The organism is Pectobacterium sp. HCp5_1 (assembly GCF_032905925.1).
GTDB classification, from domain to species: domain Bacteria; phylum Pseudomonadota; class Gammaproteobacteria; order Enterobacterales; family Enterobacteriaceae; genus Pectobacterium; species Pectobacterium brasiliense_A.
The window spans coordinates 69524-125977 of sequence record NZ_JAUMIO010000009.1; the positions used below are offsets into that span (position 1 = coordinate 69524).

51 protein-coding genes, 1 rRNA gene and 1 riboswitch (1 of these 53 running past the window's edge) are annotated in these 56454 nt (G+C 55.0%); of the genes, 27 read left to right on the top strand and 25 right to left on the bottom strand.

Features of this window, described 5'->3' with window-relative positions; all coding sequences use genetic code 11:
• Window positions 1–69, top strand: the final stretch of a protein-coding gene (pfkA, locus tag Q3A88_RS09075; RefSeq protein WP_180787161.1) for a 6-phosphofructokinase. Its footprint begins 894 nt before the window's first position; the window shows 69 of its 963 coding nt (coding positions 895–963); its start codon lies off the left edge, out of view; its stop codon occupies window positions 67–69.
• Between the two features lie 196 nt (window positions 70–265).
• Window positions 266–1195, top strand: coding sequence for a LysR family transcriptional regulator (locus Q3A88_RS09080; protein ID WP_110163893.1), 930 nt, complete (start codon window positions 266–268; stop codon window positions 1193–1195).
• Here the strand turns inward: Q3A88_RS09080 and Q3A88_RS09085 are convergent.
• From Q3A88_RS09085 to Q3A88_RS09100, 4 genes are all read right to left on the bottom strand, one after another.
• A complete protein-coding gene (locus Q3A88_RS09085) occupies window positions 1182–1910 on the bottom strand; it encodes a DUF6250 domain-containing protein (RefSeq protein WP_233990786.1) in 729 nt (242 codons plus the stop codon). The genes Q3A88_RS09080 and Q3A88_RS09085 overlap by 14 nt on opposite strands.
• Complete coding sequence (locus Q3A88_RS09090) at window positions 1910–4687, bottom strand: Tat pathway signal sequence domain protein (protein ID WP_317177770.1); 2778 nt, start codon at window positions 4685–4687, stop codon at window positions 1910–1912. The genes Q3A88_RS09085 and Q3A88_RS09090 overlap by 1 nt, the downstream gene beginning before the upstream one ends.
• Before the next feature lie 4 nt (window positions 4688–4691).
• Window positions 4692–6977 carry a TonB-dependent receptor gene (locus Q3A88_RS09095; RefSeq protein WP_317177771.1) on the bottom strand — a complete coding sequence of 762 codons (2286 nt, stop codon included), beginning with the start codon at window positions 6975–6977 and terminating at the stop codon, window positions 4692–4694.
• Window positions 6978–7062: 85 nt separating this feature from the next.
• Complete coding sequence (locus tag Q3A88_RS09100) at window positions 7063–8070, bottom strand: ABC transporter substrate-binding protein (protein ID WP_233990807.1); 1008 nt, start codon at window positions 8068–8070, stop codon at window positions 7063–7065.
• A gap of 445 nt (window positions 8071–8515) precedes the next feature.
• Here Q3A88_RS09100 and Q3A88_RS09105 point away from each other — a divergent pair, with 445 nt between their 5' ends.
• The 7 genes from Q3A88_RS09105 (at window position 8516) to aguA (ending at window position 15233) form a co-directional block, all read left to right on the top strand.
• Window positions 8516–9394, top strand: a complete 879-nt coding sequence (locus Q3A88_RS09105) for an energy transducer TonB (RefSeq protein ID WP_317177772.1) — start codon at window positions 8516–8518, stop codon at window positions 9392–9394.
• Between the two features lie 10 nt (window positions 9395–9404).
• The gene (locus Q3A88_RS09110; RefSeq protein WP_110163888.1) at window positions 9405–10121 is read left to right on the top strand and encodes a MotA/TolQ/ExbB proton channel family protein; all 717 of its coding nucleotides are present in this window, start codon (window positions 9405–9407) and stop codon (window positions 10119–10121) included.
• Between the two features lies 1 nt (window position 10122).
• Entirely contained in the window at window positions 10123–10524 is a 402-nt protein-coding gene (locus Q3A88_RS09115; protein ID WP_010281556.1) for an ExbD/TolR family protein, read from the top strand.
• Window positions 10525–10545: 21 nt separating this feature from the next.
• Window positions 10546–12141 carry an ABC transporter permease gene (locus tag Q3A88_RS09120; protein WP_233990796.1) on the top strand — a complete coding sequence of 532 codons (1596 nt, stop codon included), beginning with the start codon at window positions 10546–10548 and terminating at the stop codon, window positions 12139–12141.
• 17 nt (window positions 12142–12158) lie between these two features.
• The gene (locus Q3A88_RS09125; RefSeq protein WP_233990798.1) at window positions 12159–12917 is read left to right on the top strand and encodes an ABC transporter ATP-binding protein; all 759 of its coding nucleotides are present in this window, start codon (window positions 12159–12161) and stop codon (window positions 12915–12917) included.
• 324 nt (window positions 12918–13241) lie between these two features.
• Window positions 13242–14126, top strand: coding sequence for an N-carbamoylputrescine amidase (aguB, locus tag Q3A88_RS09130; RefSeq protein WP_317177773.1), 885 nt, complete (start codon window positions 13242–13244; stop codon window positions 14124–14126).
• A gap of 3 nt (window positions 14127–14129) precedes the next feature.
• The gene (gene aguA / locus Q3A88_RS09135) at window positions 14130–15233 is read left to right on the top strand and encodes an agmatine deiminase (protein WP_317177774.1); all 1104 of its coding nucleotides are present in this window, start codon (window positions 14130–14132) and stop codon (window positions 15231–15233) included.
• Window positions 15234–15369: 136 nt separating this feature from the next.
• On the opposite strand, the gene Q3A88_RS09140 is transcribed toward aguA, so the two are convergent.
• The 4 genes from Q3A88_RS09140 to Q3A88_RS09155 form a co-directional block, all read right to left on the bottom strand.
• A complete protein-coding gene (locus Q3A88_RS09140; protein WP_317177775.1) occupies window positions 15370–15684 on the bottom strand; it encodes a BrnA antitoxin family protein in 315 nt (104 codons plus the stop codon).
• Entirely contained in the window at window positions 15671–15901 is a 231-nt protein-coding gene (locus Q3A88_RS09145) for a BrnT family toxin (RefSeq protein ID WP_072037288.1), read from the bottom strand. Before Q3A88_RS09145 ends, Q3A88_RS09140 begins: the two co-directional genes overlap by 14 nt.
• A 213-nt stretch (window positions 15902–16114) precedes the next feature.
• The gene (gene tpiA / locus Q3A88_RS09150; protein WP_075277758.1) at window positions 16115–16882 is read right to left on the bottom strand and encodes a triose-phosphate isomerase; all 768 of its coding nucleotides are present in this window, start codon (window positions 16880–16882) and stop codon (window positions 16115–16117) included.
• Between the two features lie 165 nt (window positions 16883–17047).
• Window positions 17048–17647, bottom strand: coding sequence for a YiiQ family protein (locus Q3A88_RS09155; protein WP_039555758.1), 600 nt, complete (start codon window positions 17645–17647; stop codon window positions 17048–17050).
• A 237-nt stretch (window positions 17648–17884) separates the two neighbouring features.
• On the opposite strand from Q3A88_RS09155, the gene Q3A88_RS09160 reads away from it, so the two are divergent.
• Window positions 17885–18307: a DUF805 domain-containing protein gene (locus tag Q3A88_RS09160; protein WP_010281540.1), complete on the top strand. Its 423-nt coding sequence runs from the start codon at window positions 17885–17887 to the stop codon at window positions 18305–18307.
• A gap of 18 nt (window positions 18308–18325) precedes the next feature.
• Here the strand turns inward: Q3A88_RS09160 and fpr are convergent, their stop codons facing one another.
• From fpr to Q3A88_RS09180, 4 genes are all read right to left on the bottom strand, one after another.
• A complete protein-coding gene (fpr, locus tag Q3A88_RS09165; RefSeq protein WP_010281538.1) occupies window positions 18326–19072 on the bottom strand; it encodes a ferredoxin--NADP(+) reductase in 747 nt (248 codons plus the stop codon).
• Between the two features lie 117 nt (window positions 19073–19189).
• Entirely contained in the window at window positions 19190–20200 is a 1011-nt protein-coding gene (gene glpX / locus Q3A88_RS09170) for a class II fructose-bisphosphatase (protein WP_039275793.1), read from the bottom strand.
• 138 nt (window positions 20201–20338) lie between these two features.
• On the bottom strand, window positions 20339–21850 hold the full coding sequence (gene glpK, locus Q3A88_RS09175) for a glycerol kinase GlpK (protein WP_039499781.1): 1512 nt from the start codon (window positions 21848–21850) through the stop codon (window positions 20339–20341).
• 53 nt (window positions 21851–21903) lie between these two features.
• Window positions 21904–22743: an MIP/aquaporin family protein gene (locus Q3A88_RS09180; RefSeq protein WP_014917001.1), complete on the bottom strand. Its 840-nt coding sequence runs from the start codon at window positions 22741–22743 to the stop codon at window positions 21904–21906.
• Between the two features lie 570 nt (window positions 22744–23313).
• On the opposite strand from Q3A88_RS09180, the gene zapB reads away from it, so the two are divergent.
• Complete coding sequence (zapB, locus tag Q3A88_RS09185) at window positions 23314–23553, top strand: septal ring assembly protein ZapB (RefSeq protein ID WP_010281529.1); 240 nt, start codon at window positions 23314–23316, stop codon at window positions 23551–23553.
• Window positions 23554–23671: 118 nt separating this feature from the next.
• Here zapB and rraA read toward each other — a convergent pair whose 3' ends face one another.
• From rraA to priA, 7 genes are all read right to left on the bottom strand, one after another.
• Window positions 23672–24157 carry a ribonuclease E activity regulator RraA gene (gene rraA / locus Q3A88_RS09190; protein WP_010281528.1) on the bottom strand — a complete coding sequence of 162 codons (486 nt, stop codon included), beginning with the start codon at window positions 24155–24157 and terminating at the stop codon, window positions 23672–23674.
• 134 nt (window positions 24158–24291) lie between these two features.
• Complete coding sequence (locus tag Q3A88_RS09195; RefSeq protein WP_039275790.1) at window positions 24292–25209, bottom strand: 1,4-dihydroxy-2-naphthoate polyprenyltransferase; 918 nt, start codon at window positions 25207–25209, stop codon at window positions 24292–24294.
• Between the two features lie 145 nt (window positions 25210–25354).
• Window positions 25355–26686 (bottom strand): HslU--HslV peptidase ATPase subunit, encoded by a 1332-nt coding sequence (gene hslU, locus Q3A88_RS09200; RefSeq protein ID WP_014916999.1) that lies wholly within the window; start codon window positions 26684–26686, stop codon window positions 25355–25357.
• A 9-nt stretch (window positions 26687–26695) separates the two neighbouring features.
• Entirely contained in the window at window positions 26696–27226 is a 531-nt protein-coding gene (gene hslV / locus Q3A88_RS09205) for an ATP-dependent protease subunit HslV (RefSeq protein WP_005973334.1), read from the bottom strand.
• Between the two features lie 83 nt (window positions 27227–27309).
• Window positions 27310–28170: a cell division protein FtsN gene (ftsN, locus tag Q3A88_RS09210; RefSeq protein WP_072009974.1), complete on the bottom strand. Its 861-nt coding sequence runs from the start codon at window positions 28168–28170 to the stop codon at window positions 27310–27312.
• Between the two features lie 290 nt (window positions 28171–28460).
• The gene (gene cytR, locus Q3A88_RS09215; protein ID WP_010281514.1) at window positions 28461–29504 is read right to left on the bottom strand and encodes a DNA-binding transcriptional regulator CytR; all 1044 of its coding nucleotides are present in this window, start codon (window positions 29502–29504) and stop codon (window positions 28461–28463) included.
• A gap of 308 nt (window positions 29505–29812) precedes the next feature.
• A complete protein-coding gene (gene priA, locus Q3A88_RS09220; RefSeq protein ID WP_317177776.1) occupies window positions 29813–32011 on the bottom strand; it encodes a primosomal protein N' in 2199 nt (732 codons plus the stop codon).
• A 273-nt stretch (window positions 32012–32284) separates the two neighbouring features.
• Here priA and rpmE point away from each other — a divergent pair, with 273 nt between their 5' ends.
• Window positions 32285–32500 carry a 50S ribosomal protein L31 gene (rpmE, locus tag Q3A88_RS09225; RefSeq protein ID WP_010281510.1) on the top strand — a complete coding sequence of 72 codons (216 nt, stop codon included), beginning with the start codon at window positions 32285–32287 and terminating at the stop codon, window positions 32498–32500.
• A 71-nt stretch (window positions 32501–32571) separates the two neighbouring features.
• Here rpmE and Q3A88_RS09230 read toward each other — a convergent pair whose 3' ends face one another.
• From Q3A88_RS09230 to metJ, 4 genes are all read right to left on the bottom strand, one after another.
• Window positions 32572–33585 carry a FecCD family ABC transporter permease gene (locus Q3A88_RS09230; protein WP_039465346.1) on the bottom strand — a complete coding sequence of 338 codons (1014 nt, stop codon included), beginning with the start codon at window positions 33583–33585 and terminating at the stop codon, window positions 32572–32574.
• Window positions 33582–34544, bottom strand: coding sequence for an ABC transporter substrate-binding protein (locus Q3A88_RS09235; RefSeq protein WP_104209603.1), 963 nt, complete (start codon window positions 34542–34544; stop codon window positions 33582–33584). Before Q3A88_RS09235 ends, Q3A88_RS09230 begins: the two co-directional genes overlap by 4 nt.
• 9 nt (window positions 34545–34553) lie before the next feature.
• A complete protein-coding gene (locus Q3A88_RS09240) occupies window positions 34554–35351 on the bottom strand; it encodes an ABC transporter ATP-binding protein (protein ID WP_180774448.1) in 798 nt (265 codons plus the stop codon).
• Window positions 35352–35585: 234 nt separating this feature from the next.
• Window positions 35586–35903: a met regulon transcriptional regulator MetJ gene (metJ, locus tag Q3A88_RS09245; protein WP_005973355.1), complete on the bottom strand. Its 318-nt coding sequence runs from the start codon at window positions 35901–35903 to the stop codon at window positions 35586–35588.
• A gap of 187 nt (window positions 35904–36090) precedes the next feature.
• Between metJ and metB the strand changes: the two genes are divergently transcribed.
• The 10 genes from metB to oxyR all read left to right on the top strand — a co-directional run bounded on the left by metB (window position 36091) and on the right by oxyR (window position 48946).
• A complete protein-coding gene (gene metB / locus Q3A88_RS09250; protein WP_039465321.1) occupies window positions 36091–37251 on the top strand; it encodes a cystathionine gamma-synthase in 1161 nt (386 codons plus the stop codon).
• A 2-nt stretch (window positions 37252–37253) separates the two neighbouring features.
• Window positions 37254–39689 (top strand): bifunctional aspartate kinase/homoserine dehydrogenase II, encoded by a 2436-nt coding sequence (locus Q3A88_RS09255; RefSeq protein ID WP_014916990.1) that lies wholly within the window; start codon window positions 37254–37256, stop codon window positions 39687–39689.
• A 488-nt stretch (window positions 39690–40177) separates the two neighbouring features.
• Window positions 40178–41344 (top strand): ABC transporter ATP-binding protein, encoded by a 1167-nt coding sequence (locus Q3A88_RS09260; protein ID WP_317177777.1) that lies wholly within the window; start codon window positions 40178–40180, stop codon window positions 41342–41344.
• Between the two features lie 22 nt (window positions 41345–41366).
• Window positions 41367–42500 (top strand): extracellular solute-binding protein, encoded by a 1134-nt coding sequence (locus Q3A88_RS09265; protein ID WP_039552835.1) that lies wholly within the window; start codon window positions 41367–41369, stop codon window positions 42498–42500.
• Window positions 42501–42573: 73 nt separating this feature from the next.
• Window positions 42574–43413, top strand: a complete 840-nt coding sequence (locus tag Q3A88_RS09270; RefSeq protein ID WP_317177778.1) for a sugar ABC transporter permease — start codon at window positions 42574–42576, stop codon at window positions 43411–43413.
• Window positions 43410–44216 carry an ABC transporter permease gene (locus tag Q3A88_RS09275; protein ID WP_039281140.1) on the top strand — a complete coding sequence of 269 codons (807 nt, stop codon included), beginning with the start codon at window positions 43410–43412 and terminating at the stop codon, window positions 44214–44216. Before Q3A88_RS09270 ends, Q3A88_RS09275 begins: the two co-directional genes overlap by 4 nt.
• Entirely contained in the window at window positions 44213–45217 is a 1005-nt protein-coding gene (locus Q3A88_RS09280; protein WP_317177779.1) for a LacI family DNA-binding transcriptional regulator, read from the top strand. Before Q3A88_RS09275 ends, Q3A88_RS09280 begins: the two co-directional genes overlap by 4 nt.
• Complete coding sequence (locus tag Q3A88_RS09285) at window positions 45169–46026, top strand: phosphodiesterase (RefSeq protein ID WP_317177780.1); 858 nt, start codon at window positions 45169–45171, stop codon at window positions 46024–46026. The genes Q3A88_RS09280 and Q3A88_RS09285 overlap by 49 nt, the downstream gene beginning before the upstream one ends.
• A 503-nt stretch (window positions 46027–46529) precedes the next feature.
• Window positions 46530–47426 (top strand): methylenetetrahydrofolate reductase, encoded by an 897-nt coding sequence (gene metF / locus Q3A88_RS09290; protein ID WP_014916983.1) that lies wholly within the window; start codon window positions 46530–46532, stop codon window positions 47424–47426.
• A 611-nt stretch (window positions 47427–48037) separates the two neighbouring features.
• Window positions 48038–48946 carry a DNA-binding transcriptional regulator OxyR gene (gene oxyR / locus Q3A88_RS09295; RefSeq protein ID WP_180787189.1) on the top strand — a complete coding sequence of 303 codons (909 nt, stop codon included), beginning with the start codon at window positions 48038–48040 and terminating at the stop codon, window positions 48944–48946.
• Here the strand turns inward: oxyR and sthA are convergent.
• Window positions 48938–50344, bottom strand: coding sequence for a Si-specific NAD(P)(+) transhydrogenase (gene sthA, locus Q3A88_RS09300; protein WP_014916982.1), 1407 nt, complete (start codon window positions 50342–50344; stop codon window positions 48938–48940). The two genes, oxyR and sthA, sit on opposite strands and share 9 nt — an antisense overlap.
• Before the next feature lie 211 nt (window positions 50345–50555).
• On the opposite strand from sthA, the gene fabR reads away from it, so the two are divergent.
• Both fabR and Q3A88_RS09310 read left to right on the top strand, forming a co-directional pair.
• On the top strand, window positions 50556–51185 hold the full coding sequence (fabR, locus tag Q3A88_RS09305; RefSeq protein WP_014916981.1) for an HTH-type transcriptional repressor FabR: 630 nt from the start codon (window positions 50556–50558) through the stop codon (window positions 51183–51185).
• 35 nt (window positions 51186–51220) lie between these two features.
• Entirely contained in the window at window positions 51221–51607 is a 387-nt protein-coding gene (locus Q3A88_RS09310; protein WP_317177781.1) for a YijD family membrane protein, read from the top strand.
• A gap of 42 nt (window positions 51608–51649) precedes the next feature.
• On the opposite strand, the gene trmA is transcribed toward Q3A88_RS09310, so the two are convergent.
• On the bottom strand, window positions 51650–52753 hold the full coding sequence (trmA, locus tag Q3A88_RS09315) for a tRNA (uridine(54)-C5)-methyltransferase TrmA (RefSeq protein ID WP_014916979.1): 1104 nt from the start codon (window positions 52751–52753) through the stop codon (window positions 51650–51652).
• A 129-nt stretch (window positions 52754–52882) separates the two neighbouring features.
• Window positions 52883–53115, top strand: a riboswitch (cobalamin riboswitch).
• A gap of 65 nt (window positions 53116–53180) precedes the next feature.
• On the opposite strand from trmA, the gene btuB reads away from it, so the two are divergent.
• The 3 genes from btuB to Q3A88_RS09330 form a co-directional block, all read left to right on the top strand.
• Window positions 53181–55058, top strand: a complete 1878-nt coding sequence (gene btuB / locus Q3A88_RS09320) for a TonB-dependent vitamin B12 receptor BtuB (RefSeq protein WP_317177782.1) — start codon at window positions 53181–53183, stop codon at window positions 55056–55058.
• Window positions 55003–55860, top strand: a complete 858-nt coding sequence (murI, locus tag Q3A88_RS09325) for a glutamate racemase (protein ID WP_317177783.1) — start codon at window positions 55003–55005, stop codon at window positions 55858–55860. The genes btuB and murI overlap by 56 nt, the downstream gene beginning before the upstream one ends.
• 380 nt (window positions 55861–56240) lie before the next feature.
• A 16S ribosomal RNA gene (locus Q3A88_RS09330) occupies window positions 56241–56454 on the top strand; the annotation flags it as partial.

The window sequence follows — 56454 nt, forward strand, 5'->3', positions numbered from 1 at the left end:
GATGCCATTGAGAACATGAAGCGTCCTTTCAAAGGCGACTGGTTGGATACAGCGAAAAAACTGTTCTGATCTACGAAAGCGGATGCCCTCGCCAGTGGCGGGGGCGCTATTCTCTGTATTTCCCCAAATCTTTACCTTCCCATCACGCCAGTTCCTACGTATATAACCGACGAGAATATAAACACCGGTTTTATTATTTTTTCTGCACCAACAGACCTGCTAGCCTGCCTATTCCTTCCGTCTTGATGACACGCCGATTGCCGCTATGAATATCGATCTTCGCCAACTGCGCCACTTTATTGCCCTGATTGAGCATCGCAATTTTACGTCGGCGGCACAGGCGATGAAGCTTTCCCAATCCGCTTTTAGCCGCAGCATCCAGTCGCTGGAACAGACTATCGGCACCCGCCTGATTGATCGCATGAACCAGTTGGAGCCGACACCGAAAGGATTGGTGGTGCTGGAACACGCGCGTCGCCTGATTAATCAGACGCACGATCTGTTTAACGACATTCAACAGTTCAATGAGAACGAAGCGGGCGAAGTGAATTTTGGCTGCGGTCCGGCTCCCGCTGCCTGGCTAATGCCGCAGGTGATCGGGGATTTCTCGCGACATTACCCAAAGGTGCGGATGGTTTTTCGCGTCGATAACTGGCAGGCGCTGGGCCATCGACTGATGGCCGAAGAGCTGGATTTCATCGTGGCGGATATGCGCAACTTTGAATTCGATACCCGCTATCGCGTACAGCCGCTGAGCCAGCACCGCTGGGGATTTTGCTGCCGTAGCGGACACCCGCTGGCGACGCAGGAAGAGATTACCGTCGAGCAGTTCTTTTCCTATCCGCTGGCGGCAACGATCCGCCCGCCCAACCTGCACCGCGCGCTGGTACAGCTGAGCGGTAAGCTGGATATTCGCACCAGCATTGAGTGTGAGAATGGCTACAGTCTTCTGGACGTAGTACGTCATTCGGATGCCATTGGGACGACCAATCATTTCAACGAGCCCGATCGGCATGGTATTCACATGTTGAAGATTGCCGGTCTGGACGACAACACCGATGAATTTTATACCCACTACGGCATTATTTATCTGGCGGATGCCCGCCTATCGCTGCTGGCGCGCAAGCTGATTGAAACCTTCGTGCAGGTCGATAGCGGCCTGCACGGTACACCTGTAGCGCTTACAGCGGAGTGATGCTGAACTCGCTTATTTCCTGACGCGAAAATACCGTCCGAAAGCTGAAATAGCCGGGAGCGGGCGTATTCGGATAGCTGGCGTAGAAATAGAGCACATCGTCGACCCAAAAACGGGTTTCCCGCCGATCTACTTCAATCACGATGCGATAGCGATGATGAGGACGCAGCAGATGCGCGGCATCGGTGTACTCGCCGAGCAGCAGGCGCTCGCCGTGACCGTCGTAATAGCGAAAGCGCGTGGTGCTGTTCCAGTTACCGCCCATCCCGACATAGTACAGATTCAGGCTGTCATACTCGTTGAGCTTGCCGTACCGGGTAAACAGGTTCGGGTGGTGCAGGTCGCGCGCGGCCCAGAACTGGTTCAGGTCGGATACGCGGTCGTAAGGGCGATCGGCGACCAGAACTTCTCGCGTAAAGGCGATGCGATAGGTGCCCGAGAGCGGGGCATCCAGCCAGATCGTCAGCCCAGCGGCGCTTTCCAGCGTCAGACGTTCTGGCGTTGTCTGGATCGCCGTGCGATCAGGATCTTCCTGCTCCACCTGCCAGCGTAGCGACTGGCCAGCGGGATCCGTGGACCAGAGAAACGTTGAACGGTGTGGTGAATCGATAATTTCACGCGCGCCGTCTGCCTGCGGCGACAAGAGGAGCGTGTTTTCAGTACAGCCTGGGTCAGTCATGGTGATGTCCTGTAACGTGCCGCCGGGGGGCGGCATTAAGAAGAGGGAATGTCATCCAGCAAGGCCAGCAGGGCGATGGCCGTTAATCCCCACTGGGCGACGGCGTTGGTCGCCAGATTGGTGGCTGCGGTGCTGCCAGAATGTTTATCAATGGTGGAGTCAATTAGCGGCTCGTTGATGGGATAGAGCACCGTAGGGGGTGTTAAGCGCCGCTGTTCGAGCGTTGGATGGGCGATGCCGCCGCTACCAGCGGTAAACTCTGCCCAGGCGCGCTGTGCCAGCGCGCGATCGTTCAACTGTCGGGCGGCAAAGGCGGTCAGTCGGGCATGTCCCTGAGCCAGATTGAGCTTTTTCACCGTCTTGCCCACGGCCGCACTTAACGCGACGGGGTCGTTATACAGCCGGCAGTAGTCGAGCCATGCGTGTGTAAAGGCGGGGTCGGGCAACGCCTCAACCAGTTCGCTACAGATTTCCGTCAGACCGAAAACCGCGCTGAGGTGTGAAATTTCTACCTGATCCGCAGGCGCGGGAAGAAAGCGGCCGGTATCGGGATCGATGGCGGCGCTGCCAGTGAAAAAACCGTGCGGCTGGCTGGCTAGCGTCTGCATGCTGTTGAGCAAGCGTTCACGCATCGTTGGATCGCCATGGCGTTCCCAGGCGGTGAGCCACGCGGCAGCGACGGCACCCCAGTCGGTGCCGAACCCTAGGCTGATATGGTTTGGGTTATCGGGATACGTCTGTCCGATTTTGCGGCCGGGCAGCACGGTGCCAAGTGTGCGCAGCGCCTCGACCTGTTCGTCCATCAGTTCACCGATGCGCTCATCGGCGGTGAGATAGTAGAGAAAGCGGCGGTTGGCGACGGTAGAAATACGCAATTGCTTGGCGCTGTCGCCCCAGTGGCGGACATTGTGCCGCGACCCCAGCGGACTGAAGCGTCCCAGATGGTGTACGTCAACCTCGCCCGTGTGGCGCGTCATGGCTTCCGCCATGCGAAACGCCTCGGCGCGCCCGCTGTGCAGGAAGTAATACCAGAGCCACAGATCGGTGCTGAGTTCCGAGTTATCCCACGCGTAGCCGCCCACGTCGTAGCGCCAGACGTGACGGTCGCTGTCATAGGTGTGCATCACGTCGCCGAAATCCCAGAAGCCATACCACTTGCGCTGTTCGACTTCCTGCTGATAGGCGTCGAAATACGCGTCCAGCTGTTTCTCCAGCCGAATTCGGGCCGACGTGGTGGCAGAAGAGGAAATGGCGGGTGCCCACAGTGGGCCAAATGCCTGCGCGCGATGCAGATCCTGTGCATCTGCCACCAGCAGCGGCGGTTGCTGCATACGACGCGCCCGATTCACCAGATTTTCCGCGTCTGGCGTTGCGGGCAGCACATCGATAAACAGTTCGCTGGTGCGTGCCACGCCGACCGCCGAACCGAAGCCCGGTTCGTAATCTTCGTAGGTAATTGCCAGCCCCTCGCGCTGTTTGTCATGGGTATCCTGACCCAGCCCGTCGTGATAAAAGCGCATATCCATCGGTTCCGCCCACGGTGACCATAGCCAGAGCGTGACGGTCGCGGTGTCGGTGTGGGCATTTTCGATTTCCAGACAGGCTGGGTAGCTCTGCCAGAAATGACGCAGGCCGAACGCCACGCCGCCTTTCGGCGTACCCAGATAGCCGACGCCCGCTGCCCGTTCGCCCGTGGCGGAAAGGAGCCAGCCCTGTCCGGCTGCGGTGCGTTTGTGTATCTGGAAGCCGTCAGGGTGGTGCTGCGTCAGGCGGTAACTGCCAAATGCGGGGATGTAATCCAGCCGTTTCCCGACATCCGGTGAAAAATCCGCTATCGGCGGCGTGGCTTGCCCCGCCAGCTGTGCCGCGATAACGGCTGCGCCGGGATCGCGACGTAGTCCACTCAGGCCGCGTACTGCCTCACGAAAGAGCCCGCCCTGATCCGAAACGAAACGGACGTGGCGATCGTGCAGTTCTCCCTGTAGCGGAACGTCGAACGCCAGACCAAGCCCTTTCAGGCTGAGGTGGTCGTCGTCGTTGTCATAGATCAGCGTGTGTATGACGCGCAGTGAGTCGGTGTTCGCATAGCTATACAGCCGGATAATAAAGGGGATGTGCGTCGCCCCCTGCGGCTGCGCGTGGTGTGTACCGCGTAGCGCAATCACCGTCCGCTGCGGCCCATTTTGCTCCACCGTGACCGTCTCGATCACGCCCTGATAGGCATCCTGCGTCAGTGTGCTATCTGTTTCCGTCCCTCGCTGCATGCGCAGCACCAGCCTGCCGTTGGTTAACGCCAGACGATTATCCCGCCAGATCTCTTCGATCAGACGGGGGCCAGAACGTGGAATCACGCAGCGAATGTGTCCGGTATCCACCGTCCAGCCGTGGTCATGTTCGCTGACCATCCCGGAACCCGATGGCTTCTCTGCTTGGGCTGTCGGCCGCAACGTTAGTCCGTCTTCCGGCGGGGTGTCACCGCCCAGCGCATGTGCAGACCATTTAATCGATCCGTCCGGCCAGCGAGCCAGTGGCCAGCTTTGCAGGTCATAAGCTCGCTGCTGTGCATCATGCAGTTGGAAACCACTGTCGTTGTGCACCGCCCCCTGCGGCCAGGGGACGCCCCAGGTCACGCCGGTGAACGCGCGAGGCGGCTGTCCGTCCAGCCAGTGCAGGCCGACCTGCGGCACCACTTCACCAGCGTAGGTAGAGGCAAGCGGCGCGGCGGCGTGCGCAGATCTCCAGAACGGTGCCGACAACGCCAGCAGCGTGCTGTCGCGCAGGAAGCGTCGGCGCGAGTAAGCCATCTTGTCCATGACGTTAGCCCTTGAAATCGTAGCCGACGGAGATCCCGACCATGCGCGGTTCACCAATCACGCCCGTTGTGGCGCTGGAGCCTCTGACGGAGCGGTAGTAGTTTTTATCCAGCGCGTTTTTCACCCACAGCGACACGTTCCAGCGGTTGTCACTTTGCTTGCCGCTCAGCCCGCTAGACAGGTTGAGGACGCCGTACGAAGGAATGCGGTTGGATTCGGAGTCGTCGAGTGTGCCGTAGGCCCAGCTCCGCCATGACCATTGACCGGAAACCGAGGCTTGTAGGTTATTTGGCGTATCCCATTGATAACGCACGCGCGTGTTGTAGCTCAGCGTTGGGGATTTAAAGACGCGCTTCCCAGACATATCGCACGACACGGCGGAGATTTCTGACGGGCAGCGGGCGTTAGGGAAATTCAGGTAGCTGGCATCCAGAACAGTACCGGCCAGACTGATGCTCAGGCCGTCAACGGGGCGCAGCGTTAACTGCGTTTCGCCGCCGCGCGAGCGGAACTTCCCGGCGTTAATCAGATAGCTGGTATCCGTTTCCTCGTCATAGGCATTGTTCTGGAAATCTTCGACGACGCTCCAGAACAGCGCGGTATTCCATTCCACTTTGCGCTGTAGCCAGTGGGTTTTAACCCCCAGCTCCGCTGAACGGGTTTTTTCTGGATCGACGTACAGCGAATCAATCCCCAGTTGCCTTGCGGCACCGGAGGACACGTTCAGGCCGCCGGATTTTTCCCCGTAGCCTAACGTGACGTAAGGCGTGACATTCGGTGCCGCGAACCAGTTCAGGCTGATGGAGCCAGAGGGTAGATGGTTAGTTTGCGAGAGCGGACCGGAGTCAAAGGTGGCGCGATTTTTACGCTGGAATGTTCCCTCTTTCTTTTCATAGGTTTGACGCAGACCGACAATGACATCGAGTTTATCGGCGGCATGCCAGGTCCCGCGACCATAGACGGAATAGACGGTGTCATCCAGCGTGCCAAAGCGCTGAACGTTAATGCCCTGATAGCCATTTCCGACCCACGTCCGCACGCGATTGTCGTTGTAGTAGCGACTGTTTGCCTCGGTATCGAGGTTCTCACCCCAGTAATCGACGCCCACTGAATAATCGAAGGTATTGCCTTTGGGCGAGTCGAGCCAAAAACTTTGCGACCAGACGCGATCGCGTACGTCAGCGCCGCTGTCGCGATAGAGCGGGATATTCCAGTTATCCGCCGTGCTGGGCAGCACGCGGAAATAGCGCAGTGATGACAGAGAGTTGAGGCTATAGCCGCTCTTCAGCTTCCAGTTGGCCTCTACCGAGCCACCGCCTTGCGCAACACGAATAATATTCTCGTCATCCATCGCGACCTGACGACCGCCGACGACCTTGAGGCCAGTTTGTTGCGCGCGGGTGCGGAAATCGTCAGTTGCACTGACCAGTACCGAGACCGGACGCTGCGTGGAATCGCTGTAGTCACCGGTGATTCTGAGGCTAAAGCTGTCATTCGGCTGATACAGCAACTGACCGCGCACGCCGTTATTGGTGCTGCCCCCCAGCTTATGGCCGTTTTCGATATTCGTGACGTTTCCACCACGCTCCGTGCGCGACAGGTTGATGCGTCCCGCCCAGTGGTCGCTGAGTGGCCCGGACGCCATCAGTTTGGATTGCAGATAGCCGCGCTGCCCGAACGATTGCTCCAGTGAATATTCAGGCGTGAAGGTCGGCTTGCGGGTGCGAATATCAATTGCGCCACCGGTGGTATTGAAGCCATAGGCCGCGCCCTGCGGGCCTTTCAACACGCGGGTGCTGTCGATATCCAGCAAATCATTAGAGATGACGCCGGGGCGTGACAAGTAAACACCATCGACAAACAGGCCCACGCTGCCCGGCATACCGATATTCGTCCCGCTCTCGCCGCCGTCACCAATCCCACGAATGGTCACGGTGGTGTCCATCACATCGACGGTATCGACATCCAGCCCTGTTACCAGTTGCGACAGTTCTTCAAAGCGGTAGATCCGTTCTTCTTCGAGCGTTTTGCCATCGATCACCGATGCCAGCGTGGTCGGTGGTTGAACAGGCGTACGCTGAGCATTCACTTTCACACGCTTTAGTTGAACGGGGGCGGCGGTTGCTGCCTCGGTGCCGGGTGTGATCTGTTGTGATGGGTTATCCGTTGTGATTTGCGGATCGGCTGCTCGCACCATCGCGGGAAGCGTTAAGACGCAGCTCATTAAAAGGCCCGATGTTATTTTTCGCTGGTGTTCTTTTAAATACTGCTGGTGTTTTTTTAAATACATAGCTTCGTCCGAATGTCGTCAATAGGCTGCCGATTGCCGTGAATGTCACGGCAATACGTGGGTTATAATTTTTGGGGGGGATAAATTACTGAGTTGCTTTTAGATAAGAATCATCCAGCCATTTATCGACATCAAAAGGCAGCCGAATAAGGCGTGATTCATAGGCCAATGTGACGGCGCGTTTTAATTTTTCCACAAAGGCTGGATCCAATTCGGGTGAAAGACGCTCGGTTAATGGCGGCAATGTATCCCATTCGACGCGTAATATATTTTCCGGATACCCTGATTGGATAGCTAAGAGTCGAATAAACTCATCTTTATTTTTCTCATCGCTGGCCCAGTTTGCCGCTTCTCGTTGGACTTTGACCAAGCGGCGCAGAATATCCTCGTTACCTTTGGCAAATTTCTCATCCACCAGCAGAAAGCCGCTGAGCTGGCCTGCGCCATTCAGGTCACGGCTCGACAGTGGAATGTCCGCCAGCCCTTTATCCCGCAGCGAAAGCGTATTGCTGCCGCCCCAGGTAGCGTCAATCTGCCCAGCGGCTAACGCCGCGCTGGCTGCTGCGAAATCGAGATTGATCAGCTTCACATCAGAAGGCTTCAGGCCCTGTGAATCGAGCGCGCTAACGAAGGACAGCTCGCCCGCTGTTCCACGAAAGATACCAATACGTTTTCCTTTCAAGTCGGGGATTTTCTCAATACCGGAGCCTTTCGCTACCGCCAGATAATGGTTGATGCCGCGTGATGCTACGGCGATCACGCGCGTATCCAGACCGCGAGAGCGACCGATAATGCTGGCTAAATCGCCCAGATAGGCCACGTCAACCTGATGGTTGCCAAACGCTTCGTTGATGACGGGGCCTGCGCCTTTGATGAATGTCCAACGGACGCTGATCCCGTCTTTACCAAACTCGCGCTCCAGCAGCTTCTGGCTGTGAATGACGTCAAGCAGGCCGCCGCCGCTGGGTTTTGTGCCTGCGCCAATGTCTGGTGCGGCAATACGAATTTCAGTAATCGCCGATGCGATGCCTGACCAGGCCATACCCATTGCCAATAAGCCGGTCACTAACCATTTTCGTCCTGATGTTGTCATTTCTTGCCCGCCAGTGATGAGGTGTTTGAATGTGAGTGTGCGAATATCAATGTTGTTATTGCGCCGGTTTAGCACGGCGTCATCTTGTTGCAGAACCACATTTAAAGGCTTGGCAATAAACTGACTAATACAAAAAAAGCATTATTATTTTTAGTAAATAGCTAAATCAGCATTCATCGCTTATTTCATCACTATGCAGCGAACGAAAAAAAACTATTCCAACTATGCATTAGCCTATCGGGACTTATTACCTTTAGTTTGTCGTTAGACGATGAATGCCATTATCTTTCCAATTAAATAAATATCGATATACAGATACATACGTTGACTTTATTAAGCACTCGAGAAGAATCGATTATTCCAACGCTATTTCAGGTCATCTATCCATGACGCCTGCAATGTGAAGTATGACGGGTATAAATAAACACGGTCAGGAGCACATACCATGACGGAATTACTCTATGCGGGAGCAGCGTCAGGCTCCCGGTCTTATTCACCGGAGCCGACTCCGCACGCCAGCCGGGTGAGCGGCGTCGTGCAGCCGCGCTTGCCGACGTTGAATACGACGGTTTCGTCCCGATCGGAACGCTGGCTGGCGGTGGTCGCGACGTTGCTATTGCACGCGGCGGTACTGGCGTTATTCAACAGCGCATCGACACCGCCCGTTACGGTACCGGCCCGGCCACAGCCTGTCAGCGTCGAGCTGGTTGCTGCGGTTGCCGAACCAGTGCCGCAACCCCAACCTGTCGAACCTGAACCTATTGAGCCTGACGTCGTAACGCCACCGCCAGAACTCGCTCCGCCGCCCGTGGACAAGCCGGTGGATGACAACGCGCTGTTGCCGCCGAAACCTGAAAAAAAGGAACCCGAGAAAAAAGAGCCTGAGAAAAAGCCGGAACCCGCGCCGAAAAAGGTCGCGGTGAAAAAGAATCCGCCCGTACCGACGCCGAAACCTCAGGCGGAAGCCGCATCGGCAGCAGCCCCGATAACACCTGCTCTGGTGGCGCAAAAGGCGGTCGCACAGCCCGTTGATGCGCCGTTGACGCCACCGCTCGCGAATGCTGACTACCTGCACAATCCCGCACCGTCTTATCCCGACGTGGCGATTAGCCGTGGTTATGAAGGCACCGTGCTGTTGAACGTGCAGGTGCGTGCCGACGGCAAGGTGCAAACCATTCGTATCCATCAATCAAGCGGCTATCCCTCGCTGGATGACGCCGCCAGAGATACGGTGCGGCGCTGGTCTTTCGTTCCGGCGCGCCGTGGCAGTCAACCGGTTAGCGGCTGGGTGGTTGTTCCCGTCGATTTTTCGCTAAATTCATGAGGTATTGGTTATGACGCTCGGACACATTGAACTCTTTTCTGCGGAAGGCGCAGTGATTCTGTTGCTGCTGTTGTTTTCTCTCGTCACCTGGGGACTGGGGCTACTGAAATTCGTCCAATATGGGCGGGCGCAGCGGCGCGATCGACGCTTTCGTGCCGCCTTCTGGCAGCAGGATGACGTCAGCCAGACGCCAGAAACCAGCGCAAAACAGCCCGGTTCCCTCGCCAATCTGGCGCTGGCCGCCGTTAAAGCGCCGGAGCGGATCAGTGGGCAACTTGCTCTGAATATGCATCTGCCCGATCGGGTTGAGCGCGCGCTGCAACAGCAGATCCAGCGTGAACGCCGTTCGCTGGAAAGCGGGCTGGCGGTTCTGGCTAGTATCGGCAGCACGTCGCCGTTTATCGGCCTGTTTGGTACCGTCTGGGGGATTATGGCGGCGTTGCAGGAGATAGGGCTTTCTGGTTCTGCCAGTCTGGATACCGTTGCGGGGCCGATTGGCAACGCGCTGATTGCGACCGGAATCGGGATTGCCGTCGCGGTTCCTGCGGTACTGATCTACAACTACTTTTTACGTCGCCTCAAGCTGGCTGTCGCAGACATGGATGACTTCGCCCATGATGTTTACAGCGTGATGCAGGCACACGATTTTCATGTCAGCACGTTTCATACCAGCGCTGAACCATCGGCCGCTGCTTTCTCCGTGAAGAACCTGAGAGAGGTGGTCTGATATGGCGTTTACCTCGCGTAATGATGAAGACGTCATGAGTGAAATGAATATCACGCCGCTCGTGGACGTCATGCTGGTGCTGTTGGTGGTGTTTATTGTTACCGCGCCGATGTTGACGAATGCTATTCCGATTCAGCTGCCGAAAACGTCGGCGGTGGCACCGGCCGATCGTGCCGATCCGGTGGTGATTAGCATTGATGGCGAGCAGCGCGTCTTCATCAATAAAGAAAGTCTGGCACGCGAACAGCTGGTGCCGCGTCTGCAACAGGCTAAAGCGGGTAATGCGGACTTGGTGGTGCAGGTGCAGGCGGACAAAGAGGCGAATTACGGTGCTGTCGCCGCGCTGCTGGCCGATGTCGAGCAGGCTGGGATTACGCGTCTATCCCTGCTAACGCAGAAATAACGTAGCCGGATACCGACGATCATGATGCCCAAATACCCGTCGCGGATACGCTCCGCCCCTGACGTTTCGCTGACCGCCACGCTGTCGGCGGGATATTCCGCGTTGGTCATTTCATTAGTCGTTCCACTGCTGGTCCTTGCTGGCTGGTGGCTGGCCAGCCGTCACGGATGGATGTCTGAACAGATCCTGCCTTCGCCGCTGGCGGTTATCGATAGCGCCCGAGCTTTTATCCCCGAAGAGTTGATTCATCAGTTGCCTATCAGCCTGATCCGGCTGGTGATTGGCTTTAGCGGCGGGATCGCGCTGGGTCTGGTGCTCGGCAGCCTGTTTGGTCTAAATCGCCAGTTGAATGCGCTGTTTATGCCGCTCTTCACCGTCATCGCGCAGATCCCGACGCTGGCCTGGATTCCGCTTTTGATGCTGTCGCTGGGTATCGGTGAAGCGCTGAAACTGGTAGTGCTGGTGAAATCGGTAACGGTGCCAGTGACGCTTTATACCTGCGCGGGTATCCAACAGACGCCACAAAAACTGCATGAAATGGCGCGTAGCCTGCGTTTACCGCCCGCCGCCTTCCTGCGTTACCTGATTCTGCCTGCGATGCTGCCGTATGTGATGACGGGCATTCGGCTGGCGTTTTCTACCGGATGGGTCGCCTTGATCGCGGTCGAGCTACTCGCATCCAGCGAAGGGCTGGGCTATCTGCTGGTACAAAGTCGCCAGCTATTTATGCTGGATTTGGTGTTCGTCTGCATTCTGATTATTGGTGTACTGGGGTTTGCCGGGGAGCGCGTGCTGCTGAAGCTGGAGCGTCGCTGGATTCACTGGCCTGCGCCAGTGCTGGGTCGCGATAGCTTGGGTTATGCGCTGCCGAGCCTGTCGCTGACGCCCTGGTTAGCGCCACTGGTACTGGTTGTGCTGTGGCAGGTGAGCAGCGTGCACGAGTGGGTGAACGTGGCCTTTCTTCCTGCACCGAGCAGCGTGATCGACGCGCTGTGGACAGGACTGGTTCAGGGCGGGCTGTCGGCCGATCTCCATGCCAGCCTGTTGCGTGCGCTGCAGGGCTTTGTGCTGGGTAGTGCGATCGGCGTGCTGGTCGGCGCGTTACTCGGCGGTTGGCGTATCGCCGACAGGCTGTTTAATCCGGCGCTGTCCGCGCTGCGCTGCGTGGCGCTATTTGCCTGGCTGCCGCTGATCACCGCCTGGTTTGGTTTAGGGGAGAGCGCCAAAATCGTGTTTATCGCCGTCGCGGCGTTCTTTCCTGTGATGCTGGCAACCCGTCAGGGGATAGCCCAACTTCCGCCCGCGCTATTGGAAGTGACGCAGGTTCTACGTCTGACGCCAGTGCAGACGCTTCGCACGTTGATATTGCCCAGCGTATTGCCGCCGCTGTTTTCCGGCCTGCGGCTGGCGCTGATGCATGCGTGGACGGGCGCGATTGGCGCAGAGTATTTCATGCCGTCGGGAGAGGGATTGGGCGGCATGATGATTCGCGCACAGCAATTGCTTGAATCCGATCGCATCATGGCGGGCGTGGTGCTGATTGCTGCGGTGGCCGCGTTGTTTTCCCGATTGATTACCTTATCTGAACGGCGGCTGACCCGCTGGCGCTTTGCGTGACCGTTAACGGAGAATCTATGTCCCTGCATTTTCAGCACATTACTAAACATTTTACCGTCAACGGCGCGTCGCTGACGGTGTTACAGGACATCGATCTGTCGCTGCAGGCTGGCGAACTGGTTGCGGTCATCGGTGCCAGCGGCTGTGGTAAATCGACGCTGCTGCGTTTGGCGGCCGGGATTGATACCACAGAACGTGGACGCATTCTGATTGGCGAACGGCCTGTGCGCGGTATTCCCGATGATGTCAGTCTGGTGTTTCAGGAACCGCGCCTGTTTCCGTGGCTAACCGTGACGGACAATATTCGCCTCGGTATGCTCAACCTCGATCTTTCTCCTGCGGAAGTGACGCACCGTATTGCACACTATCTCCAGATGATGGGGTTGGAAGGCTTTGCCGACGCATGGCCGCATCAGCTATCAGGAGGAATGGCGCAGCGTGTGGCAATTGCTCGTGGGCTGGTGTCGACGCCGCGTATTCTCTTGTTGGATGAACCTTTTGGTGCGCTGGATGCGCTCACCAAACAGCAGTTGCAGGAACGTCTGGCGGAGATTCGCCAGCAAACAGATTTGACGATTCTGCTGGTGACGCACGATGTGGAGGAGGCGGTTTTTCTGGCTGACAGAGTAGTGGTGATGTCGCCCCGACCTGGCCGGATTAGCGCAATTTTGCCCGTGACATTGCCCTATCCTCGTGACCGCACCAGCCCAATACTATTGGAACAGCGACAAGTGGTCAGTCAGGCGCTACATCAGGCGGATACTATTGAAGCCTGATGCTGTTGCCTACCGCTTTCTCTCAATCTTAATCATCGATAGAAACCGCCGTGAAAAAGGCGGTTTTTCTTTTCTGCTCGTCACGCGAGATCATTCATTTTCAGCATAGTGAAGTCTCGTCATTAACTGGCATAATGCGCATGTCATTTTCGGTCAATACCTTAACAGGATATTCCTATTGGGCATGCGTAGGCGTGTTGTCCTACACTCGTTAAGGCCGCGCCGGTTAGTGCCGATGCATAATCGTGACCGAGAGAAACACTTATTGCCGATACTTGCCGGTAAGAAAGGGCGGGTATATATCGTTATTATTGAGGTTTTCGCATGAAAAAAGTTACCGTTGCCGCAACACAAATGGCGTGTTCCTGGGATCTGCCCAAGAATATCGAAAACGCTGAAAAACTGGTGCGACAAGCGCATGCAAAAGGCGCGCAGGTTATCCTGATTCAGGAACTGTTTGCCGCACCGTATTTCTGTATCGATCAAAGCCCGGAGCACTATGCGCTGGCGCAGGAGCTGGAAACCAGCCCGCTGATTAAGCATTTTTCCGCACTGGCGGCGGAGCTGAACGTGGTGCTGCCGTTGAGCTTCTTCGAGCGTGCCAATAACGCCTATTACAACTCGCTGGTGATGATTGACGCGGACGGCGCCGTGCTGGACGTTTACCGCAAAACGCACATTCCGAACGGCCCGGCGTATCAGGAGAAGCAATTCTTCATTCCGGGCGACACCGGCTTTAAAGTCTGGCAGACGCGCTACGCAAAAATCGGCGTGGGCATTTGCTGGGATCAGTGGTTCCCGGAAACCGCCCGCAGCCTGGCGTTGCAGGGCGCAGAGCTGATTTTCTATCCGACTGCGATTGGTTCTGAACCGGCTTACCCGTACATCGACAGCCAGCCGCACTGGACTCGTGTTCAGCAAGGGCACGCCGCCGCGAATCTCGTGCCGGTGATCGCATCCAACCGTATTGGTACCGAAGCCAGCAAATACATTGACGGTCTGGAAATGACGTTCTACGGTTCGTCCTTTATTGCCGACCAAACGGGTGCGCTGCTGGCTCAGGCCAACAAGACAGATGAAGCGATTCTGGTGCATGAATTTGATTTAGAAGCCATTGCTGCACAGCGTGCGTCATGGGGGCTGTTCCGTGACCGTCGCCCGGAAATGTATGGCACGATTGCCACCTCTGACGGCAAGACCCGGAGATAAGTGATGTCACAGCTAGTTACTCCCCATCTCACCACGCCGCATCAGGATGGTTTTGCGATGCCCGCCGAATGGGCACCGCATGATGCCGTGTGGATGATTTGGCCGTATCGGACCGACAACTGGCGCGAACAGGGCGTTCCGGCGCAGAAAACGTTCGCGCGCGTGGCGGAAGCCATCGCCCAGAACACGCCGGTGATCATGGGCGTACCCGCACGCTACATGGCGGATGCGCAAAAAGTGATGCCGGTGAACATCACGCTGGTGGAAATGGAAAGCGATGACGCCTGGATGCGCGACACCGGTCCAACCATCGTGCTGAATTCGGCCGGTGAGCGTCGGGGTATCGACTGGCAGTTCAACGCCTGGGGTGGCGAACTGGGCGGTCTGTACGAAGACTGGCGTCAGGATGAGAAAGTCGCGGCACAGGTGCTGGACTATCATCAGGCTGCACGTTATGCCGCGCCGCTGATTCTGGAAGGTGGCTCGATCCATGTCGATGGTGAAGGCACGCTGCTGACCACGACGGAATGCTTGCTCAACCCGAACCGCAACCCGCACCTGAGTAAGGCAGAAATCGAACAGCTGATGCGTGATTATCTCAGCATCTCGACGATTATCTGGCTGGAAGAGGGCGTGTACAACGACGAAACCGACGGGCATATCGATAACATGTGCTGCTTTGTGCGTCCCGGTGAAGTGGCACTGCACTGGACGGATGATGAAAACGATCCGCAGTATGCACGCTCCGTCGCGGCCTATGAGGTGCTGTCGGATGCGCAGGATGCGCAAGGGCGTGAGCTGAAAATCTGGAAGCTGCCTGCACCTGGCCCGCTGTATGCGACCAAAGAGGAAGCGCAGGGCGTGGACAGCGGCGATGCGGTTGAACGTCTTGCCGGCTCGCGTCTGGCGGGGTCTTACGTGAATTTCCTGATCAGCAATCAGCAGATCATTTTCCCACTGCTGGATGAGAAGACGGATGACGTTGCACGCGATCTGCTGCAACAGATGTTCCCTGGCTACCTGATTAGCGGCGTGCCTGCGCGAGAAATCCTGCTGGGCGGGGGAAATATTCACTGCATTACGCAGCAAATCCCTGCGGCGAAGTAGCGTTTCCTATTCTCTGGTGACGGGCAATCACGTTAGCCATGATTATTCCCCCTGTTAGCATGCTACTCATAGGGGGATCATCTCATCAGGGTTAGCTTAAAAGGCTGGCTCTATGTGGGAGTGTGTAGAGCTCGCATCAAATTTTAATGTCGTTTGGGGAATGGTTTTTAAGCCAATCCGACATCGCTGCATCCATGCGGGTTTGCCAACCACGACCAGTAGCTTTGAATGCTGCGATAACTTCCGGTGAATATCGAATACTCACTTGTATTTTTGGAGCCGGTTTAACGGGGCGTCCCTTTTTGCGCATGGCTTTCAATTTGCTGAAAGGCATAAGCTGCACGTTCTCACCTTCAAGCGAGCGTGTATCAGGATCTTGCGCAATGGCTTCCTGAATTTTACGGTCTTCCTCGTCGGTAGGGAGGATAGTACCCTGCTTAAGTTTTGGCATATTTTTCCACCTCCGCTTTAGTGGCTTTCCGCAAACTGATAATGCGGTAAATTTCTTCGTCGTCTCCATCGCTGTAAGTAAATACTACGACATAAATTCGGTTGTTGAGATAAGCAAGGCCGTAAGTGATACCGATGTAACGGTCTTCGCTGTAGTTACCAAGAGAGTCAGACGCGGCAACCATTCGGTCCCAATCAAGATATTTAGCATCGGCCAAGTACACACCGTGTTTTTGCTTATTACTCTGATTCTTAATCGGGTCGAATATGATTTTCATTTATTTATTGTAGCTACAATAAATATGAAGTCAAACGCATAGAAATAGCCAGATAAGCTGACAGTGGAATGAGATAAAAAAAGCCGGTTGGCGCAATAGCGTGAACCGGCTTTTTGATCGGACGAACCTTTGTCCGCCCATTTTCGATAACGCTTAGCCGCGTTTAGCGTCGGCTGCTGCTTTCACGATGACAGCAAAGGCGTCAGCTTTCAGTGATGCACCGCCAACCAGCGCGCCGTCGATGTCCGGCTGGGTGAATAGCTCAGCAGCATTCGCTGCATTCACAGAACCGCCGTATTGGATGATCACTTGCTCAGCAACGGCCGCATCTTGCTTGGCGATGTGGTCACGGATGAATTTGTGAACAGCCTGAGCTTGCGCAGGAGTTGCAGATTTGCCGGTACCGATAGCCCATACAGGTTCGTAGGCGATAACGGTGTTTTCAAATGCTTTCGCGCCCAGCGTATTCAGCACGGCGTCCAGTTGACGTGCACAGACGGTTTCCGTCTGGCCCGCTTCGTTTTCTGCTTCGGTTTCGCCAATGCACAGTACCGGAATCAGACCGACATCTTTCAGCACGCCAAATTTCTTCGCAATGAATTCATCGCTTTCTTTGTGGTAGGTGCGGCGCTCAGAGTGGCCGATGATGATGTATTTCGCGCCGATATCTTTCAGCATCTCGGCAGACGTTTCGCCGGTGAAAGCGCCGGAAAGGTTCACGTCAACGTTCTGCGCGCCCAGCGCAATGCGGCTGCCGGCCAGTTGGTGATTAGCTTGATCGAGGTAGATAGCCGGTGGTGCAATCGCTACGCCACAGCCGTCAACGGTGCTGAGCTCTTTACGCAGGCCCGCGATCAGTTCGTTGACCATGTTAGTGCTGCCGTTCAGCTTCCAGTTACCCATAACTAATGGATGTCGCATCTTTTTTCCTCCAGCCGGAATCGCGAATGAATCAATATGTTAATAAATCAAGGTGTTAATGAACCGATGCATAAATTTTACTGCCGTCAGGCAATATGACCTGCCCACAGTATAGAGACGAAATGTGACCGTGGCTCTGTTTTTCGTCATGAATTACCGTGTTGATCACGGTTCAGATAGCGTTAGCTTAATCGGTTCAACAGCAAAAGTTAGCCCTTTTTCACCATCATCTGCAACAACATAACGCAAGGCTCCTTCCGTTTGCTGATAAAAGCGCTGTCCTTTGCCTTTTTCCAGCAGTCCGGTGACTTTTTTCACACTCTGTTCTTCCGTCAGTGACGGTGCGAACGTGCGTGCCAGTGCTGCCATATAGTCGATAGCCTGCTTACGGCGCGCCGCAGTTTCTTGTTCGCTCTGCGGCTGCGGCAGCCAGGTGATTTGCAGCGTTTTGATTTTCCCGGTGCCTTTCTCCAGCGCGGTTGAGGCATAGAGGTGGTCGTTGATCCGGCTGGCGGCGCGGGTCAACATGCTGGTGATATTACCGGTGTCGACAACCCGAAATTCACCGATCGGCAGCGTTGGATTGCTCAGATTGTAGCGAGAGCGGAACTGCGTGATGGTTTGATCGAAGGTAGGGGCACCAGCCAACAGATATGGCGCATTGGCTGAGGGTTTAGGCGGGAACGTCGGATCGGCACCCGCGTGAGTCTGGTACAGCACCAGCGATGATAAAATCAAAAGTGAAGCGATGCGTTTTCGTGTCATAAGGATTCGGGTCAGCCACTTCAGAAGATGTCCAGGCCGATAACGGCAGAATACGTTTGATTAAAGCGGCATTTGTACGTCGTTGTCAAAAATAGTACGTCGTTGTGAGAAATCGCACGTGGCTGACAAAAATCGCGTAAAGATGGCGGGCAACTGTCTCGGTTGAGGTAAAATCAGCCTGCGTAAAATACAGATTAATTCGGCCAGGCTGGCCGACAATTCAGGGCGTTATCGTTAATGACATTACAGCAGTGGTGCTTCTCGTTTAAAGGCCGAGTCGGTCGTCGTGATTTCTGGCTTTGGATGGCTATTTGGGTCGCGCTGATGGCGGTGCTGTTTACGCTATCCGGCCAAAGCTGGCTGGATACGCAATCGACGGCGTTTGGTTTGGTGGTATTGCTGTGGCCGACGGCAGCGATCATGGTGAAACGGCTGCATGACCGTAATAAGAGCGGCTGGTGGGCGCTGCTGCTCGTGGTGGCGTGGATGTTGGCCTCGGGGAATTGGACGATGTTCTCGTCCATCTGGCAGTGGGGCATTGGCCGCTTCTTGCCGATCCTGATTGTCGTGATGACGCTGCTCGACTGCGGCGTTTTTCTGGGGACAAAAGGGGAAAACCGCTTTGGAGCAGCGGCGGAGCCGTTTCGCTTCCGCCGCTGATTAACAACGAACTGTCGTTTACCAATAGTTTTCGGCAGTCATATGACCGGGCCTGCGGCGCAGGTGCTTGGTCATTTGGCGCTCTTCTTTCAGCAACAGCTGAGTGTCGCGTACCATCTGCGGGTTGCCGCACAGCATGACGTGGCTTGTTGCTGCATCCATCGGCAGGCCTACGGCGGCTTCCAGCGTACCGCTGCTGATAAGCTGGGGAATGCGGCCCGTCAGCGAGCCCGTTTCTTCTTCCCGACTGACGACAGTTTGAATACGCAGTTGACCGTGGTAGCGCTGCTGTAATTGCTGCATTAGTGGCAGATAGCTCAGATCGCGTGAGAATCGGGCGGCGTGAACCAGCACGATATTCTTAAAACGCTCCAGACCCTTGCCTTCCTGAAGAATCGACAGATAAGGGCCAATGCCCGTCCCTGTCGCCAGCATCCACAGCGTTTCACAATCAGGTACTTCTTCCAGCACGAAAAAGCCAGCAGCCTCTTTGACGATCAGGACGTCTGAACCGGGCTGCAACGCATGCAGATGCGGGCTAAGCTTACCTTCTGGCACCGTCACCAGATAGAACTCAAGCGTGGGATCGCTGGGCGCATTCACGTAGGAATAAGCGCGTTGCACCTTCTCGCCATCAATCTCCAGCGCCAGTTTGCCATACTGCCCGGCAGTGAATGCATCGGTGGGCGCGTGAACCCGAATGCTAAACAGACTTTCTGTCCAGTTTTCTACCTGAACTACTTTGCCTGTCACCCATTCAGCCATATGTTGTTGCTCCTGTTGCTTGCATTAGACGCTGCTATTTTTGCATGTAAGTCGTGCATCTACGATACGCCATTTATTAACAACTGTGAAACAATCCGTCAGTCGGGCAGTGGCCTGCTACAGCAGGAACTCGTGCAGCGTACGATCCTTACGATCCAGATAGTGCGTCGATTTAATCCGGCGGATCGTGCGGGATTTGCCGCGGATCAGCAGCGTTTCGGTCGTTGCCATATTGCCTTTACGCGCGATCCCGTCCAGCAAATCACCTTTGGTGATGCCAGTTGCAGAGAAAATCACGTTATCGTTGCGCGCCATGTCATCAAGCTTGAGGACACTACCCGCGTCGATGCCCATTTGGCGGCAGCGTGCCAGCTCATCTTCACCGATACGGCGGTTTTCAGCACTATCGCCTTTGACCTGATGACGAGCGAGCAAACGCCCCTGCATGTCGCCATCAAGCGCGCGGATAACGGCTGCTGAAATCACGCCTTCTGGTGCGCCGCCGATGCCGTACAGCACGTCAACTTCGCTGTCTGGCATGCAGGTGAGGATGGATGCCGCTACGTCGCCGTCTGGAATCGCGAACACTTTCACACCCAACTGCTGCATGTCCGCGATACAGGCATCGTGGCGCGGTTTAGCGAGTATAGTCACCGTTAACTGGCTCAGCGGTTTACCCAACTTCAGTGCGACATTGCGCAGGTTGTCCGCCAGCGGCAGGTTGAGGTCAATTGCGCCTTTTGCCTCGGGCCCGACAATCAGCTTTTCCATGTACATGTCTGGCGCGTGCAAAAACGTACCTTTTTCGCCAACGGCCAGCACGGCCAGCGCATTCGCCTGACCCATTGCCGTCATCCGCGTGCCTTCAATCGGATCGACAGCGATGTCTACGGCATCGCCCTGACCGGTACCGACCTGCTCGCCGATAAACAGCATGGGTGCTTCGTCGATTTCCCCTTCGCCGATGACAATCTGACCGTTGATATTGACCTGATTCAGCATGATGCGCATTGCCTGTACGGCAGCATTGTCGGCGGCATTCTTGTCGCCACGGCCTAACCACTTATAGCCTGCCAGCGCGGCTGCTTCGGTGACGCGCGAGAACTCAATGGCTAATTCACGTTTCATAAATACCTGTCTATTGTCGATCGGGAAAGGAAGAGATGTGGGCGAGGATTTTATCACAACGGGGGAGAGTGGCGGTTGAACGGTAGGGAAAAAACGGGCGCGACAGGCGCGCCCGATGTGGATAGATGCGTTGGCGGATTACGCGTCGTGATCTTCCCAGTTACGGGCACGAGCCACGGCTTTCTGCCAGCCGCTGTAGCGAATGTTACGCTCCACGGTTTCGATGCTAGGGCGGAATTCACGCTCAATAGTCGCTTTGCTCTTCACTTCATCCAGATCGTTCCAGAAGCCCGTCGCTAAGCCCGCCAGGAAAGCTGCACCCAGCGCGGTGGATTCACGAACTTCCGGACGTTCCACACGCGTGCCGAGAATATCGGACTGGAACTGCATCAGGAAGTTGTTGGCGACCGCACCGCCGTCGACACGCAGCGCTTTCAGGCGGGTATCGGCGTCTGCCTGCATGGCATCCAGTACGTCTCGGGTCTGGAAGGCAATCGATTCCAGTGTCGCACGGATGATGTGGTTAGCATTCACGCCACGGGTCAGACCGAAGATCGCGCCACGGGCATACGGGTCCCAGTAAGGTGCACCCAAACCGGTAAAGGCAGGGACGACGTAAACGCCGTTAGAATCCTTCACTTTCGTCGCGAAGTATTCGGAGTCCATTGAGTCGCCTATCAGCTTCAGTTCGTCACGCAGCCATTGGATGGAGGCACCGCCAACGAACACGGAGCCTTCCAGTGCGTAGTTCACTTCGCCGCGTGGGCCGCAGGCGATGGTGGTCAGCAGGCCGTGTTTGGACAGCACCGCTTCTTTACCGGTATTCATCAGCAGGAAGCAGCCCGTGCCGTAGGTGTTTTTCGCCATGCCTGGATTGACGCAAAGCTGGCCGTACAGCGCCGCCTGCTGGTCACCCGCGATACCGGCGATAGGAATACGCGTGCCGCCTTTACCGCCAATGTTGGTCTGGCCGTAGACTTCTGAAGACGCGCGCACTTCTGGCAGCATTTCGCGTGGGATATCCAGCGCTTCCAGCATGCGGGTATCCCATTCCAGCGTATGAATGTTAAACAGCATGGTGCGGGAGGCATTGGTGTAATCCGTGACGTGAACACGCCCTTGCGTCATTTTCCAAATCAGCCAGGTATCGATGGTACCAAACAGCAGTTCACCGCGTTTGGCGCGCTCGCGAGAGCCCTCAACGTGATCCAGAATCCATTTCACTTTGGTGCCGGAGAAGTAGGGATCCACCACCAGACCGGTGGTGTTGCGCACGTACTCTTCCAGACCGTCTTTCTTCAGCTTTTCGCAAATTTCAGCGGTACGGCGACACTGCCAGACGATGGCGTTATAAATCGGTTTGCCGCTCTCTTTTTCCCATACGACGGTGGTTTCACGCTGGTTGGTGATACCAATGCCCGCGACTTCATCCGCGCTGATGCCGGCTTTAGCCAGCACTTCGACCAGCGTTGAGCTTTGTGTGGCCCAAATTTCCATCGGGTCGTGCTCTACCCAGCCCGCTTTTGGATAGATCTGAGTGAATTCACGCTGTGAAACGCTAACGATATTCGCATCGTGATCCAGTACGACGGCGCGGGAGCTGGTTGTGCCCTGATCGATTGCGACAATGTATTTTTTTTCCGGGTTCATAAATCCAATCCTGTAATGATTAACCGTGAAATAGGATGGTCGTGGCGTTAAGTTTAACGGCTTTCACGACGCGTGGTAGCTTCTGCCTCGGGTTCACACACATCGCATGGCAGGTTACGACCAATCAGTGCGCGATAACCGAAGGCACCCAGACAGGCACCGATAATGGGGCCGAAGATGGGAACCAGGAAGTAAGGAATTTCGCGTGCGCCAGTGAAGGCCACGTCGCCCCAGCCCGCCAGGAAAGCGAACAGCTTAGGACCAAAGTCACGCGCTGGGTTAAGGGCGAAGCCAGTCAGCGGCCCCATGGATGCACCGATAACGGCAATCAAAATACCGATCAGCAGGGGAGCGAGTGGCCCGCGTGGGATACCGTTGCCATCATCGGTCAGCGCCAGAATCAGGCACATCAGGATAGCGGTGATGACGGTTTCAACCAGCAGCGCCTGCATAACGGAAATGTGTGGGTTCGGATAGGTTGAGAAAATGCCCGCTAAACTCAGGCTTTCCGTACTGCCACGCACCATATTGTTGGCTTGTTCAAAATCCACGAACAGATTGTGATACAGACCGTAGACCAGTGCGGCGGCACAAAATGCCCCGGCAATCTGCGCCAGAATATAAGGCACCACCTTGCGCCCGTCGAAACAGGCAAACAGCCACAGGGCGATAGTAACGGCCGGGTTGAGGTGAGCGCCGGAAATGGCGGCAGTCAGATAGATTGCCATCGCAACCCCCAGACCCCAAATGATGCTGATCTCCCACTGTCCGAAGCTGGCTCCCGCCAGTTTCAAGGCGGCGACACAGCCGACACCGAAGAAAATCAGCAGGCCAGTGCCGAGAAACTCGGCGATACACTGGCCTTTTAGCGTTGAACGTTCTGCTTGGCTCATATTTTTTTCCTGCTGGGTAACGTACAGAGTGGTAGGTCTTAAGGATACCGTGGGGGCATCCTCTGTTTTAAATGTATTTATGATGTGAATTTATCGTTAATGCTCGAAAACGAGAAATATCGAAATTGAAATGTGTGTTGCGCGTCAAAAAAATGAGCGTATTCGCTTATAAAATGACTCGCAGTGATTTTTCGCCCACGATTGATAGTAACGCTCAGGTTAAATTTATTAACACAATAGGAGTAATGGGGAAGCGAACAGGAGTAGTTTTCAGTTTACGCTGCTCATGTTTCCGTTTCGGCTGTCCGTTTTTCAGTTTGTACTGCCTGTTTTTCAGTTTGTACTGATAGTGTTACGTAAGAAAAGCTGCCACACTCGCGTAGTGGGGGATGTGCGCTAGACAGGTGGCGGTTGGCTACATACAATTTCGCTATGGTCTGTCTTGCCAGCCGTCCCGCGGTCAGGATTATGTTTACGGGCGGATGGCGACACCGTTGGGTGTTGGTTACAGAGTCCGAAAGCCAGCGTTAACCGATCTTTGCCTTGTTGCGATTAAAAGGGGTTTGAAGAATGTCATTTGAAGTGTTTGAAAAGCTGGAAGCGAAAGTTCAGCAGGCGATTGATACCATCACGCTGTTGCAAATGGAAATTGAAGAGCTGAAAGAGCAGAACAACGCGCTGTCGCAGGATGTGCAGGCGGCAGCTGGTTCACGTGAAGCGCTGGTGCGCGAGAACGAGCAGTTGAAAGAAGAGCAAGTGGTATGGCAAGAGCGCCTGCGCGCGCTGTTAGGCAAAATGGAAGAAGTCTAATAGGACTTGCTGGCTCAGACGAAGGAACTGCTTATCGATTGAGCCAAATAAAAAAGGGCGTCTATCGCCCTTTTTTGTGCTGATATCACCGCAATAAAAACGCGGGAATTCAACGATATTATTCAATATCCAGCGGGTCTTCCGCCAAAATAATACCGGTATTATCGGCATACAGATGGTCACCGGAGAAGAAAGTGACGCCACCGAAGTTGACGCGAATATCGCTCTCGCCGATGCCTTCGCTACCCGCGCCGACCGGAATCGCTGCCATCGCCTGAATACCGATATCCAGCTCAGCCAAATCGTCAACCTGACGCACCGCGCCATAAACGACAATGCCTTCCCACTCGTTTTGCGTCGCCAGCCGGGCGATTTCCGCGTTGATCAACGCGCGACGCACGGAGCCGCCGCCATCGACCAGAAGTACGCGCCCGAGGCCGTTCTCTTCCAGAAGATCGAACAGCAGGCCGTTATCCTCAAAACATTTCACCGTGGTGATCTTGCCACCAAATGAAGTACGCCCGCCAAAATTAGAGAACAGAGGCTCAACAACATTCACCTCTTCGTGGTAGATATCGCACAGTTCGGAAGTATCGTATTTCATAGGATTAACGTCTGTTTGCCGCCGGAATCATGAGTATATCCCTTTCTGGCGGCTGTTGGCAAAATCATCAAATGTTAACTTGATGCGTATCAGTAAATACGCACCACTTTTCGCCCGCGCTCACTTTACCCGCACTAACTCAATATCACGCCAACGGCGAACAGAATGTTGGTCAGCAGCGCGCCTTTCACCGTTTTTTCCAGCATCGGACGCATACTGAATGCGCTGGTTTCACGCAGCACATAGCGCGCCTGCTGAATCAGCAACGGGAGCGCCAGAATAAAGAGCCAACCCGCCAGACTGTGCAGATAAAACGTGGCAAACAGACCGAGACAAACCGGTGCCAGCAACAGCAGCATCGTGTGGTAGAAGCGCGCTTTTTCCGCACCAAGACGTACTGCCAGCGTGTTCTTTCCGCTGATGCGATCGTTGTCGATATCGCGCAGGTTGTTGATGTTCAGCACCGCCGTCGCCAACAGACCGCAGGCCGTCGCTGGCAGCATCACGATGCTGTCGAAATGGCCGGTTTGCAGATAATACGAACCCGCGACGCTGAGCCAGCCGAAAAAGATCAGCACTGAAATATCGCCGAGTCCGATATAACCGTAGGGCTTGTTACCGACGGTATAGGTGATGGCGGCGAAAATCGCCAGCAGCCCCAGAATCAGGAAACCAAAGATATCCGCGGGCTTTTCACACGCCAGAATCACCAGGCTCACGCCGGAAATGATGGTGAGCGCCACGGTCACGATTAGCGCATTGCGCAGTTGCGTCAGTGTAATCGCCCCGGTCTGAATACCGCGCAACGGCCCGATGCGTTCCTCGGTATCGCTGCCTTTTATCGCATCCCCATAGTCGTTCGCCAGATTGGAAAGGATTTGCAGCAGTCCGGCGGTTAACAACGCCAGTAATGCTACGCCCGGTTTAAAGCTGCTATGCCAGCTCGCAATCGCCGAGCCGGTGACGATGGACGCAAAAGCTAATGGCAACGTCTTTGGACGCAGGCTATCCAGCCAGGCTTTGGTTTTGCTGCTATGGGTCGATAAGGTCATGGTGTGCTTCAATTTTTATTGACGATTCAATTGCGTGAATCATCCGTTTATAAACAAGAAAAGTCAGTGATGGCGGCGTCAGAAACAAAAGTGGGAGGCCAACGCCTCCCACTTTATCGTTAATCGTGCGATCCGCGAAAACGGATTATAAGATAAATCGACTCAGATCTTCATCTGCTACTAATTCATCCAGATGATTACGTACGTAATCTGCGTCAATGGTAACGCTTTGACCGTTCATTTCGCTGGCGTCGTAAGACACATCTTCGATCAAACGCTCCATCACGGTATGCAGACGGCGTGCGCCGATATTCTCGGTGCTTTCGTTGACCTGCCAGGCGGCTTCGGCAATACGGCGGATACCATCGGCGGTGAACGAAATATTTACGCCTTCCGTCGCCATCAGCGCTTTGTACTGCTCGGTCAGCGAGGCGCTCGGTTCGGTCAGGATGCGCTCGAAATCTTCCGTGGTCAGCGCCTGCAACTCTACGCGAATCGGCAGACGCCCCTGCAATTCTGGAATCAGATCGGACGGGCTGGCAACCTGGAACGCACCGGACGCGATAAACAGGATGTGGTCGGTTTTGACCATGCCGTGCTTGGTGGACACGGTGCAGCCTTCAACCAGCGGCAGCAGGTCACGCTGAACGCCTTCACGGGACACATCCGGGCCGGAGCTTTCGCCACGCTTACAGATTTTGTCGATCTCATCGATGAACACGATACCGTGCTGCTCAACGGCTTCAATCGCCTGCTGTTTCAGCTCTTCCGGGTTCACCAGCTTGGCGGCTTCTTCTTCTATCAGCAGCTTGAAGGCGTCTTTGATTTTGACCTTACGGGCTTTCTGCTTCTGTCCTGCCAGGTTCTGGAACATGGACTGGAGCTGGTTGGTCATTTCTTCCATGCCCGGAGGAGCCATGATCTCTACGCCAACGGGAGCGGCTGCCAGATCGATCTCGATCTCTTTGTCGTCCAACTGGCCTTCACGCAGTTTCTTGCGGAATGCCTGGCGTGCAGCGGAAGGCTCCTGCGTGCTTTCCGCCTGTCCCCAGTTGTTTTTCGCCGGAGGAATCAGCACGTCCAGAATACGGTCTTCCGCCATCTCTTCCGCACGGAAGCGGTTTTTTTCGATGGACTGAAGGCGCACCATTTTGATCGCGGAATCTGTCAGATCGCGGATGATGGAGTCAACTTCTTTACCTACGTAGCCCACTTCGGTGAATTTGGTGGCTTCCACTTTGATGAACGGCGCATTGGCGAGCTTCGCCAAACGGCGAGCGATTTCGGTTTTACCGACGCCGGTCGGACCGATCATGAGAATATTTTTAGGCGTCACTTCATGACGAAGTGCTTCGTCCAACTGCATACGGCGCCAGCGGTTACGCAGCGCGATGGAAACGGCGCGTTTCGCTTTATGCTGGCCAATGATATAGCTGTCGAGTTCGCTGACTATCTCGCGCGGGGTCATTTCAGACATAGTTGATCCTTACGCCTTGGAGGCTAATTCTTCTATCGTGTGGAACTGGTTGGTGTAGATACAGATGTCGCCAGCAATCCCCAGAGATTTCTCGACGATATCACGCGCACCCAGCTCGGTGTTTTCCAGTAAAGCACGCGCGGCAGCCTGTGCATAAGGACCGCCGGAACCAATCGCGATCAGATCGTTTTCAGGCTGCACGACATCACCATTACCGGTAATGATCAGCGAAGCATTTTCGTCCGCGACGGCTAACAGGGCTTCCAGCTTGCGTAGCATACGGTCGGTACGCCAGTCTTTCGCCAGCTCGACGGCTGCTTTCACCAGATGACCCTGGTGTAATTCCAGCTTGCGCTCAAAAAGCTCAAAAAGGGTGAAGGCATCCGCCGTGCCGCCTGCGAAACCGGCGATGACGCGGTCATGGTAGAGACGACGCACTTTACGCACGTTGCCTTTCATCACGGTGTTGCCCAGAGTGGCTTGTCCATCACCGCCAATGACCACCTGGCCGTTGCGGCGTACGCTTACAATTGTTGTCACGAGTCAGTCCCCGTTTGAAGAAAAAGATCCCCGCATGATTCGGGGCACATTGAAGTTATAGATGGGGGAAGGCGTGGGGTTTTTCAACCCCCGCTGGCAAGAGGAATACAGTTTGATGCGCCCGCGCCCTTAAGACGTTGGATCATGCTATCTGCGGCAGCACGGTTGTTATAAGGCCCAAGCATAATACGGTTCCAGCCGCCGTTAGAGGTGATGCGGCTTTCGATACCGGCAAACGCCAGCTGTGCTCTGACCGATTCGGCAGGATCCATGGTTTTGAAGGAGCCACATTGGATCGCCCAGCGCTGGGTTTTCTCGGCTTTTGGCGCTTCAGGCTGTTTGACCGGCTGTTGCTTCGGCGCTTCCTGCTTTGGAATGTCTTGTCTTGGAGCAACAGGCGTCGTTTGCGTGATCGCAGGTGCCCGAGTGGTTGGCTGCGTCGTTACGACAGGCTGCTGCTGCATCGATTGGGTCGGCGGCTTGATCGTCACCTGAGAGCGCGGAACCTGCGTCTGGTCGTTATACGGCACCTCGGAAAGCTGCGTTGGCTGGCGACGCATATCAGACTGCATCTGTTCCAGCAGTTGGCGCTGTTCATCCGTCAACTGCACTGGCGACTGAATTTCGCCGCCCGCGGAAGGCTCCGTTGGCGTCGTGACGCCCAACTGACGGTTTTCCAGTTCTTTGATGTAGCGCCAGCGTTCTTCCGGTTTGGGTGGCAGCCCGTTACCTTTGCCTGCATTCTGATGCGGCAGGACGGGTGAATCATCCGGTTTATTATGGGCGATAAAGTACAGACCGCCCGCGAAGGTGACCAAAACGGCAACAGCGAGTGCGATCATCGTTTTGGACGCACCTGAAGCCTTGCCTTTTTTCCGGCTATTTGTCGTTTTCCGACGCGTCCCTGATGAACGTCCCCGGCTCACGTAGTCTCTTTGTGCCACTGTTGTTTCGCTGTGAATTGATAGGTAAATGTACCCGTCATACTTCAAGTTGCATGTGCGTTGGCTGGGCTACTCGGCACACTTACGTGTGCCTCGCCCCGTTGGGGCCGCTGCAAGCAGCGTTCAAATCTGCCTCCGGTAGATTTGTCACTCACCCGAATCACTTACCTGAGTAAGCTCATCGGGATTCCTTCCCTTGCCGCCTTCCTGAAACTCGAATTATTTAGGGGATAACATAATTAGGGGGTCATGTTACTGAACCCTCAAATATTTGACCAGCACCTGAAGTCTTAAAGCCTGTTACGGGCGTAATTCGGCGCGGCGACGCTGTCGCGTATGACCAGCTCACTGGACAACAGACGGGAACCGCTTTGTACCGTGTTGCCTTGCAACTGCTCTAAGAGTAGCAGCATTGCCTCGCGTCCGATCTGATAACGAGGCTGGGCGACAGAAGTCAGAGGCGGCCAGCTGTACTGCGCCTGTTCGATATCATCGAAGCCGATAATGGAGAGGTCGCGCGGGATATCCAGCCCCATCTTTCTGGCCTGAGCCAGCACGCCCAGCGCCATGAGGTCGCTATGACAGAAGACCGCACTGGGCGGCTGAGGATGTTGCATCAGCGCAATCAGGCCGTTTATCCCGGTTTCGTAGGTGAAATCGCCCCGAAAGATATACTGATTATCGATGAGAATCCCGTTACGGCGCAGGGCCTGAATATATCCCTGCAGGCGATATTGGCTCAGGTGCATGTGCTCTGGGCCGGCAATACAGGCGATGCGTTGATGGCCCGCCTGATACAGATAATGTACGGCTTCAAAGGCGGCGGTCAGGTTATCGATATGCACGGTGGGCAGCGCCAGATCCGGTGAGAACTCATTCGCCATCACCATCGGCGGCAGATTACGCTGCTCTTCCTGGCCTGCGTCAAACGGCAGATTAGAGCCGAGTAACAGCATGCCGTCGATCTGCTTGGTAATAATCAGGTCGACGAAGGTTTTTTCTTTCTGATGCTGGTGAGCGCAATCGCCAATCAACACCAGATAACCGTGTTCGGCTGCCGTTTCCTCGATCCCGCGAAATATTTCGGAGAAATAAGGATCGCAGATATCCGGGACGATCGTCAGGATCGTGCGCGATTCGTTACGCTTGAGATTCCTGTTGAGTGCGTGAGGCGAATAGCCAACGGCGATGACAGCCTGCTCGACCTTCCTACGGGTGGTCGCAGAGACTTTCTCTGGGTTCATTAACGTTCGGGACACGGTCGCGGTGGAAACGCCCGCTTCATCCGCCACGTCTTTCATCGTCGCCGTGGTGACGCCTTTCTTCTGCTTCAACGCTTTTCTCCTTGCGTCAGCGTTAACTGGCGCTGACTGTCAGCAGAACGCCCCTGTCTACTGACTTTCTATGATTACGGGTAACGCTTTTTGGGGACAGTATGCCGATGGAACGGCGCTATACCTCAGTACACGACCTGAGCTCAATAAACGGTCTGGCCTCAGCATACGGCCTGCGCAGACAGTGATAACAGATTGAACGCAGGTTTTGTTGCTTAATTTGCACAGAAAGTGTGATGAATATCGTGTTCTCGACGCCGATCGCAAAAAATGAGTGGTAAGAAACCGAAATGATCTAACAGGAAGCGCTAACCGTCCGTGGGGTCGACATCCAGCATCCATTTCACTTTACGCGCCTGCGGCAGCGTGCCGATTAGCGTCAGCGATGTTCTGACCAGTTTCTGCAATAGCGCTCTGGAGGGGTGCTGTAGCAAGAGCTGCCAGCGGAAGCGTCCCGCACGTTTGGGTTGCAAAGCAGGGACTGGGCCCAGCAGCCAGAGTGATTCATCCCGCAGCGGGCTCGCCTCCAGCAAATTACGCAACTGCTGGAGGAATAATGCGGCCTGCTGATTATCGTGGTCGTCAGCGCGGAAGAGAATATGGCTGGTAAACGGCGGCAGAAAAACGCTTTTCCGTTCAGTCAACGCCTGGCTGGCAAAGGCATCGTAGCCTTGTTGCAGCAGCGTTTGTAATAGCGGATGTTCCGGGTGGTGAGTTTGCAGCGCCACTTCACCCGCCTTGCCTGCACGTCCTGCGCGACCCGCCACCTGAGTATAGAGCTGTGCAAAACGTTCGGCCGCGCGGAAGTCGGCAGAGAACAGTGAACCGTCCACGTCCAGCAGGGCCACCAGCGTCACGTCAGGGAAATGATGCCCCTTCGCCAACATCTGTGTGCCGATGAGAAGACGTGCGCCGCCCTGCCTGACCTGCGAGAGCTGCTGCTCAAGCGCCCCTTTACGGCTGGTGGTGTCACGGTCGATGCGGGTGATCGGAACATCTGGAAAGATCGGCGCAAGGCTTTGTTCCAACTGCTCGGTACCCAGACCGACCGGCACCATATTGGTTGAGCCGCAGCCGGGGCACTGTTGTGGTACCGGACGCTGGCTGTCACAGTGGTGGCAGCGCAACATCCTCTGATGCTGGTGGTAGGTATAGTAGTGATCGCAGCGCTGGCACTCAGCAATCCAGCCGCACTCGTGGCACATCACCACGGGGGCGAACCCGCGCCGATTAAGGAACAAGATAACCTGATTATCGTTCGTCAGATGATGGCGGATGCGGGTAATCAGCGGCTGGGATAACCCGGCCGTCAGCGGCAGCCCTTTCAGATCGATGACATGCTGTTTGGCGAGCGCGGCATTGCCCGCTCGTTTGGTCAGATTCAAGCGTCGATACTTGCCGATCTGGACGTTATATAGCGTTTCCAGCGCGGGCGTCGCCGTCCCCATGACGATGGGAATGTCTTCTTCTCTGGCGCGGAACACCGCCAAATCACGGGCGTGATAGCGCCAGCCTTCCTGCTGTTTGTAGGAACTGTCGTGTTCTTCATCGATCACAATCAGCCCTAAACGGGCAAAGGGCGTAAATAACGCCGACCGCGTTCCGATGACGATGGCGGCTTCACCGCTGCGGGCACGTAGCCAGACAGCAAGGCGTTCGCTGTCGTTGAGTGCCGAGTGCAGCACATCCACCGGGGCGTTAAACCGTTCGCGGAAGCGGGCGATGGTTTGCGGCGTCAGGCCAATTTCCGGCACTAACACCAGCGCCTGTTTGCCCTGCGCTAGCACGTTTTCCAGCACGCTGAGATAGACTTCGGTTTTGCCCGAGCCGGTGATACCCGCGAGCAGCCAGGCGGCAAAATGGTTATCTTCGCTGCGGATCGCGCCGACGGCAGTTGCCTGTTCGGTATTCAAACGCAGTCGGTCGGTTGCCAAACTAAAACTTTGACGCCAGTCGTGAAGCGTTTGCTCTGCGGCCTGCAATTCGCACAGTCCTTTACTGCGCAGCGCCTGCAACGCTGTTTCCGTCAGCCCGATTTCGCTCACCTGATGGCGGTAAAGCGGCGACTGAAGTAGGGCCGCCAGCGCCTGCTGCTGTTTTGCGGCGCGTTTGAGTGTACTGAGCGGCGTTGCCCGCCCCTGTTCGGTGGCAAACCACTGCCAGAGCGGGGCACGATGTGCGGGTTTCCCCTGACGCAGTAGGATCGGCAGCGCGTGGAACAGCACTTCGCCAATCGGATAGTGATAATACTCAACGGCCCACAGCAAAATGCGCCACAGGCTGGGGGGGAACAGCGGCTGCTCGTCCAGCACGTCATGCACGGGTTTTAATTGCTCAAGCGGAAGTTCGCTGATGTCGCTCAGCGCGGTAATAATGCCGATCGCTTTGCGGTTACCAAAGGAGACGTTGACGCGCGCGCCGACCTGCGGAGTGATGCCTCCTGCGGGTAGCAAATAATCGAATGTACGTGCCAATGGCACGGGCAAAGCGACCTGAGCGACAGACATAACTTCTCCGTGATAGTCGACGTAGATTGGTGCGGCGATCAATGACATAACCGAGCGGTCTGTATCATGCGCGACGCGGGGTGAAAATAACGCAAAGCGCTAGTGTACATGCTGCGAGGGATAATGTGTGGATGCGATTGCATCAGGGTAGCGGATTCTGTATGATCCGCCGCCATTGTGCCGTTTGCATAATGAAACTTACTTATACAACTTTCGTGTGGTGTCTGGCGGAACAGGGCTGGATAGCGACACGGCCTTAACTGAGGTTTCCCCATGAAAAAAGGTATTCACCCGAATTATTCTGCAGTTACTGTAACTTGCTCTTGCGGTAACGTGATCAAAACCCATTCTACCGTGGGTCGTGACCTGAACCTGGACGTTTGTGGCGAATGCCACCCGTTCTACACCGGCAAACAACGTGACGTTGCAACTGGTGGCCGTGTTGACCGCTTCAACAAGCGTTTCTCCGTTCCAGGCGCTAAAAAATAAGTTTTACTGGTCAATTGGTACAGTAACTTCCTGCAAAGGCACCGATAGGTGCCTTTGTTGTTTCTGGTGGCTCAGTGTCCCTGCTGACGTTTTACCAGCATCCCTAGCACGAAGATGCCGCCCAATCCCGCGGTAATAATCCCGATGGGCAATTCCTGTGGTGCCAGCAGCTGTCGGCTGAGCCAATCGCCGCCGCACAGCAGTATCGCACCCAGCACGGCGGTCAGCGGCAGAAGCTTCTTGTGCAGCACGCCGCTCAGCGGGCGAGCCAGATGGGGAATCATCAGGCCGATAAAACCAATCACGCCGGTCAGCGCGACTAACAGCGATGTGGCGAACGCGCAGCAGATGAAAATTTCCACCCGTACGCGAGACAGATTAACCCCCATTGAGGCCGCGGTTTGTCCGCCAGCCAGCAGCGCGTCGAGCGCACGCCAGCGCAGGGCGGTGAGGCCGAATAGCAGCAGAACGCTGAACACCGCAAAAGGTAACGTGTCCCAACGGGCAAGGCCCAGCCCGCCCAGCGACCAGAAAAGAATCGAGCTGGCGGCCCGCTGATCGCCGGAAAACACCAAATAATTTGTCAACGCACCGAACAGAAATGAGATCGCCAATCCACAGATGATGAGGCGCTCTGCGCCCCGCGCCTGTTGCAGCAGAAACAGCACGGTCACGGCGACGGCCGATAAGAGTCCGCCGCAGAAGGCCGCCATTGGCAGCGCCCAGTCACCGAGCTGCTCACCAAAGCGGGTGATGACGGCGACCGCACCCGCTGAGGCACCGGCAGACAGGCCAAATAGAAAAGGGTCGGCCAGATCGTTGCGGGTTGCCGTTTGCAAAAAGGCACCGACCATCGCTAACCCCGCGCCGCACAGCGCCGCCAGCAGGCTGCGGGGAATACGCAGTTCGAGAATAATGCGTGACGTCATCGGCGACACGTCTGCCGACGATAGCCCCAACACGCTGGCGACCTGCGTAAGGGGGATCGTCGTGCTGCCTGTCGCAATATTTAACAGCATCAGCCCAGCCAGTATCAGCAGCGCGATAACGAAGGTCGCGGCATAACGTGAAGACGTAGGGCTCACTTAAAAGCATCCGGGTAGAGTGCGTGCGCCAGTTTATCGACGGCAGCGATATTCGCGGGTCCCGGCGTGAGTTCCGCATATTGCAGTTTCAGATAGCGATGCTGTCGTACGGCGGGGGTAAATTTCATCAGCGGATGTGATTCCAGAAAACGCCTTAACGCATCTGCACCGTTGCCCGTCTGGTAATCCAGCAAAATGATAAAGTCAGGCTCGCGTGCCGCCACGCTTTCCCACGATGTCGAGGCCCAGCTCGTTTCCATATCGTCCATGACGTTCTTGCCGCCCGCCGCCTCAATGATGGCGGTTGGCATGGCGAATTTCCCGCTGGTAAAGGGCTTATCGTCGCCAGAGTCATACAGAAAAACCGTCTGCTTTGGCTGATTGCCAATACGGGTTTGCAGTTCGGCAATGTGCTGCTTCCAGCCGTCAATCTGTTCCTGAGCCTGTTCCTGCTTACCGAAGATTTTCCCCAGTTTCAGCATGTCGCCGTAGAGCAGATCCATGCTGGCTTGTGGCCGCTGTTTCTGCTGTTCGGTGAAAACGCAGCTTTCGCTGAGCACCAGTGTCTGAATGCCGTATTTTTGCAGCGCTTGCGGCGTGACTTCGCCACCGACTTTCATGCCGTAGTTCCACCCTGCAAAGAAGAAATCCGGGTGTACAGCCAGCAGATTTTCCAACGTCGGGTATTTTGCTGCCAGTTCAGGGATTGTGCCCTGCTGCTTGATAAAGTCAGGGGGCGCTTTATACCAGCCAGTGATCCCCGTCAGTCCGACAATATTTTTTTGCAGCCCAAGCGCAAACGCCATTTCCGTCATGTTCAGGTCATGAATAACGGCTCGCTGCGGCGGCTGGGTGAAGGTTAGCGGTTGCCCACAGCTGTCGACCGTGACGGGAAAACCCGATGCGTGTGCCCAGCACGACGTCAAGGCCAGCAGTCCAGACAGAAGCGTTATTTTCATCAGGGTTCCTTAGTGCAGTTCAGGTGCTTCAAAGATGCGAATGGGCGAGCCGTTTACCGGATGCGGCACCGTAAAACTCTCCATCCCAAATACGGATTTCACACAGTCGGCGCTCAGCGCGTGTGCAGGTGTTCCCCAGCGGAGTAGCGTTCCCTGCTGCAACACGGCGACACGGTCGGCAAAGGGGGTTATCAGTGGTAGATCGTGCAGCACCGCCAGCGTTGAAATGCCGCGTTTCCGCACGAGAGACAGCAGTTGCGCACGCGCTAGCGGATCGAGATGGTTCGTTGGTTCATCCAGCAGCAGGAGCTGCGGCGTTTGCGCAAACGCACGTGCCAGCGCCGCGCGTTGACGTTCTCCACCGGAGAGCGTGCCCAGCAGGCGGTGGCGCAGCGGTAATAATCCGGTATCGTCCAGCGCTTCTTCGATGAGCTGGCGATCGTACGCAGGCGTGCTGAATCCGTGGTGGGGAATCCGCCCTAAGGCGACGTACTCCGCGACCCGCAGACGCAGGTCCGGTGCATCGTTCTGCGCCAGAATCGCGATGCGCTTTGCTCGCTCATGACGGCTGAGTGTATTCAGCGGTTGACCGTTTAGATGGATGTATCCCGCTGTCGTACCGAGCTCGCTGGTTAACACGCGTAGCAGCGTGGATTTACCGCTACCGTTGGGCCCAACCAGCGCCAAACGCTCTCCAGCCTGCATGGACAGCGAAATATCACTGAGCCTCGGTGCGCGATTGGCGTCGGCAACGGAAACATGGTGAAGCTGTAGCAGCAGGGGTTTACTGGAGAGAAGCTCTGTCATGATGCGGGCATATCACCGTTATAGATTAAAAATGATATGTTATAACATAACAAATTAAATGCAATCCCGATTCACAATGTGAGTGGAAGACGAAGCGTTCGGAAGAAGTGCGGGCGGTGGAGGGGCGAGATTTTAGAGGTTAATGAAGAGTGATGTATTGAGCGGGATTCTCTGCATAGCAAAACCCCGCCGGAGAAGGCGGGGTTAGCCAGAAAGCCGACAGCGCAAACGCGATCAGTATTCCCACGTATCCGGGTCGATACCCATTTCACGCATGATGATTTTCGCGGCTTCAGGAATTTCATCGCTGCGTTCTTTACGCAGGTCTTCGTCATTCGGTAACGGTTGACCTGTGAACGCGTGCAGAAACGCCTCGCACAGCAGTTCGCTGTTGGTGGCATGGCGCAGGTTGTTCACCTGACGACGCGTGCGTTCGTCAGTCAGTATCTTTAGTACTTTCAATGGGATAGATACTGTTATCTTCTTGACTTGCTCGCTTTTTTTACCGTGTTCAGCGTAAGGGCTGACATACTCGCCGTTCCACTCAGCCATGGGATACCTTAAAAATTAATCTAATGAAGACAGCATCTGTCATGAAATGCCACAATTCTAGCGGTTATTATGCTTATGCTCAATCTATACGCAAAGAAGTTTAGATGTCTAGATGTGTTGACGTCTATTAAAACTGCGTTTACTCTTAAGTTCCTATCTTTTCAGCCTCCAGCCAGGAAATGAGCCGATGACGCGTAAACAGGCAACGATCGCAGTCCGCAGCGGGTTAAATGATGATGAGCAGTATGGCTGCGTCGTCCCACCCATTCACCTTTCCAGCACGTATAACTTTACCGGATTCAATCAGCCACGCGCACACGACTATTCGCGTCGCGGTAACCCCACGCGTGATGTTGTGCAGCGTGCGCTTGCCGAACTGGAAGGCGGTGCGGGTGCGGTAATGACGAGCAGCGGAATGTCGGCGATTATGCTGGTTTGTACGGTGTTCCTGCGTCCCGGCGATCTGCTGGTGGCACCGCATGATTGCTATGGCGGCAGCTATCGTTTGTTTGACAGCCTGAGCAAGCGCGGCGCATTTCGCGTCAAATTTGTCGATCAAAGTGATACCGATGCGCTCAACGCGGCGTTGGCAGAAAAGCCGAAGCTGGTGCTGGTGGAAAGCCCGAGCAATCCGCTGCTGCGCGTCGTGGATATTGCCGCGATTTGTCAGGCTGCACGGGAAGCGGGCGCGGTTAGCGTGGTAGATAACACCTTCCTGAGCCCGGCGCTGCAGAAGCCGCTGGAGCTGGGTGCCGATCTGGTGGTGCATTCCTGTACCAAGTACCTGAATGGTCACTCTGACGTAGTGGCGGGTGCAGTGATCGCCAGAGATGCCGATACCATTACTGAACTGGCCTGGTGGGCGAACAACATCGGCGTCACAGGCGCGGCGTTTGACAGCTATCTGCTACTACGCGGCCTGCGTACTCTGGCACCGCGCATGGCAGCCGCGCAGCGTAATGCGCAACAAATCGTTGAATTCTTACAGACGCAGCCGTTGGTGAAGGCGCTGTACCATCCTTCATTGCCGAACAATCCCGGCCATGATATTGCCCGCCGTCAACAATCTGGCTTTGGCGCTATGCTAAGTTTTGAGCTGGATGGTGATGAAGATACCCTGCGGCGTTTTCTGGCATCGCTGGAGCTGTTCACATTGGCGGAATCGCTGGGCGGAGTCGAAAGCCTCATCTCTCATGCGGCAACAATGACGCATGCTGGCATGGCACCAGAAGCGCGTGCCGCGGCGGGTATCTCTGAAACATTACTGCGTATTTCCACCGGCATTGAAGACGGCGATGATCTGGTTGCCGATCTGGATCGTGCGTTTCAAGCCGCAGCCAAGAGGTAAGAATGAGTGCATTAGGAGTAGCGCCATCGGTAACAGGCCGACAGCTGCATAAATTTGGCGGTAGCAGTCTGGCCGATGTGAAGTGTTACCTACGCGTAGCCGGTATTATGGCGGAGTATAGCCACCCCGGTGATTTGATGGTGGTATCTGCCGCAGGCAGTACCACAAACCAGCTGATTAGCTGGTTGAAACTGAGCCAGAGCGACCGTCTGTCGGCGCATCAGGTTCAGCAGGCATTACGCCGCTACCACAGTGAACTGATTGCCGGGCTTCTGCCTGCGCAAGAGGCAGAGACGCTGACCGCTCAGTTTATTCGCGATCTGGAGCGTTTGGCTGCGCTGCTGGATGGCAAGCTGACGGATGCCGTCTATGCCGAAGTGGTTGGGCACGGTGAAATCTGGTCGGCTCGCCTGATGTCTGCCGTGTTGAATCATCTGGATATGAATGCAGCGTGGCTGGATGCACGTGATTTTCTCTGCGCAGAACGTGCCGCGCAGCCGCAGGTGGATGAAGGCCGTTCCTGGCCGCTGTTGCAGCAATATCTGACGCAACACGCAGGTCAGCGTTTAGTGGTAACGGGTTTTATCTGCCGCAATGATGCAGGCGAAACGGTGCTGCTGGGGCGAAACGGCAGTGACTATTCCGCCACACAAATTGGTGCGTTGGCGGGTGTTGAACGCGTGACCATCTGGAGCGACGTCGCCGGGGTATATAGTGCCGATCCGCGTAAAGTGAAAGACGCCTGCCTGTTGCCACTGCTGCGGCTAGATGAAGCCAGTGAACTGGCACGTCTGGCGGCACCGGTATTACATACGCGTACCTTACAGCCCGTTTCCGGCAGCGATATCGACCTGCAACTGCGTTGCAGCTATCAGCCTGAACAAGGGTCGACGCGTATTGAACGCGTACTGGCCTCGGGTACAGGTGCCAAAATTGTCACCAGCCATGATGACGTGTGCCTGATTGAAGTTCAGGTTCCTTCTGAACACGATTTTGTGCTGCTGCAAAAAGAAGTCGAACAGCTTCTGAATCGTGCGCAGCTGAAACCGCTGGCGATCGGCGTTCATCAGGATCGTAACCTGCTGCAACTGTGCTACACCTCCGAAGTGGTGGATAGCGCGCTGCAACTGCTGGCACAGGCTGCGTTACCCGTTGAACTCAATCAGCGTGACGGGCTGGCGATGGTCGCGATGGTCGGTGCAGGCGTGGGTAAAAATCCGCTGCACAGCCACCGCTTCTATCAGCAGTTGAAAGATCAGCCGATTGAATTTGTCCGTCAGGCCGATGATGGCATCAGCCTGGTGGCGGTGCTGCGTGTCGGCCCGACAGAGCATCTGATTCGCGGGCTGCACCATTCGCTGTTCCGGGCAGAAAAACGTATCGGTCTGGTGCTGTTCGGCAAAGGAAATATTGGTTCACGCTGGCTGGAGCTGTTTGCGCGTGAGCAGAGCAATCTGTCTGCACGTACCGGTTTTGAGTTTGTACTGGCCGGTGTGGTGGACAGTACGCGCAGCCTGTTGAACTATGACGGACTGGATGCCAGCCGTGCGTTGGCCTTCTTCGAAAGTGAAGCGCAAGAGCGGGATGGTGAAGATCTGTTCCTGTGGATGCGTGCGCACCCCTTCGATGATTTGGTGGTGCTGGACGTCACCGCCAGTGAGTCGGTCGCCGATCTGTATCTGGATTTCGCCAGCTACGGTTTCCATGTCATCAGCGCTAACAAACTGGCGGGTGCATCAGGCGGCAATAACTATCGCCAGATTCGCGACGCGTTCGCGAAAACGGATCGTCACTGGTTGTATAACTCGACCGTCGGCGCAGGGTTGCCGGTCAACTTTGCGGTACGCGATCTACGAGAAAGCGGCGACAGTATTCTGGCGATTAGCGGGATTTTCTCCGGCACGCTTTCCTGGCTGTTCTTGCAGTTTGACGGCACCGTGCCGTTCACCGAACTGGTCGATCAGGCTTGCCAGCAGGGGCTGACCGAGCCGGATCCGCGTGTTGACCTCTCTGGTCAGGATGTCATGCGTAAGCTGGTGATTCTGGCGCGTGAAGCGGGCTATGACATCGAGCCTAGTCAGGTTCGGGTTGAGTCGCTGGTGCCGCCGGGCTGTGAGCAGGGTTCTGTCGATTACTTCTTCGAGAACGGCGATTCGCTGAACGAGCAGATGCTGCGTCGTCTGGAAGCCGCGCAGGAAATGGGTCTGGTTCTGCGTCACGTCGCACGCTTTGACAGCAATGGTAAAGCGCGCGTGGGTGTTGAAGCCGTCCGTCCCGATCATCCGCTGGCCTCGCTGCTGCCGGGTGATAACGTGTTTGCGATTGAAAGCCGCTGGTATCGGGATAACCCGCTGGTTATCCGTGGGCCGGGCGCGGGGCGCGATGTCACCGCCGGTGCGCTTCAGTCTGACCTGAACCGTTTGGCGCAGTTACTGTAGAACCTGTTGTCAGCGCGACATACCGTTGGCCGTCTCTTAGTCATACTTTTATGCAGACCAAGAGACGGTTTCGTGCGCCACAACCCCGCCATTTTCATGCTACCTCGTAGCAAACGCCCGACACGGGGCGGCTCACGCGCCGCTCGCCCCGTGACCCCTGGCTTTCCGGCGCAAATTATGCCGCTGACGCGGTGCCTTCTTCGATATCCGGCTTAACGGACCGCTTGCGACACGTTCCCTACGTGGCGCAAGCTTGAGCCGCTTCCCTGCGGCTCATCCTAAGCCTGCTATCTCTTCAGCATAATTTTTTACGCCGGATAATGGCAAACTCAGCAGAGCTTTCGCGCACTTATATAAGGCGAGCGTTAAGAGTATTTCCCCATATTCCCCACTAGTCGTGTCATTGAAATGTCACGGTGACAACACGCCACTGACACGATGTCACCGCACAATCAGTGCATTGTTTGATTATCGTGGAATGCACAGCTGTGCAAAAAACAACTTCCTCTGCGGCATCACCGCATATTGTCATCGACCACCTACATGTTGGATACGGCACGACCGCCGTATTGAACGATATCCATCTGGAGATTGCGCAGGGCGAATTCGTGGCGTTGCTCGGGTCGTCAGGGTGCGGCAAGACGACGTTACTGCGTACGGTCGCTGGGTTCTCGTCACCGCGAGCGGGGGCGATTCGCGTTAACGGGCAGGATATGACGCAAGCACCGCCGGAGAAACGCGGAATGGCGCTGGTATTTCAGAGCTACGCGCTGTGGCCGCATATGACGGTGGCACAGCATATTGCCTATGGACTGCGTTTGCGCCGCGTCCCGCGTGCGGAGATTGCCAACCGTGTGGCGGAACTGGAAACCATGCTCGGTTTGACGGGCCTGAGCACCCGTAAACCTGCGGAACTGTCCGGTGGACAGCGTCAGCGTGTCGCCTTGGGCCGCGCACTGGCGGTACGACCCGATATTCTGCTGCTGGATGAACCGCTCTCCAATCTGGATGCACGTATCCGCCTGCAACTGCGTGACGAGATCCGTGCGCTGCAACAGCGGCTGGGATTGACCGCGATCCACGTAACGCACGATCGCGAAGAAGCGATGGTGATGGCGGACCGCATCGTGATTTTGAATCAGGGTCGGATCATGCAGGCGGGCAGCCCGCAAGAGGTGTATCACCATCCTGCCAGTTCGTTTGTCGCGGCGTTTATGGGCGCGGAAAATCGGCTTGTGTTGGAAGCGCGCTATGACGGCGAGACGCTGATGATTCCCGGTGATGCCGAGAGTCATTCGCTGGTGCCAGCGAATACGTCGCTACCGCCCGGTGGGATAGAAGCACGTTTTCGTGCGGAAGCCGCTCGCCTTTACGATGCGGCGAACGTCCCGCTTATCCAGCCCGGCATGTTGATGCGCTACGGCACGGTACAGGCACAAAGCTACCCTGGCGGATACTGGCTGCATACGATTTCCAGCGGCACTTGGCGGATACAGGTTCATGCGTCGCACCCCTATGCCATCGGGCAGCGGGTTGCGGTGCAGATCCCTGCCGAGGCGCTGTTTCTTTTCCCGCTGGCAGAAGATATGACATCTTCGACGGCGATACCGGATACCACTTCACGTTATTCCCCGCTTCCCGGCCTGACGGCCTGATCCTGAATTGGAGACAAATGAGATGAAACGCATTTTTGCTGCAACGCTGATGATGAGTACGCCGCTGGCGGCGGTACAGGCACAGGAATTAACCGTGTTGACGGCGGGTGACCAAAACATGGTCGACTATGTCAATGAATATCTGGGGCCGCTGTTTGAGAAACAGCATCCCGGCGTAAAAGTACGTGCCGTCGGCACCGGACCGGGTGATGCGGGGTCGCAGAAGATTCTTGAGCGTTTCAATGCACAGCAGGCCGCCGGAGCCAAAGTCTGGGACACCGATGTGGCGGTTGTGCACGAGAAATTTGTCGGCCCGATGGTGCAAAAGGGCGACCTGCTGAAATATCGCGATGATATCGCCAGTGGCAAGCTGGTCAGCATGGCCGCTGCGGATAAAGCCATGGGCACAGATGTGAAAGGCTACGTCATGCCGATGTTCAGCAGCCAGACGGCGCTGGCCTATAACCCCGGCATGGTAGCGAATCCGCCTAAAAGCTATGACGAAATCCAGCAGTGGGCTGCCGCGAATCCGAAGATGTTCGGCTACAACGGCATTAAGGGCGGCGCATCGGGCGTGAGCTTCGTCATGGGTTGGATTTACGCTTACGGCGGCGATGCCCAGAAGCTGATGAACGGACCATTTGATGAGGCAGAAGCGAAGAAATGGCAACCGGCGTTTGAGCGCCTGAAAGCCTTTAACAAGAACGTGACGCTGACGCCGGGCAATGCTGGCACGCTCGACATGCTGAGCCGCGGTGAAATCGCGATGGGGCCGGTATGGGTCGATATGTTCTATTCCTGGAAAGCGAGTGGACAACTGCCGGACAATTTCAAATTGCTGCTTCCTGCGCCCGGTATGCCAGGGCAACCGATGCACTATGTCATCCCCGCGCAGGCTCCGAACCGCGAACTGGCTAAACAGTTTGTCGAACTGGCAACCAGCGCCAAAGTACAGGCCGAAGGGATTGTGGAACGCTTTAACTGGTATCCGGGGATCGATGCCAAGTACGTTCAGGCCGAGCTGAAGCCCGCTGTCTGGCAGCGTCTTTTCACGGACGTAACGCCTGATGAACTGGCGAGCAAAGGCAAGACGTTCCCTATCGCGCCTTACCACACTGCGATTCTGAACGCCTATGAGCAAGCGATGGCGAAGTAATCATTCCCTAAATTTTTATACCCTTAGTACCACATGCGCTCTGGCGGAATGAAGCCAGAGCGCGGAGACATTCATGTTGCAAGTATCCCAATTCTCTTCCCGACTGGCGGGTATCGCGCTTGTGCTACCCGCGCTGGCGGTGGTGGCTGTCTGTTTTATCACGCCGCTGGGGCTGTCGGTTGGGGGCGCTTTTGTCAGTCAGAATGGTGTGGGTGTTGATAATTTTGTCACCGCATTGACGCTCTATCTGCCCGATATCCTGTTTACCTTACTGATTGTGAGCCTCGCGACGCTGCTGATTGGTCTGCTGTCCGTCACGATCGGCGGCTACCTGACGTTGGGGGAAAGCCCGCGCATGGTGGCGCTGTTGCGCTGGGTCTATCGCTGGCCGCTGTTTATCCCGTTTATCGTGACCGGGCAAATTTTACGCACGTTTCTGGCCAAGAACGGCTGGTTGAATGGCGCACTGGATACGCTCGGTATTGTCGATATGGCCAGCGCCAGCAACTGGCTGGACTGGCGCGGTATCGTGTTTGCCTTCGTCTGGAAACAGACGCCGTTTGTGGCGCTGCTGGTCGCCGGTGCGATGGCATCGCTGGATCGCACGATGATCGAATCCGCCCGTAACTTAGGTGCGTCGCGCTTGCGTATTCTGTGTGAAATTGTGGTGCCTCAGGTTGGGCAAACGCTGCTCACCGGGCTCATTCTCTCTTTCGTCACCATGATGTCGGTGCTGTCCGTACCGATGATGATCAATGCCCAGTCGCCGACGATGCTAACCGCCAACATTGCCTTCCGCATTAACGCCTACGGTGATTATGGCGTGGCGAATGCGTTGGGGGTGATTTCCCTGCTGATGACCGGCCTGTTTGCCGTGATTTATCTCCGCCTGAACATGAGGGATAAAGCATGAAGAACGTACTGTGGTGGATCCCAAGAATGCTGATTCTGGGGACGCTGATCTTCTTGATCTTTGGGCCATTGGCTAACCTCCTGCTGTGGTCGGTGGCGGAAAAATGGTTCTATCCCCATCTGCTGCCCAATGACTGGGGCTTTGCCTTCTGGAAGCGGGTGTTTTCACCGCGCGGGGTAGCCTGGGAAGCCCTGGGGAATAGCGTACTGGTGGCGGTGTTCACCGTGCTGGCCTCGTTGTCGCTGGCGATTCCGGCGGGATATGCGCTGGCACGTCTGCCGCTGCCTGCTCGCGGATTGATACTGCTGGTTTTCCTGATCCCGCAGGCATTTCCGAATCTGACGGTGTACGTCAATATCGCTCGCCTGTTTTATCAGTGGGGGCTGAACGGCACGCTGCTGGGCGTTGTGCTGGTTCACACGGTTCACGGGCTGGTATTTGCGGTCTGGATTGCCTCGGCGGCGTTCTCGGCGGTGGGGCGTGAAATGGAGCAGGCGGCGCGTTCAATTGGTGCTGGGCCGTGGCGTGCTTTTGTCGATATCACTTTGCCGCTGGCTATGCCGGGGCTGATGGCATCCGCCATCTTTGTTTTTCTCGAATCGCTGGATGAGTTTACCGGCAGCTATTTCGTGGGAGCACCAGATGTGCAGATGATGCCGCTGCTGCTCTATACCGCGGGGGCGGGCGGTAACTATCAGATCGCTTCCATTACTGCGCTGGTGCTGCTGATTCCTTCTGTGCTGTTCATGCTGGTGGTGGAACGTTTTTTGAAAGCCGACGTAATGGCAAGGATAGGAAAATGACGGCAGGTAAACAGGGCTACGTTAGCGCACAGGATGTTGCTCGTCGGGCTGGCGTATCACGCTCGGCGGTGTCCCGCAGTTTTACCCCCGGCGCCAGCGTGTCGGCTGCCACCTATGCCAAAGTCATGACGGCGGCGCAGGAGTTGGGCTATCAGGTTAACGATCTGGCACGCGGCCTGCTGGCGAACAGCAGCCGTCTGGTTGGGCTGGTGGTGACGCATCCCGAGGTCGGGTTTCGTGCCAACTTGGTTGCAGAACTGTCGCAGGCGTTAATCCAACGCGGCTCGATTCCTGTGCTCATCAATACCGGTCATGTGCGGGAAGCGATGGCCGCCGCGCGTTCGATTCTGTTTGGTCACCGTGCAGAAGCGACGATTGTGCTTTCCGGCTCGCCGCCGAAAGAATTTGTCGAGCTGGCGCAGTTAAACGGCCAGCCGCTGATTGTCATCGGGCGGCACGAACCGGTGTGTGACAGCGTACACATTGATAATGACACCGCTGCGCGTATGGCGGCGCGGCTGTTTGCCTCATCGGGCAGAACGCGTCTGGCTCTGGCCGGAGCGGCATCGGCAACGCCCAATATCATCGAACGTGAACAGGCGTTTTGTGAAGAGGCGCATTTGTTAGGGCTACCCGTGGTCGTGGTGCGCGGTGATGATACGGATTATGACGACGGGCTGGCGGTGGGACAGATGCTCTTTTCACTTCCCGCAGCCGCCAGGCCAGATGCGGTGTTCTGCGTTAACGATTTAGTGGCGTTCGGCGTGATCGACCACGCAAAGCAGTGTGGGCTAGCCGTTCCGCAGGATCTCATGGTTATCGGATTTGATGATATTCCGGCCGCAGGGTGGGATGCCTATGCGTTGACGACATTTCGTCAGGATCCCGCCACGATGGCGGCACAGGCGTTGGCGTTGCTCGATCGACGCCAGTCTCAGGTACAAGAACCCGCGTGTCGAGCGAAAGTGGCCGCCCCGCTAATCCGTCGCCAGTCGGCGTAACGGTATTGGCAGGCGATAGCGCGTGGATAGTGAAAACCGAGGATAATATGAAACTGATTCAACTTTCCGACCTCCATCTGACCGCACAAGGCGGCAACGTGCATGGCCGCGACCCGGAACAGCAACTGAAAGCGGCGATTGCCGATATCAACGCACACCATCGCGATGCCGATCTGGTGGTCATCTCCGGCGATCTGTCCGATGACGGCAGTGCGGCATCCTATGCATTTCTGGCCTCGGTGCTGGCTGAACTCCAGCTTCCCTGGCGTGTGACGATGGGGAATCACGACGACCGGGAGACGTTTTTGGTCCAGTTCCCGACGCTGGCGGATGAAAACGGTTTTGTGCAGAACGTGACGTCCGTGGGAGATGATTGCGTCATTCTGCTGGACTCGTTGCAGGCCGGTGACGTTGCCGGAACGCTGTGTTCCACGCGGCTGGCATGGCTGGAGCAACAGCTTCAGGCTGCGGAAGGCAAGAATGTGTTTCTGTTCCTGCATCATCCTCCGATGTCGATCGGGCTTCCGGCGCTGGATAACGTTCGATTAGCCCCCGAGGCAGCAGATGCGCTGTATCAGGTGTGTCACCGTTTCGGCAATGTGCGGCATATTTCCGCAGGGCACGTGCATCGGCCTGCTAGTGGCAACTGGCGAGGAATATCATTCAGCACGATACGCGGCACCAATCACCAGTCCGCGCTGCGTTTCGCTCCGGGATTTGAGGTTAGTCTGGAAGCCCCGCAGTACGCCATTTTTCTGACGACGGAAGAAGGGCATACCGTACATTTTCACGATTTTCCCTGTGGCTGACGGCGTATCCCCTTGCGTTTACGTAGCCTGAGAGATGGTTTCGTGCGTCACAATCCCGTCATTTTCATGCTACCTCGTAGCACACGCCCGACACGGGGCGGCTCAGCGCCGCGCGCCCCGTGACCCCTGGCTTTCCGGCGTGAATTATGTCGCTGCGCGATGCCTTCGTCGGTATCAGGCTTAACGGACCGCTTGCGACACGTTCCCGACGTGGCGCAAGCTTGAGCCGCGTCCCTGCGGCTCATCCTAAGCCTGCTATCTCCTCAGCATAATTTTTTACGCCTGATAACGGTAAAACCCACGACATCTCTGCGTTTGCGTATAAAAGTCACCACGCCTGATCCATCATGAACTTTTTTCATTTAGCGTGAGCAATCATCACGGTTTGTCGTGCTGAAAAACGTTGACTCTTTAAGCGGATTACGTCATTTTCTATATAGCCGTCTAAACGTATAGACGTGTAGCGAATGATAATAACAGTCACGGTCAACGGGGTAGCAGGTATGAGCTTTTTTCACGCAAACCAGCGGGAAGCGCTGAATCAAAGTCTGGCGGAATTACAGGGGCGCATTAATGTGTCATTCGAATTTTTCCCGCCGCGTACCAGCGAGATGGAAGACACCCTGTGGAGCTCTATCGATCGACTGAGCAGCCTGAAGCCCAAGTTTGTTTCCGTGACCTACGGGGCGAATTCTGGCGAGCGTGACCGTACTCACAGCATTATCAAAACGATTAAAGAACGTACCGGTCTGGAAGCGGCACCTCACCTGACCTGTATTGATGCCTCGCGTGAGCAACTGCGCGACATCGCGCAGGATTACTGGCAGAGCGGTATCCGCCATATTGTCGCGCTGCGCGGCGACTTGCCTCCAGAAGGTGGCAAACCGGACATGTATGCGGCGGATCTGGTTTCGCTGCTGAAAGAGGTCGGTGATTTCGATATTTCGGTTGCCGCCTATCCTGAAGTACACCCTGAAGCGAAAAGCGCCCAGGCTGACCTGATTAACCTGAAACACAAGATTGATGCTGGCGCGAATCGCGCTATCACGCAGTTCTTTTTCGACGTGGAAAGCTATCTGCGGTTCCGTGACCGCTGCGTGGCGACGGGCATCGATGTAGAAATTGTGCCGGGCATTCTGCCAGTGTCGAACTTCAAGCAGTTGCAAAAATTTGCCACGATGACCAATGTCCGTGTACCGAACTGGATGACGACCATGTTTGACGGCCTGGATAACGATCCAGAAACCCGCAAAATGGTGGGTGCGTCTATCGCCATGGATATGGTGAAAATTCTCAGTCGTGAAGGCGTAAAAGATTTCCATTTCTATACGCTGAACCGCGCGGAGCTGAGCTATGCGATTTGCCATACGCTGGGCGTCCGCCCTGATGTGGCACGCTGAGGCGACACGCAATATTTCAGGAAGAAAGAGGCCGCAGCGCGGTGACGAAGAGTAACGGGGTTGGAATACCTTTCAACGTCACTTACTGCGGCTCTGAAAAGGAGGAGTCTCAGGGATGAGATTCCTATTCGCACGGCACGGCTGAGCGTCACTGTCGTGGTCAATACGCCTCTCCAATGTTCGCTATTACCGCCCGTTTTTATTACTAATCATTCCTCCTTCTCAGCACCGTATGATGGTCACGCGGCGACGTGATTAACTATCCCCTCTGAATATTCAATCCTGTTTTCTATTCACTTGTTTTGATGCTTTTATTGCTTTGCCGCTGGTCAGCTTTCCAGACATCGTTCGCAAGGGTATTGTTGCCCGATGCACACAAAATGCTGTCGCTGCCAAATCGCTTGAAGATGTCAGTCTGCTTGTTATAGCGTGGCTGAAAGCTGGTAGGTCTACCCATGCGGTGCCGAAATCGTAAAAATATTGTTTTATTCCTGTAGAAATCAATAGATACGCTTTGGTGGGATATATTATTCATTTTGGATGTTGATAGGGATTATCGTTCATTGATATCCTATCTATCGCTGTTAGCTATCATGATAAGGAGAATAATAATGAATATTCGGGACTTAGAGTATCTTGTCGCGCTGGCAGAACATCGTCACTTTCGGCGTGCGGCAGATTCCTGCCATGTGAGTCAGCCAACACTCAGTGGACAGATTCGTAAACTGGAAGATGAACTCGGTGTGATGCTGCTGGAACGAACCAGTCGTAAGGTCTTGTTTACGCAAGCGGGGCTGCTGCTGGTCGAGCAGGCACGAACGGTATTACGTGAGGTTAAAGTATTAAAAGAGATGGCGAGCCAGCAGGGGGAAACCATGTCTGGGCCGCTGCACATTGGCCTGATCCCTACCGTGGGGCCTTATCTGCTGCCACAAATCATTCCGATGCTGCATCGCACGTTTCCCAAACTCGAAATGTATCTGCATGAAGCGCAAACCCATCAGTTGCTGGCCCAGTTGGACAGCGGCAAACTGGACTGCGCCATTCTGGCGATGGTGAAAGAGTCCGAAGCCTTTATCGAGGTCCCTCTCTTCGACGAGCCGATGAAGCTGGCTATTTATCAGGATCACCCTTGGGCGAACCGTGAACGTGTGGCGATGTCCGATCTGGCGGGTGAAAAACTGCTGATGCTGGAAGACGGCCACTGCCTGCGCGATCAGGCCATGGGCTTCTGTTTTCAGGCGGGGGCGGATGAAGATACGCATTTCCGAGCGACCAGTCTGGAGACACTGCGCAACATGGTCGCAGCTGGAAGCGGTATTACGCTGCTGCCGGCGTTGTCGGTTCCGCGTGAGCGCGAACGTGACGGCGTCTGCTATTTAACATGTTATAAACCGGAGCCCAAGCGCACTATCGCGCTGGTGTATCGCCCCGGTTCACCACTGCGCGGACGCTATGAGCAACTTGCTGATACCATCCGCGAGCATATGCAGGGCTATATGGAAAACCTGTCAAAATAAGCGGTTAAGCCCGTTCAGTGCGGCTACACGGTACGCTTCTGCCATGGTTGGATAGTTGAAGGTAGTATTAACGAAATATTCGATAGTATTGCCTTCACCTTTCTGTTCCATGATGGCCTGCCCGATGTGGATAATCTCAGCAGCGCGCTCACCAAAGCAGTGAATACCCAGAATCTGTTTCGTTTCACGATGAAACAGAATCTTCAAACTCCCCACATTCATCCCAACAATCTGCGCGCGTGCCAGATGTTTGAACTGCGCCCGTCCGACTTCATAAGGCACTTTCATCGCGGTGAGCTCTTGCTCGGTTTTCCCCACGGAGCTGATTTCCGGGATGGTATAAATGCCGGTTGGGATATCTTCGATCAGATGCGCGCTGGCATCACCTTTGATGATTGCCTGTGCGGCGAGTCGACCCTGATCGTACGCCGCTGATGCCAGGCTAGGATAGCCAATGACATCGCCGATGGCATAAATATGCGCCAGCGCCGTCTGGTACATGCTGTTGACCTTGAGCTGCCCGCGGCTGTCAGTGCTCAGGCCGATATTCTCTAGCCCCAGCGTTTCCGTGTTACCAGTGCGCCCGTTGGCATAAAGCAGGCAGTCTGCCTTCATCTTTTTGCCTGACTTCAGATTAACGATAACGCCGTCAGACAGCCCTTCAATACTCTCGAACTCTTCGTTGTGGCGAATCACCACGCCGTTGTTCCAGAAATGGTAGGACAGGGCATCCGACATTTCCTGATCGAGAAAGGCCAGCAGCCTATCGCGGGTATTGATTAAATCGACCTTAACGCTCAGGCCGCGAAAGATAGAGGCATATTCGCAGCCGATAACGCCCGCGCCGTAAATGATGACGTGTTGAGGCTCGTGGTCGAGTTGCAGAATCGAGTCGCTGTCGTAAATTCGTGGGTGATTAAAGTCGACTTCTGCCGGATGATACGGACGTGAACCGGTCGCGATAATGATATTCGCGGCGGTCAGCGTTTCATGGGTATTGTCTGGGTAGTGAACGGCAATCGTATGTGCATCGATGAAGCTGGCTTCACCGGAAAACAACTCGCACTGGTTACGCTCATAAAATCCTTGTCGCATACGGGTTTGCTGACCAATGACGCTGTCGGCGTGGCGCAGGATGTCGGAAAATGAGGAGCGGATAATGCGGGAGTTGTCACTGTAGAGAGGGTTTTGATTGAACTCGATAATACGGCTGACGGCGTGGCGGAGGGCTTTGGAAGGAATCGTACCCCAGTGGGTACAGCCGCCGCCGACATTGTAGTGACGTTCAATCACCGCAATTTTGGCGCCGTGCTTGGCCAATCCCATTGCTGCACCTTCACCGCCGGGACCGGAACCAATAACGATGGCATCGTAATCGAATTGATGTTGTAGAGTCATGGTAGGTTAAACCTGTTTTTATACAAATTAATAACGCGACTGTAACATTGTGCATTGTAACATCGACTGCGGCAGAACCCAATCATCCCTGCCTTTACTATGGAAACAGATTCTCACATTCTTAATATGGCAAACTTTGTCGCATTCTGCGGACAATAAAGTTTGCTATAGTGCCCCTCTGGAAAGGGGAGTAGATCATTTGGGCAGCATAATGGGTGTCAGAGCACAACAAAAAGAACGGACTCGTCGTTCCCTTATTGAAGCTGCATTTAGCCAGTTAAGCGCTGAACGCAGTTTTGCCAGCCTGAGTCTGCGTGAAGTTGCCCGAGAAGCGGGTATCGCGCCGACGTCTTTCTATCGTCATTTTCGTGACGTGGATGAGCTGGGGCTGACAATGGTTGACGAAAGCGGGCTGATGCTGCGTCAGTTAATGCGACAGGCCCGGCAGCGTATTGCGAAGACGGGTAGCGTAATCAGGACGTCGGTTGCCACCTTCATGGAATTTATCGGCAATAATCCTAATGCGTTCCGGCTCTTGCTGCGTGAGCGCTCAGGGACGTCGGCGGCATTCCGTGCGGCGGTCGCACGGGAGATTCAGCATTTTATCGCTGAGCTGGCGGATTATCTTGAGGTGGAAAACCATATTCCCCGCAGTTTCGCGGAGGCGCAGTCGGAAGCGATGGTGACCATTGTTTTCAGCGCGGGGGCAGAAGCCCTGGATGTTTCCCTGGAACAGCGTAAACAGCTAGAAGAGCGGTTAGTACTGCAACTGCGGATGATCGCCAAAGGTGCTTATTACTGGTACAGAAAAGAACACGATAGTAGCTTTACCGTGCCATAAATCCTCTATACCAACAACATGAAAAGGGAGAATCCATGACAGAAAAACCTCACCAAGAAAAAGGTACGCTGGTGCTGGCGTTGATTGCGGGCTTATCCGCCAATGGCGCATTCGCCGCTCTGTTCAGCAGTATTGTTCCGTTCTCGATTTTTCCCCTGATTGCGCTGGTATTGTCCATTTATTGCCTGCATCAACGTTATTTGCACCACAGTATGCCGGAAGGCATTCCGATGCTGGCGGCGGCTAGTTTTCTGCTGGGATTATTGATTTACAGTGCCATCGTGCGCGTTGAATATCCTGCCATAGGATCGAACTTTATTCCTTCAATCCTGTGTGTGGTGTTGGTTTTCTGGATTGGTCTGAAGCTGCGCCGCAGAAAAGAAACGGATTCTGTATCCGCAGAAGAGAACGAGACGCTGTAGCGGGTGCATTCTGGCGGGGGTGACCCGCCAGGTTGTGTGCTGTTACTGACGCTTTTCCAACAGCACGCCACACTCCATATGGTGGGTGTAAGGGAATTGATCGAACAGCGCCAGACGGCGAATGTCGTGGGTTTCCGAGAGCGTTTGCAGGTTGTTGCTCAGCGTTTCCGGGTTGCAGGAAATATAAAGAATGCGCGGATACGCCTGCACCAGTTTCACCGTTTCGTCATCCAGTCCGCTGCGCGGCGGGTCAACAAAAATGGTCTCGCACTGGTAGCTCGTCAGATCGATACCCTGTAAGCGGTTAAACTGGCGTACGCCCTGCATAGCCTGAGTAAATTCTTCCGCTGCCATACGGATAATCTGCACGTTCTCTATCTGGTTCGCCGCGATATTATACTGTGCCGCCGCGACGGAGGGCTTGGCGATCTCCGTCGCCAGTACGCGTTCGAAATTTCTTGCCAGCGCGAGTGAAAAATTGCCGTTGCCGCAATACAGCTCCAGTAAATCTCCTGTCGATCCCGCTGTCGCATCCAGCGCCCATTCCAGCATCTGAATATTGATTGCGGCATTCGGCTGCGTGAAGCTGTTTTCTACCTGTCGGTAAATCATATCCCGACCTGCAACCGGCAGGCATTCATCGACATAATCGCGATCGAGGCAGATTTTGGTTTTCGTCGCGCGACCGATCAGTTGTAGACGGAACCCCTGCGCCGTTAGGCTATCGCGCAGCGCACGGGCATGCTCCTGCCATTCCTCATCCAGTGCGCGGTGATACAGCAGTGAAACGATCACTTCGCCGCTCAGGGTGGACAGGTAGTCTATCTGGAACAGTTTGCGGCGCAGGACGGAATCGGGCTGAATGGCGGCAAGCAGCTCTGGCATCAGGCGGTTGATCAGTTCACTGGCAGCCGGAAAGCGATCAACCCGAATGCGCTGTTTGGTTTGCTGGTCAAACATGATGTGATAAAGCTCGTCACCATCATGCCAGATACGGAATTCAGCACGCATCCGATAGTGACTGACGGGAGAACGGAAGACGACAGGCTCCGGTGCATTGAACGGTGCCATCATCCCACGCAGACGCTCGGTTTTCTCTGCAAGCTGGTCGTCGTATTGTTCGATGGGCAGGATTTCTGGCGTCATGGTTTTCTCGTCAACAGCGTCTAAAAGGGTGTTATTGGCCGGGAATTGTAGGGAATCCGGCCAGGAAGTCCAGTTTTGTTACGTGATTATCCTGTAGTGATATAGAAGTCTAGACTTCCACAATTCGCGATTGTAGGATGAGCGTCCGGCCTTGTACCACAAGTTAAAAGGGAATCCAGTGTAAATCTGGAGCTGACGCGCAGCGGTAAGGAATGCCCCGGCGATAGCATTATTATGCAGACACTGTCTTCAACTTTTGAGGATGGGAAGTCATCGCTTTCGTTGTATCCCCTACCGTCGTTGACGATTTGTGGGACAACGGCATCCAAGCCCGAAGACCTGCCGGAATACGTCGCAATTGGTTCTGCATATCGCGTGCTATTAACAGAGCCTGCGGCATCCTTATTATTTCTCGGATGCTTTAACAATGATTAAAAAAATTTCGCTGCTGACGGCGCTTTCTGTCACGGCATTTTCTGGCTGGGCGCAGGAAAACAGTTCATCTCCAAATTCGCCATCGGAAAAAAATGCCGATGACATGGTAGTCACAGCAAATCGTTTCGCACAGCCGGTTTCTTCGGTGCTGGCACCTACTACTGTAGTGACAAGGGGAGATATTGACCGTTGGCAAGCAAAAAGTGTGGCTGATGTTATGCGCCGCTTGCCGGGTGTAGATATTGAACAGAGTGGTGGATTGGGACAACAAAGCGCATTACGCATTAGAGGTTCTGAGAGCAGACATGTTCTTATTTTGATAGATGGCATTCGTTTGAATCAAGCTGGTATTAGCGGTTCTTCCGACCTCAGCCAGATTCCTCTTTCTTTGGTTCAAAAGATAGAATATATCCGTGGTGCACGTTCTGCGGTCTATGGTTCTGATGCTATTGGTGGTGTTGTAAACATCATTACCACCAGAGAGAAAAATGGCACAACATTGGTTGCTGGTGTTGGCTCAAAAGGCTACCAAGCTTATGATTTGGCAACCCAACAGACTTTGGATAGTGGCACAACAGTCACGTTAGCGGGTAATTACACCTATACCAAAGGATTTGATGTCGCTGCTGCTGATGCGCCGCGTCAGCCAGATCGTGATGGATTCATGAGTAAATCCATCTATGGTGCTGTAAAGCAGCAGTTCAATGATGAATTTAGTGGTTTCGTGCGTGGATATGGTTTTGATAATCGAACCGATTATGATGGTTATGATGCCCTTGAGGACGTAACGTGGGTTTTTTTGGGTACACCAAGTATTCGGCAGCTTTATAGTCAAACGTGGGATGCAGGTTTGCAATTTAACCGAGATATTTATTCGAGCCAATTAGTTGCCAGTTATAGCCACACCAAAGATTTAAATTTTGATCCTGCTAAGGGGCGTTATAGCCCTGCATCATCGTTGGATGATGTAAAACAATATAACTTGCAATGGGGCAATACATTTGCTGTTGGCGCGGGGAGTGTTAGCACGGGTGTGGATTGGCAAAAACAGACATCACAACCAGGTACAGGTCGCGTAACGGCTGGGCATGAGCAACGTAACGCTGGTATCTACGCCACCGCCCAACAAAAAATAAGCAGTGTGACGCTAGAAGGGGCTGTTAGGGGCGATGACAATAATGTTTTTGGCTGGCATAACACTTGGCAATCGAGCGCTGCGTGGGAGTTTATTGAGGGGTACAGCATTTTTGCCTCTTATGGAACTGCTTATAAAGCACCGAACCTGAATCAGGTCTACAGCGAAAAATACGGTAACCTCAGTCTTAAGCCAGAAGAAAGTAAGCAGTGGGAAGGCGGCTTCGAAGGTTTGACTGGCCCGGTTAACTGGAGGCTGTCTGGCTATCGCAATGACATTGACAACCTCATCAATTTTGACTCAACAAATCGTTACGGCAATATCCAAAAAGCGCGTATCAAAGGTGCTGAAGCAACGGCATCTTTCGATACTGGTCCTCTGGCTCACACAGTTTCTTTTGATTACCTTGACCCGCGTAATAGCCAGACGAATAAAGTGTTACTACGTCGCGCCAAGCAGCAGGTTAAGTATCAGTTGGATTGGACGGTGGCTGATATTGATTGGTCGGTGACTTACCAGTATCTCGGACAACGTTATGACACGGACTACAACACGTTCCAGCCTGTGAAATTAGGCGGCGTAAGCCTTTGGGATCTCGCTGCCTCATATCCGATCACCTCTCATCTGACAGTTCGTGGTAGAATCGCCAACCTGTTTGATAAAGATTATGAGACGGCATATGGCTACCGCACGGCAGGGCGAGAATACTATCTCACAGGAAGCTATACCTTCTAACCTGCCATCCCGTCCTACGGTTCTGGTCTTCGATTCCGGCGTAGGCGGGCTGTCTGTTTATGATGAAATCCGGCAGCTCTTGCCGGATCTTCACTATATATACGCATTCGATAACGAAGCGTTTCCGTATGGTGAGAAATCACAGCAGTTTATTATCGAGCGCGTGGTGGAGATTGTTAACGCAGTTCAACTACGCCATCAGCTCACATTGGTTGTAATCGCCTGCAATACGGCGAGTACAATTTCCCTTCCTGCGTTACGTGAGCGCTTTACTTTCCCTGTCGTGGGCGTTGTCCCTGCGGTGAAGCCTGCGGCTAAGCTGACGCGCAACGGCGTTGTCGGCCTATTGGCGACGCGCGCAACGGTTCAACGTCCGTATACACACGAACTGATTGCCCGTTTTGCGACGGATTGCCAGATTTTGTCATTGGGATCGTCAGAACTGGTCGAGTTAGCAGAAGCGAAATTGCAAGGGGAGACGATCTCCATTTCCGAATTGCAAAAGATTCTGCGTCCTTGGCTGCGTTTACCGGAACCGCCAGATACGGTCGTGCTTGGGTGTACGCATTTTCCATTATTGGCAGAAGAACTGAAAATGGCCTTGCCAGATGGTACACGTCTTGTCGATTCTGGTGCTGCTATAGCTAAAAGAACAGCATGGCTGATTGCTAATCTGGATAATCCGCCACTTTCGACAGATAAGAATCTGGTTTACTGCCTGGCGATTACGCCTAAAGTCGCCACGCTGTGGCCAATATTGCAGCGTTATGGCTTCGATTCGCTGGAAAAACTGCCACTTTGATAGCCTTGTGGGTGAATAGTAGACAAACGATAATTATTTTGCATTTAACGCTTGTCAGTGGCCGAGAAGTCCCTATAATGCGCCTCCACTGACACGGCAACAGCGACACGCAGTTGCGGTGACAGGAAAAAAGATTCAACGAAGGCAGTCAGTAATGACTTGACTTCACAGCGGAAAAGCATAGTATATGCAGCCCGCGCCACCGATGAAGTGGCACTGCTCTTTAACAATTTAATCAGACAATCTGTGTGGGCACTCACAAGACCGTATCTTAACGATATAAAAAAGTCTTGAAGAGTGAACAACAGTAAATTCATTACGAATAAACAGTTTTAATTCTTTGAGCATCGCTGACGAGTTCAGCAAATCAAACAAATCTTAAATTGAAGAGTTTGATCATGGCTCAGATTGAACGCTGGCGGCAGGCCTAACACATGCAAGTCGGGCGGTAGCACAGAAGAGCTTGCTCTTTGGGTGACGAGCGGCGGACGGGTGAGTAATGTCTGGGAAACTGCCTGATGGAGGGGGATAACTACTGGAAACGGTAGCTAATACCGCATAACCTCGCAAGAGCAAAGAGGGGGACCTTCGGGC

What these genes read in the sequence shown, in the direction of transcription:
- Q3A88_RS09240 (WP_180774448.1), bottom strand. Translation starts at nt 35,351, where the DNA reads ATGACAGAGCTTCTCTCCAGTAAACCCCTGCTGCTACAGCTTCACCAT.
- metJ (WP_005973355.1), bottom strand. Translation starts at nt 35,903, where the DNA reads ATGGCTGAGTGGAACGGCGAGTATGTCAGCCCTTACGCTGAACACGGT.
- Q3A88_RS09120 (WP_233990796.1), top strand. Translation starts at nt 10,546, where the DNA reads ATGATGCCCAAATACCCGTCGCGGATACGCTCCGCCCCTGACGTTTCG.
- Q3A88_RS09280 (WP_317177779.1), top strand. Translation starts at nt 44,213, where the DNA reads ATGACGGCAGGTAAACAGGGCTACGTTAGCGCACAGGATGTTGCTCGT.
- sthA (WP_014916982.1), bottom strand. Translation starts at nt 50,344, where the DNA reads ATGACTCTACAACATCAATTCGATTACGATGCCATCGTTATTGGTTCC.
- zapB (WP_010281529.1), top strand. Translation starts at nt 23,314, where the DNA reads ATGTCATTTGAAGTGTTTGAAAAGCTGGAAGCGAAAGTTCAGCAGGCG.
- Q3A88_RS09275 (WP_039281140.1), top strand. Translation starts at nt 43,410, where the DNA reads ATGAAGAACGTACTGTGGTGGATCCCAAGAATGCTGATTCTGGGGACG.
- Q3A88_RS09310 (WP_317177781.1), top strand. Translation starts at nt 51,221, where the DNA reads ATGACAGAAAAACCTCACCAAGAAAAAGGTACGCTGGTGCTGGCGTTG.
- fpr (WP_010281538.1), bottom strand. Translation starts at nt 19,072, where the DNA reads ATGGCTGAATGGGTGACAGGCAAAGTAGTTCAGGTAGAAAACTGGACA.
- Q3A88_RS09085 (WP_233990786.1), bottom strand. Translation starts at nt 1,910, where the DNA reads ATGCCGCCCCCCGGCGGCACGTTACAGGACATCACCATGACTGACCCA.
- aguB (WP_317177773.1), top strand. Translation starts at nt 13,242, where the DNA reads ATGAAAAAAGTTACCGTTGCCGCAACACAAATGGCGTGTTCCTGGGAT.
- metF (WP_014916983.1), top strand. Translation starts at nt 46,530, where the DNA reads ATGAGCTTTTTTCACGCAAACCAGCGGGAAGCGCTGAATCAAAGTCTG.
- metB (WP_039465321.1), top strand. Translation starts at nt 36,091, where the DNA reads ATGACGCGTAAACAGGCAACGATCGCAGTCCGCAGCGGGTTAAATGAT.
- Q3A88_RS09115 (WP_010281556.1), top strand. Translation starts at nt 10,123, where the DNA reads ATGGCGTTTACCTCGCGTAATGATGAAGACGTCATGAGTGAAATGAAT.
- fabR (WP_014916981.1), top strand. Translation starts at nt 50,556, where the DNA reads ATGGGTGTCAGAGCACAACAAAAAGAACGGACTCGTCGTTCCCTTATT.
- Q3A88_RS09265 (WP_039552835.1), top strand. Translation starts at nt 41,367, where the DNA reads ATGAAACGCATTTTTGCTGCAACGCTGATGATGAGTACGCCGCTGGCG.
- Q3A88_RS09160 (WP_010281540.1), top strand. Translation starts at nt 17,885, where the DNA reads ATGACATTACAGCAGTGGTGCTTCTCGTTTAAAGGCCGAGTCGGTCGT.
- Q3A88_RS09180 (WP_014917001.1), bottom strand. Translation starts at nt 22,743, where the DNA reads ATGAGCCAAGCAGAACGTTCAACGCTAAAAGGCCAGTGTATCGCCGAG.
- murI (WP_317177783.1), top strand. Translation starts at nt 55,003, where the DNA reads ATGGCTACCGCACGGCAGGGCGAGAATACTATCTCACAGGAAGCTATA.
- Q3A88_RS09235 (WP_104209603.1), bottom strand. Translation starts at nt 34,544, where the DNA reads ATGAAAATAACGCTTCTGTCTGGACTGCTGGCCTTGACGTCGTGCTGG.
- rraA (WP_010281528.1), bottom strand. Translation starts at nt 24,157, where the DNA reads ATGAAATACGATACTTCCGAACTGTGCGATATCTACCACGAAGAGGTG.
- glpK (WP_039499781.1), bottom strand. Translation starts at nt 21,850, where the DNA reads ATGAACCCGGAAAAAAAATACATTGTCGCAATCGATCAGGGCACAACC.
- aguA (WP_317177774.1), top strand. Translation starts at nt 14,130, where the DNA reads ATGTCACAGCTAGTTACTCCCCATCTCACCACGCCGCATCAGGATGGT.
- Q3A88_RS09270 (WP_317177778.1), top strand. Translation starts at nt 42,574, where the DNA reads ATGTTGCAAGTATCCCAATTCTCTTCCCGACTGGCGGGTATCGCGCTT.
- Q3A88_RS09090 (WP_317177770.1), bottom strand. Translation starts at nt 4,687, where the DNA reads ATGGACAAGATGGCTTACTCGCGCCGACGCTTCCTGCGCGACAGCACG.
- Q3A88_RS09195 (WP_039275790.1), bottom strand. Translation starts at nt 25,209, where the DNA reads ATGACCTTATCGACCCATAGCAGCAAAACCAAAGCCTGGCTGGATAGC.
- rpmE (WP_010281510.1), top strand. Translation starts at nt 32,285, where the DNA reads ATGAAAAAAGGTATTCACCCGAATTATTCTGCAGTTACTGTAACTTGC.
- Q3A88_RS09255 (WP_014916990.1), top strand. Translation starts at nt 37,254, where the DNA reads ATGAGTGCATTAGGAGTAGCGCCATCGGTAACAGGCCGACAGCTGCAT.
- Q3A88_RS09140 (WP_317177775.1), bottom strand. Translation starts at nt 15,684, where the DNA reads ATGCCAAAACTTAAGCAGGGTACTATCCTCCCTACCGACGAGGAAGAC.
- Q3A88_RS09080 (WP_110163893.1), top strand. Translation starts at nt 266, where the DNA reads ATGAATATCGATCTTCGCCAACTGCGCCACTTTATTGCCCTGATTGAG.
- hslU (WP_014916999.1), bottom strand. Translation starts at nt 26,686, where the DNA reads ATGTCTGAAATGACCCCGCGCGAGATAGTCAGCGAACTCGACAGCTAT.
- glpX (WP_039275793.1), bottom strand. Translation starts at nt 20,200, where the DNA reads ATGAAACGTGAATTAGCCATTGAGTTCTCGCGCGTCACCGAAGCAGCC.
- priA (WP_317177776.1), bottom strand. Translation starts at nt 32,011, where the DNA reads ATGTCTGTCGCTCAGGTCGCTTTGCCCGTGCCATTGGCACGTACATTC.
- btuB (WP_317177782.1), top strand. Translation starts at nt 53,181, where the DNA reads ATGATTAAAAAAATTTCGCTGCTGACGGCGCTTTCTGTCACGGCATTT.
- Q3A88_RS09105 (WP_317177772.1), top strand. Translation starts at nt 8,516, where the DNA reads ATGACGGAATTACTCTATGCGGGAGCAGCGTCAGGCTCCCGGTCTTAT.
- Q3A88_RS09110 (WP_110163888.1), top strand. Translation starts at nt 9,405, where the DNA reads ATGACGCTCGGACACATTGAACTCTTTTCTGCGGAAGGCGCAGTGATT.
- Q3A88_RS09095 (WP_317177771.1), bottom strand. Translation starts at nt 6,977, where the DNA reads ATGTATTTAAAAAAACACCAGCAGTATTTAAAAGAACACCAGCGAAAA.
- oxyR (WP_180787189.1), top strand. Translation starts at nt 48,038, where the DNA reads ATGAATATTCGGGACTTAGAGTATCTTGTCGCGCTGGCAGAACATCGT.
- Q3A88_RS09155 (WP_039555758.1), bottom strand. Translation starts at nt 17,647, where the DNA reads ATGACACGAAAACGCATCGCTTCACTTTTGATTTTATCATCGCTGGTG.
- trmA (WP_014916979.1), bottom strand. Translation starts at nt 52,753, where the DNA reads ATGACGCCAGAAATCCTGCCCATCGAACAATACGACGACCAGCTTGCA.
- Q3A88_RS09100 (WP_233990807.1), bottom strand. Translation starts at nt 8,070, where the DNA reads ATGACAACATCAGGACGAAAATGGTTAGTGACCGGCTTATTGGCAATG.
- Q3A88_RS09125 (WP_233990798.1), top strand. Translation starts at nt 12,159, where the DNA reads ATGTCCCTGCATTTTCAGCACATTACTAAACATTTTACCGTCAACGGC.
- tpiA (WP_075277758.1), bottom strand. Translation starts at nt 16,882, where the DNA reads ATGCGACATCCATTAGTTATGGGTAACTGGAAGCTGAACGGCAGCACT.